Genomic DNA, 56137 nt, shown 5'->3' on the forward strand with positions numbered 1-56137 from the left:
GCAGGCACCTCGGTACATCAGTTGAACCGAGGTGATGCTATCGCAGGCAAGCCAGCTCCCACAAAAGCCAGCTCCCACATTGACCGGGTCTGACCTTGAGAATGTAAAAAGCCCGCCACCGAGTGCTCGGTGGCGGGCTTTTTTATGCGCGTGACGCTTAGATCGCGCCGCGCTGACGCAACAGCTCCAGCACCCGCTTGACGCTGTCCTCCAGCGACAGGGCCTGGGTGTCGATCACAAGATCGGCATTCAACGGCACGTCGTACGGGAAAGACTCGCCCGGGATGTTGTCGCCACCGGCGGCATACAGACCTTGCGGATCACGCTCGGCGCACACCAGCGGCGAGGCCTGCACGTAAACGGTGAGCAGACGGTCGCTGCCGATCAGCGCCTTGGCCTGTTCGCGGCCTTCGGCATCCGGCGCCACAAACGCGGCCAGGGTCAGCAGGCCCGCTTCGTTGAACTGACGCGCCACATGGGCGGCACGACGCCAGTTCTCGGTACGCCCGGCACGGTCCTGCGGCAAGCCCTTGTTCAGGTCGTGACGCAGGTTCTGGCCATCCAGTACGAACACCGCACGCCCCATGTCGAACAGCTTGCGCTCGACGGCATACGCCAGGGTGCTCTTGCCTGCACCCGACAGGCCGCTGAACAGCACGGTGGCCGGTTGTTGGCCGAAGCGCAAAGCACGCTCCTCGGTGGCTACATGGGCCAATTTGCCGTGCTGCGCCGCGCCGCCGTGACTGACCGGCGGGGCAATGATCATGCCCGCCGCCACGGTACCGTTGGTCAAACGGTCGATAACGATGAACGCGCCGGTGGTGCGGTTGCTCTCGTAACCGTCTAAAGCGATGGCCGCATCGAGACTGACCTTCACCCGGCCGATCTCGTTGAGTTGCAGGGCGCTCGCCGGGCCTTGCTCCAGCGTGTTCACGTCAACGCGGTGCACGATGCTGGTAATGGAGCCCGGCACGTAGCTGGTGGCGCGCTTGATGTCGTATTTCTTGCCCGGCAGCATCGGCTCTTCGGCCATCCACACCAGCATGGCGTCGAAGCCATCGGTCACTTGCGGCACGTTGTCGGCATGCACCAACAGATCACCGCGGGAGATGTCGATCTCGTCTTCCATGGTCAGGGTCACGGCCTGGCCGGGACCGGCGTGCTCCAGCTCACCCTCGAAGGTGACGATGGATTTGACGCGGCTGCTCTTGCCCGACGGCAACACCACCACTTCATCGCCCTTGTGCACCACACCACTGGCCAAGGTACCGGCGAAACCCCGGAAGTTCAGGTTCGGACGGTTGACGTATTGCACCGGAAAGCGCAGGTCGGCGTAATTTCGGTCGTTGGCGATCTCGACAGTCTCGAGGATCTCCATCAGCGACTGCCCGGTGTACCAAGGCGAACGCTCGCTCTTGTTCACCACGTTGTCGCCCTTGAGCGCCGACATCGGCACAAAGGCCAGGGTGCTCGGCTTGAAAGCGATACCGTCGGCGAATTTCAGGTAATCGGCTTTGATCGACTCGAATACGCTCTGGTCGAAGCCATTGATGTCCATCTTGTTGACGGCCACCACGATGTGCTTGATACCCAGCAGCGAAGCGATATAGCTATGGCGACGGGTCTGGGTCTGCACGCCGTAGCGGGCGTCGATCAGGATGATCGCCAGGTCACAGGTGGACGCACCGGTGGCCATGTTGCGGGTGTACTGCTCATGGCCGGGGGTGTCGGCGATGATGAATTTGCGTTTGGCGGTGGAGAAGTAGCGGTACGCGACATCGATGGTGATGCCCTGCTCACGCTCGGCCTGCAGGCCGTCGACCAGCAACGCCAGGTCGATGTCGTCACCGGTGGTGCCGACTTTCTTCGAATCGCGGGTGATGGCTTCCAGGTGATCTTCGTAGATCATCTTGGAGTCGTGCAGCAGGCGCCCGATCAGGGTGCTCTTGCCGTCGTCGACGTTGCCGCAGGTCAGGAAGCGCAGCATTTCCTTGCGCTCGTGCTGGCCCAGGTAGGCGAGGATGTCCTCGCTGATCAAATCGGATTGATGCGACATTGGTGACAGCCCCTTAGAAATAACCCTGACGTTTTTTATCTTCCATCGAGCCTGCGCCATCGTGGTCGATGACACGGCCCTGGCGCTCGGAAGTTCGCGTCAGGAGCATTTCCTGAATGATGTCCGTCAGCGTCTCGGCTTCGGACTCCACCGCGCCCGTCAACGGGTAGCAGCCAAGGGTACGGAAACGGACTTTCTTTTTGACGATCCGGGCTTTGTCCTCGTCGGACAAATGCTCGAGGATGCGATCGTCGTCGATCATGATCAACGTGCCGTTCTTCTCGATCACTTCGCGCTCGGCGGCGAAGTACAGAGGCACGATGGGGATGCCTTCCAGGTAGATGTACTGCCAGATGTCCAGCTCGGTCCAGTTGGACAGCGGGAACACGCGGATCGACTCGCCCTTGTTGACGTTGCCGTTGTAGACGTTCCACAGCTCGGGGCGCTGGTTCTTCGGGTCCCAGCGGTGCTTGCTGTCGCGGAACGAGTACACGCGCTCCTTGGCGCGGGATTTCTCTTCATCGCGACGGGCACCGCCGAACGCTGCGTCGAAACCATGCTTGTCCAAGGCCTGCTTGAGGCCTTCGGTCTTCATGATGTCGGTGTGCTTGGCGCTGCCATGGGTGAACGGGTTGATGCCCTGCGCCACGCCGTCCGGGTTGACGTGGGTGATCAGGTCCAGGCCCAGCTCTTCGACCATCTTGTCGCGGAACTTGTACATCTCCTGGAATTTCCAGCGGGTGTCGACGTGCATCACCGGGAACGGCAGCTTGCCCGGAAAAAAGGCCTTGCGCGCCAGGTGCAGCATCACGGCCGAGTCTTTACCGATCGAGTAGAGCATCACCGGGTTGTCGAACTCGGCGGCGACCTCGCGGATGATGTGGATGCTTTCCGCCTCCAGCTGTTTCAGATGCGTCAGTTTGTCGACCATGGCTACTCACGGAAAAACGATCTTATGGACGGCCAACGGGCCGTGTTCGAGCGGGGCATGCTAGCACAGCACCTTCTTCTATTCAGGGAGCCTACTAGATCGAAACGGTATATGAATATGCCCCTCAGTTTGGGCCGAAACGCGGTCAAGGGTGGGAGCTGGCTTGCCTGCTCCCACACAAGCCTGCCACATCGTTGTCCGGCAGCGAGGATCAGATCGGATTCGGGCAATCGATGAACAAATGCTCCAGCGCAAAACGCCGCGCCAGGTAATCGCCCAGTGCCTGTACGCCGTAACGCTCGGTGGCGTGGTGGCCGGCAGCGATGAAGCTGATGTCGTTTTCCCGCGCGCTGTGGAACGTCTGCTCGGAGGCTTCGCCGCTCAGGTACAGGTCGACACCGGCCGCGATCGCCTGGTCGATGTAACCCTGGCCGCCGCCAGTGCACCAACCGACGCGCCGGATCATCTCGCTGCCTTCGATCAACAGCGGCTCACGCCCCATGACTTCTTGCACGCGTCGTGCAAAGTCACGGGGCGACAAGGGCTCGGCGAGGGAGCCGACCAGGCCGACGACTTTGGGGTTGCTCGGGTCCAGCGGGCCCTCGACGGTGATGTCCAGCTGGCGAGCCAGTTGCACGTTGTTGCCGACGTCGGGGTGCAGGTCTAGGGGCAGATGGTAGGCCAGCAGGCTGATATCGTGCTTGAGCAAGGTCTTCAGGCGGCGTTGTTTCATGCCGGTGATGCAGGGGTTCTCACCCTTCCAGAAGTAACCATGGTGCACCAGGATCAGGTCGGCCTGGGCCTCGACGGCGGCGTCGAGCAGCGCCTGGCTGGCGGTCACGCCACTGACGATGCGCGTCACTTGCGGGCGCCCCTCGACTTGCAGGCCGTTGGGGCAGTAGTCGGCGATTTTGGCGCTGGCGAGGTAGCGGTCCGCTTCCTCGACGAGGGTGCTAAGGGGGACAGCCATGAAAGACTCCTAAATATCCCGTTCCGAGGCGCTCGCGGCCTCGTATAATGCGCGACATTATGGGCGCTCTTGCGCCCCCTGCAACCTGTCAGGACTTACTTGATGCTCAAGGCGCTGCGTTTTTTTGGATGGCCATTGTTGGCTGGCGTGCTGATCGCGATGTTGATCATTCAGCGCTTCCCCGAGTTTGTAGGCTTGCCGAGCCTCGATGTGAACCTGCAACAGGCCCCGCAGACCAGCGCGGTGGTGCAGGGCCCGGTGACCTACGCAGACGCCGTCACCATCGCGGCCCCCGCCGTGGTCAACCTGTACACCACCAAGGTGATCAATAAGCCGGCCCACCCGCTGTTCGAAGACCCGCAGTTCCGCCGTTTCTTCGGTGACAATTCACCCAAGCAGCGCCGTATGGAATCCAGCCTCGGCTCGGGCGTGATCATGAGCCCTGAAGGCTACATCCTCACCAACAACCACGTGACCAGCGGCGCCGACCAGATTGTCGTGGCCCTGCGCGACGGCCGCGAAACCCTGGCCCGCGTGGTGGGCAGCGACCCGGAAACCGACTTGGCGGTGCTCAAGATCGACCTCAAAAGCTTGCCGTCGATCACCATTGGCCGATCCGAAGGGCTGCGCGTAGGCGACGTGGCACTGGCCATCGGCAACCCGTTCGGCGTCGGTCAGACAGTCACCATGGGCATCATCAGTGCCACCGGGCGCAACCAGTTGGGCCTGAACAGCTACGAAGACTTCATCCAGACCGACGCAGCGATCAACCCTGGCAACTCCGGCGGGGCGCTGGTGGATGCCAATGGCAACCTGACCGGCATCAATACGGCGATTTTCTCCAAGTCCGGCGGCTCTCAGGGCATCGGCTTTGCGATCCCGGTCAAGCTGGCGACGGAGGTGATGAAGTCGATCATCGAACACGGCCAGGTGATTCGCGGCTGGCTGGGCATCGAAGTACAGCCGTTGACCAAGGAACTGGCCGAGTCGTTTGGCCTGACCGGGCGCCCAGGCATCGTGGTGGCCGGGATCTTCCGTGACGGCCCGGCGCAGAAAGCCGGCCTGCAACTGGGCGACGTTATTCTGAGCATCGACGGCGAGCCGGCGGGTGATGGTCGCCGGTCGATGAACCAGGTGGCGCGGATCAAGCCGACCGACAAGGTGGCGATCCAGGTGATGCGCAACGGCAAGGAGATCAAGCTGCTGGCGGAGGTCGGCCTGCGTCCACCGCCTGCGCCGATCAAAGAAGAACAGTAAAACCTGGCCCAGGTACCCGTTCGCGGGTACCTGTAAGCACATGTTTCAAAACGAATCCATTCTCAATAGGCATGTTATATTGTTTCAATATAGATATTGGAACGCTCTACCATGCCGTCTCGAAGAATTGCCCCACTGGCCGGGTTGGCCCTGGGTTTGTTGCTGGACCCGGCATACGCCGACGACACCGTCGAACTGGACACCATCAGCGTCACCACCGACGCTTACGAATCCGCGACCGGCCCGGTCCAGGGCTATCGCGCCACCCGCTCCGCCAGCGCGACAAAAACCGACACCGCCCTTCGAGACATCCCCCAGTCCATCAGCGTGATTCCCGCCACGGTGCTCAAAGACCTGGGCAGCACGAATGTAGAGCGTGCCCTGGAATTTGCCGGCGGCGTGTCCAAACAGAACAACTTCGGCGGCCTGACCCTCTACGAATACAGCGTGCGCGGCTTCACCACCTCGGAGTTCTACCAGGACGGTTTCAGCGCCAATCGCGGCTATCCCAGCACCCCGAACGCAGCCAATATCGAACGCATCGAAGTGCTCAAGGGCCCCGCCGCCAGTCTCTATGGACGTGGCGATCCCGGCGGCACCGTGAACATCGTCACCAAGAAACCCCAGCCCGACGCCTTCGCCACCCTGCAAACCAGTGCCGGCAGTTGGGACCGCTATCGCACCGCCCTGGATGTGAATACGCCCCTGGATGCCGAAGGCCGCGTGCTGTCGCGGATCAACCTGGCGGTGGAAGACAACCACAGCTTCCGCGATCACGTAGATGCCAAGCGCGTATTCGTCGCGCCGTCCTTCAGCTGGCAACTCGATCCGGACACCAACCTGCTGGTGGAAAGCGAATTCGTGCGCCATCGCTCCACTTTCGACCGCGGCATCGTGGATGCCCCCGGACTCTCACGCTCAACCTTCCTCGGCGAGCCCAACGATGGCGACATCGCCAACCACAACAACCGTCTGCAAGCCACCCTTGAGCACCACCTCAACGACGCCTGGAAACTGCGCCTGGCCAGCCACTACAAACAAGGCAGCCTGTGGGGTGACGCCTCGGAAAACCGCGCACTGAATAGCGACGGTCACACCCTCAGCCGCCGCTACCGCGAGCGCTCCACCGGCTGGCACGACAGCATTACCCAGTTGGAACTGCGCGGCCTGTTCGACATCGGCAGTTGGCAGCACGAACTGCTGATCGGCACCGAATACGAGGACTACCGCAAGAAGGAACGGGTAACAGCCATCGCCGGCAGCCCCTACGCCATCGACATCTACAACCCGGTCTACGGCCAACCCAAACCCAACGGCGCCCGCTCCGGCACCGATTTCTACGAGCAGACCAAAAGCCATGCGCTGAACCTGCAAGACCAGATCGTCTTCACCGACCGCCTGCGCGGCATGCTCGGCGCACGCTTCGAGCACTTCGAGCAAAGCACCGACGACTTCACCCGCAACCACGCCAAGAGCCGACAAACCCACGACGCCCTCACCCAGCGCGTCGGCCTGCTCTACCAGCTCACGCCAGAAGTCGGGGTGTTCGCCAACGCCTCCACTTCGTTCAAGCCCAACAACGGCCTGGACGCCGCCGGCAAATCCTTCAAGCCGGAAGAAGGCACGGGCTTTGAAGTGGGGATCAAGAGCGAGCTGTTCGACGACCGTCTCAGCACCACGCTCGCCGCGTTCCATATCGAAAAGGAAAACGTGCTGACCCTCGATCCCGCCACCAATACCAACCGCGCCATCGGCAAGGCACGCAGCCAAGGCCTGGACCTGCAGTTGACCGGTCAGGTGAGCGATGCGGTGCGGGTGATCGGCGCATTCGCATACATCGACGCCGAAGTCACCAAGGGCGACAAGGCCATCCCCGCCGGCAGCCGGATCCTCGGCGTGGCCAAACGCAGCGCCAGCCTGCTCGGTGTGTACGAGTTCCAGGACGGCGCATTGCGCGGCTCAGACCTGGGCGCTGCGCTGACCTACGTGGGCGATCGCTCCGGTGAAGCCGGCAGCCAATTTGAACTGCCCGCGTATCACACCGTCGACCTGCTCGCCCACTACAAGGCCACCCCGGACATCACCGTGGGCTTGAACCTGAATAATCTGTTCGATGAAAAGTACTACGAGCGCTCCTACAGCAATTACTGGGTCAACCCCGGTGAGCCGCGCAATTTCACCGTCAGCCTGACCCTCAACCTGTAAAAGGACACCCCCCATGCGCACCCTCGCCCCCCTGGCCCTGATCGGCCTGCTGTTCGCCACTCAAGCCTCGGCCCACGGCCTGTGGACCGAACAGCGTCGCGGCAATATCGAAGTGATCTACGGCCACGGTGCCGAAGACAATGCCTTCAAGGCCCGGAAAATCAGCGGCGCCTGGGCGTATGACGTCGGCGGCAAGATGATCCCGGTCACCGTGGAGCGCCTGGCCGACCACGCGCGCCTAAAGCCCCTCAAGTCGCCCGCAGTGCTGGCGGTAGCACTCGACAACGGCATGTGGTCGCAGACTGCGGATAAAAAATGGATCAATCAGGGACGCACCCAGGTGCCGGGAGCGATCGAATCGATACAGACCTTCAAATACAGCCTGGCGATTTATGAGCCGGGGGCCAAACTGCCGGCGTTGAAGCAGATCAAGCTGCTGATCCTGCCGGAAGCCGACCCGCTGACCGTCGGCCCGGGCCAGTCGTTACCGGTACGGGTGCTGCTCAACGGCCAACCGGCCGCCGGCGTCAAGTTGATTGGCGACTACCGCAACGCCCCCAATACCCTGAGCACCGAGACCGACAAGGATGGCCGCGCCCAGGTGGTGGTACGCAATGAAGGGCTGAACGTGATTGCCGCGCAGGTAGAGGTACCGCTCAAGGGCAACGCCGATGTGGCCACCGAGGGGCTGTTCACCTCGCTGACCTTCCTCGGCGAACCCCACCACGAATGACCGAACCCTAACGGTCAGACGGCGCTCGTTCACACAGCGTGTTGAGCGCCGCTGCCCACTGCGGATCATCATTGAGGCACGGCACCAGCACCAACTCCTCACCGCCGGCTTCGCGGAACTGCTCCAGACCCCGATCGCCGATCTCTTCCAGCGTCTCGATGCAATCGGCAACAAACGCCGGGCACATCACCAGCAGCTTTTTCACGCCCTCACGGGCCAAGGCATCCAGACGCGCTTCGGTGTAAGGCTCGATCCACTTGGCCCGGCCCAGCCGCGACTGGAAAGCCACCGACCACTTATCCTCCGGCAACCCCATGCGGGCGGCGAACGCCCGTGCCACGCTGAAGCATTGCCCGCGATAGCAGGTGGCGCGCACTTCGGGCGACGCGTTCGCGCAGCAATCGGTAGCCCCATCGAAGGTATGTCCCGGGTTGAGTTTTTTCAGGTGCCGCTCCGGCAAACCATGGAAGCTGAACAGCAGGTGATCGTAGTTCTGCTGCAAGTGCGGTTTTGCACTGGCTACCAGCGCGTCGAGGTATTCGGGTTGGTCGTAGAAGGGTTGCAGGGTGGCAAATTGCAGGTCGAGTTTATGGTCGCGCACCACGCGCCGCGCCTCTTCCACCACGGTGGTCACGGTGCTGTCGGCAAACTGCGGGTACAGCGGCGCCAGAGTCACTTTGCGGATGCCCTGACCCGCCAGACGGGTCAGCACGCTTTCGATGGACGGTTCGCCGTAGCGCATGGCCAACTCCACGGGACCTTGGCGCCATTGCGCGGTCATCTGCTGTTGCAAGCGGCGACTGAGCACCACCAGCGGCGAGCCCTCATCCCACCAGATCGAGGCGTAGGCGTGCGCCGACTGTTCGGGACGCTTGATCAGGATCAGCGACACCAGCAAGCGCCGCACCGGCCAGGGCAGGTCGATCACATAAGGGTCCATCAGAAACTGATTGAGGTAGCGGCGTACATCAGCCACCGAGGTCGAGGCCGGCGAGCCGAGGTTGATCAGTAACAACGCGTGATCCGTCATGCAACATCCTATCTCTAGAGGCGGCTGGACAAGTCGTCCAAGGCCGCACGCAACTCAGTGAACCGGAACGTGAAACCGGCGGCCAGCAAGCGTTCGGGAACCGCCTTCTGGCCGCCCAGCAGTAACCCGGACAGCTCGCCCAACCCCAGCTTCAACGCAAAGGCCGGCATCGGCATGAACGCCGGGCGGTGCAGCACCTGGCCCAACGTCTTGGCAAACTCGCGATTGCGCACCGGGTGCGGCGCGCAGGCATTATAAGGACCACTGGCATCCGCCTTGTGCAGAAGAAAATCAATCAGGGCGATTTGATCATCGATATGCACCCACGGCATCCACTGCCGACCATTGCCGATAGGCCCGCCCAGCGCCAGCTTGAATGGCAACAACAGCCGCGACAAAAAGCCGCCCTGCGCCGCCAGCACCAGGCCGGTACGCACCAACACCACGCGGATACCCAAGGCTTCGGCGCGTTGGGCGGTCTCTTCCCAGGCAATACAGAGCTGGCTGGGGAAATCGTCCAGCACCGGGCCGCTGGCTTCGGTCAATTCACGCTCGCCGCCATCGCCGTACCAGCCTACCGCCGAACCGGAAATCAGCACGGATGGTTTGTGTTCCAGACTCTCAAGCCACGCCAGCAAGGTTTCGGTCAAACTGATGCGGCTGCTCCAGAGCAGCGCCTTGCGCTTGTGGGTCCAGGGGCGGTCGGCGATGGGCGCACCGGCCAGGTTGACCACCGCATCCACCGGGTCGGTCACTGCATGCAGATGTTCAACACCGGCCACCTGAGCACCGCAGAGACTGGCCACGGTGTGCGGATGGAGGCTCCATACCGTCAGGCGATGGCCCTGGGCGAGCCAGTGTCGGCAGAGTTGGCGGCCGATCAAACCAGTACCGCCGGTCAGCAAAATATGCATGGGACCCTCCTCATGTAACGTTCGCCGCCGATCACTGGTCTATTTTATAAGCAGGGATCATTTTGTTACTCGGGCGTCACGCAGGTTTAAGCCTTGAGCTTTAACCATAGGTCACGCCGTAAGAACAGGTAAGCCAAAACTTATACCAAAAAACAATATTGTACAGCTATTGGTGTCGGCGTAGTCTGTACCCAACGGTAAAACGAGGCCTCCCATGACTGTTCCCATCGCGATCATCGGCACCGGCATCGCCGGTCTCTCCGCCGCCCGAGCGTTACGAGACGCGGGGCACGTCGTACAACTCTTCGATAAAAGCCGCGGCAGCGGTGGTCGCATGTCCAGCAAGCGCAGCGATGCCGGCTCACTGGACATGGGCGCCCAGTACTTCACCGCCCGCGACCGGCGCTTCGTCAACGAAGTGCAACGCTGGCAGAGCAACGGCTGGGCCGAACAGTGGAAGCCCCAGCTGTACAACTTCAAATCCGGCCAACTCACCCCCTCCCCCGATGAACAGGTCCGCTGGGTCGGCACACCCCGCATGAGCGCCATCACCCGCGCGCTGCTCGACGACCTGCCCGTGGCGTTCGGCTGCCGCATCACCGAAGTGTTCCAGGGCAAGCAGCACTGGAACCTGCTCGACGCCGACGGCGGCAGTCACGGTCCGTTCAGCCACGTCATCATTGCGACGCCCGCGCCCCAGGCTACCGCCCTGCTGGCCGCGGCGCCCAAGCTGGCAAGCGCCGCCGCCGGCGTGAAAATGGAACCGACCTGGGCCATCGCCCTGGCCTTCGACAAACCGCTGGATACCCCGATGCAAGGCTGCTTCGTGCAAGACAGTCCCCTTGACTGGCTGGCGCGCAACCGCAGCAAACCCGGGCGCGACACCACCCTCGACACCTGGGTGCTGCACGCCACCAGCGCCTGGAGCAAGGCCCACCTGGACTTGTCGAAAGAAGCCGTGATCGAACACTTGCACGGTGCCTTCGCCGAACTGCTGCACAGCGCCATGCCTGCGCCGTCGTTCAGCCTGGCGCACCGCTGGCTCTACGCACGACCGTCCGCCAGCCATGAGTTCGGCGTGCTGGCCGATGCCGACCTGGGCCTCTACGTGTGTGGCGACTGGTGCCTATCGGGCCGGGTGGAAGGCGCATGGCTCAGCGGCCAGGAGGCTGCACGACGCTTGATCGAACACCTTCAATGAACCGCATCAACCCCGCCAAACTGCTGCTGTCGAAGTGGACAGCGGCACGCCCGCAGCATCGGGAAAAACACTTTCTGGTCACCGAACTGTTTCGCGATGACGAAGGCACCGTGCTGGACATCGAGTTGCAAGCCGTCATGACCCGCCGCGCCGAACGCCTGCCCTGGCAAACCCTGCAGAACGCCGAAGACTGGCGCATCGGCTGGAAATAGGCCGCCGGTAAAAAGTTGTACAAAGAATTTGACTTGTACAGCATCAAACCTATGATGAGATCTAGTTGTACAAGCTTTGAATTTTGTACAGGAATCTTGCAGAGGTTGGCTTATGTTCGGCACCGTCAAACCAAAAATCGCCGTCAGCGCCTGCTTATTGGGCGAGAACGTGCGCTTCAACGGTGGGCATAAACAATCGCTGTTATGCAGCCAGACGCTGGCTGACTATTTTGACTTCGTGCCATTGTGCCCCGAAGTCGCCATCGGCCTGGGCATCCCGCGCGAGCCGATCCGCCTGGTGGGCGACCCTGCACAGCCACAGGCCGTAGGCACCGTGCACCGCGAGTTGAACGTGACCCAGCCACTGGATGACTACGGCCAACAGATGGCCCAGGAACACACCGACCTGTGCGGCTACATCTTTATGCAGAAGTCGCCCTCCTGCGGCCTGGAACGGGTCAAGGTATACCGCGACAACGGCACCCCGGTGGACGGCGGCGGTCGCGGCATCTACGCCCAGGCGTTCTGCGCGCGCCACCCAAACCTGCCGGTGGAAGAAGACGGTCGGTTGCACGACCCGGTATTGCGGGAGAACTTCCTGACCCGTGTTTTCGTGTACGCCAGCTGGCAACAACTGCTGGCGGACGGCCTGAGCCGTCACCGCCTGCTGGCCTTTCATGCGCGCTACAAATACCTGCTGATGGCCCACAGCCCGGCGCATTACAAAAGCCTGGGCCACCGGCTGGGCAGCATGACCCGGGACACCGATCTGGAAACCCTCGCCGCCGGCTACTTCAGCGAGCTGATGAGCGGCCTGAAAAAATGCGCCACCCGAGGCACCCACACCAATGTGCTGCTTCACATCAGCGGCTACCTCAAACAGGCCATCAGCGCCGACGACAAACGGGAAATGCAGACCGTCATCGGCCAATACCGTCACGGCATCGTGCCGCTGGTGGTGCCGCTAACCCTGCTCAAGCACCACTTTCGCCAACACCCGGACCGCTACATCGCACAGCAGGCCTACCTGCAACCGCACCCGGAAAACCTCAGCCTGCGCAATGCGATATAACCCATGAGAAGCATGATCAAACCTGCCCTGCAAGACGAACCCGGCGAAGACATCGCCCAAGCCCTCAAAGAGGGCTGGTTGCCGATTCGCGAAGTGGCGCGTCAAACCGGCGTCAATGCCGTGACCTTGCGCGCCTGGGAACGTCGCTACGGACTGATCGTGCCCCAGCGCACGCCCAAGGGGCACCGGTTGTTCAGTGCCGAGCATGTGCAACGCATCCACAGCATCCTGACCTGGCTCAATCGCGGCGTGCCGGTGAGCCAGGTCAAGGGCCTGATCGACTCCGCCCTGAGCGTTCCCGATGCCGTCGAAAGCGAATGGCATACCTTGCGTCAAAACCTGGTGCAGGCCATCAGCGAACTGACCGAGCGCCGGGTCGACGATGCCTTCAACCAGGCCATGGCGCTCTACCCGCCGCGCACCCTGTGTGAGCAACTGTTACTGCCGTTGCTGGAGGAGCTCGAACAGCGCTGGCAGGGCCAGTTCGGCGCGCAGATGGAGCGGGTGTTTTTCCTGTCCTGGCTGCGCAGCAAATTCGGCGCACGCATCTACCACAACAATCGCCAGTTGCACGGCGCGCCGCTGTTGCTGATCAACCATTCCGACCTGCCACTGGAGCCGCATCTGTGGCTGAGCGCCTGGCTCGTCAGCAGTGCCGATTGCCCGGTGGAGGTTTTCGATTGGCCGCTGCCCGCTGGCGAACTGGCCCTGGCGGTGGAGCGCCTGCAACCGCGCGCGGTGCTGCTGTATTCGAGCAAGGCCATGCACCTGCCGACCTTCACCAAATTGCTGGGCGGCGTCGGCTGCCCGCTGTTGATCGTCGGACCAACGGTATGCATCCATCAGGCCGAGTTGACGGTATTAGCCCGTGACCTCCCGGAATTGTTCATGGCCGAGACCCTGTTGTCGGCCCATCAAACCCTGATCCAGCGTGGGCTTATCTAAATGCATCTGATCTGGCTGCGCACCGACCTGCGCCTTCACGACAACACAGCCCTGACCGCCGCCAGTCAGCGCGGCCCGATGGCGGCTGTGTACTTGATCACGCCCGAACAATGGCTGGCCCACGATGATGCACCGTGCAAAGTCGACTTCTGGCTGCGCAACCTGCAAGCCCTCAGCCAAACGCTGGGCGAGTTGAATATCCCGCTGCTGATCCGCACCGCCGCGACCTGGGACCAGGCACCCGATGTACTGAGCGGGTTGTGCCGCGAACTCTCGGTGGAATCGGTGCACGTCAATGAGGAATACGGCATTCATGAAAGCCGTCGCGACGCGGCGGTGACCCGGGCGCTGGAAGCCCAGGGCGTGAGCTTTCACAGCTACCTGGACCAGCTGTTTTTCCAGCCCGGCAGTGTACTGACCAAAACCGGCTCCTACTTCCAGGTGTTCAGCCAGTTCCGCAAGGTGTGCTACACGCGATTGCACAGCAGCTTGCCGCGTCTGGTGACCGCGCCCAAAGCCCAGGCGAGACTCAACCTGAAAAGCGACCCGGTCCCGCAAACCGTCGATGGCTTCGCCCCGCCCAGCGAGGCACTGCGCGCGCTCTGGCCTGCCGGTGAAGAAGAAGCCCGTCGGCGCCTCGACGCTTTCGCCGACCAGCAGATCAGCTACTACAAGGACGAACGGGACTTCCCCGCCAAGCCCGGCACCAGCCAGCTGTCGGCCTACCTTGCCGCAGGCGTGGTGTCGCCACGCCAATGCCTGCACGCCGCATTGCAAACCAACCAGGGCGAATTCGAAAGCGGCGACCTGGGCGCCGTCACCTGGATCAATGAGCTGTTGTGGCGCGAATTCTACAAACACATTCTGGTGGGCTACCCACGGGTGTCCCGCCACCGCGCGTTTCGCCCCGAGACCGAAGCCGTGGCCTGGCGCAACGCGCCCAAGGACCTGGCCGCCTGGCAGGAAGCGCGCACCGGCCTGCCGATCATCGATGCGGCCATGCGCCAACTGCTGGAGACCGGCTGGATGCACAACCGCCTGCGCATGGTGGTGGCAATGTTCCTGACCAAGAACCTGCTGATCGACTGGCGCGAAGGCGAGCGCTTCTTCATGCGCCACCTGATCGATGGCGATCTGGCGGCCAACAACGGTGGCTGGCAATGGAGTTCGTCCACCGGCACCGACTCGGCGCCGTACTTCCGTATTTTCAGCCCCTTGAGCCAATCGGAAAAATTCGACAGCGAAGGCGTGTTCATCAAGCACTGGCTGCCGGAACTGGCCGCGCTGAACAAGAAGGAAGTGCACAACCCCGAGGCCGTCGGCGGTTTGTTCGGCGTGGCGGATTACCCGCGCGCCATCGTCGATCTGAAAAAATCCCGCGAGCGCGCCCTGGCCGCGTTCCGCAGCCTGCCATCGCGCCAAGCCATCGGAGCCGAGCATGAGTGAGTCCACCACGCCTCGTCGTTACTGGCTGACCGGCGCCAGCAGCGGCATCGGCGCCGCACTGGCTATCGAACTGCTCGAGAGCGGCGCCCATGTCGCGGTCAGCTCGCGCACCAAGGCGCCGCTGGAAACCCTGGCGAAACATTACCCGGGACGAGTGCTGGTCGTGGCGGGCGACCTGACCGACAGCCAGACCGTGCGCGAAATCGGCGAACACATCGCCAGCGCCTGGGGCGCACTGGACACCGTGATCCTCAACGCAGGCACCTGTGAATACGTAGACGCGCGCCAGTTCGACTCGTCGATCATCGAGCATGTGGTGCGCACCAACCTGCTGGCCAGCAGTTACTGCATCGAAGCCGCACTGCCGCTGCTGCGCGCCGGGCACACGCCCCATCTGGTCGGTCTCGCCAGCGCGGTGACCTATCTGCCGATGCCCCGGGCCGAGGCCTATGGCGCGTCCAAAGCCGGTTTGCGTTACCTGTTCGAGTCCCTGCGCATCAGCCTGTCGCCGGAAAACATCGATGTCACGGTGATCAGCCCGGGCTTCGTCGACACCCCGCTGACCCAACGCAATGACTTCCCGATGCCCCTGAGCTGGCCTGCCGACAAGGCCGCGCGGCATATCTTTGCCCAGTTGCAAAAACGCCCGTTGGAAATTGCCTTCCCCGCGCTGTTCATCGCCGCGCTGTGGCCGCTGTCGAAACTGCCGAACCGCGCGCAGTTGATCATCGGCAAACGCATGCTGCGCAGCTCGCCACCGAAGAAGGACACGCCGTGAAGATCGCCATCATCGGCAGTGGCATCTCCGGCTTGACCAGCGCCTACCTGCTCAGCCGCCGTCACGACATCACCCTGTTCGAAGCGGGCGAGCGCATCGGCGGGCATACCCATACGGTCAACGTCACTGTCGAGGGCAAAAACCATGCGGTGGACACCGGCTTCATCGTGTTCAACGACTGGACCTATCCGCACTTCATGCGCCTGCTGGAGCAGATCGGCGTACGTTTCAAACCCACCGAGATGAGCTTTTCGGTGTGCGACGAAAACACCGGCTTCGAATACAACGGCAATAACCTCAACAGCCTGTTCGCACAACGACGCAACCTGCTGTCGCCGGGTTTCTGGGGCATGTTGCGCGACATCCTGCGGTTCAACCGCGAGGCTCCCCTGGACCTGGAGCAACAGCGCATCGACGCCGACATGACCTTGGGCAACTACCTTGAGGCAAAGGGCTACGGCCCGCGATTCACCCTGCATTACATCATGCCGATGGGTGCGGCGATCTGGTCGATGTCCTTGGTGGACATGCTGAAGTTTCCGCTGCAGTTCTTTGTGCGGTTCTTCAAGAACCACGGCTTGCTCTCAGTGAACAATCGGCCGCAGTGGTGCGTGATCGAGGGCGGCTCCAGCCAGTACATCGAGCCTCTGACCCGCGGTTTTCACAAACAGATACGCTTGAATTGCCCCGTGCATCTGGTCGATCGCGATGCACAGGGCGTACTTGTCCACAGCGCTGCCGGAACCGAAGCCTTCGACAAGGTCATCTTCGCCTGCCACAGCGACCAGGCCCTGGCGCTGCTCGCCGACCCCAGCCAGGCCGAACAGGACATTCTCGGCGCCCTGCCCTACGCCGACAACGACGTGGTGCTGCACACCGATACGCGCCTGTTGCCCGCACGCAAACTGGCCTGGGCCAGCTGGAATTATCGCCTGAACAGCCATACGCAAAGTCGCGCGGCGGTGACGTATGACATGAACATTCTGCAAGGCATCCACAGCGCCACGACCTTTTGCGTCAGCCTCAACCAGACGCCCCTGATCGACCCGCAGAAAATCCTCTCCCGGCATACCTATGCCCATCCGCAATACAGCCTCGCGGCGGTGGCCGCCCAACAGCGCTGGGAAGAGTTGTTCGGCACACGCCATACCTTTTATTGCGGCGCCTACTGGGCCAACGGTTTTCACGAAGACGGCGTCACCAGCGCGTTGCGCGTGGCTGAAGCCTTTGGAGAGCACTTGTGAACAGTGCCCTGTACAGCGGCTGGATCGCCCATCGCCGGTTTGCGCCCAAGGCCCATGCCTTTCGCTACCGCATCGGCCTGCTGTACCTGGATTTGAGCGAAGAACACGAAGTGCTCGGGCTTTCGCCCCTGGCCGGGCGCAGCTGGCTGGCCCCCTTCGGTTTTCGTCAGCAGGATTACCTGCGTGAATGGACGCGCAGCGGCATGAGCTTGATTGATGCCGTGCGCCAGGAAGTCGGCAAGGCACTGGGGCATACGCCCCGGGGCGTAATCTGCCTACTGACCCAGGCCCGCAGTTGGGGCCTGGCTTTTAACCCTGTGAGTTTCTTCTACTGCTTCGAGGCCGACGGACGATTGGCCGCGATCCTGTGTGAAGTGACAAACACCCCATGGCGCGAGCGCTACCACTACGTGTTGCCGGCCATGGCCCTCGACTTGGGTGAGCATCAGCATTTTGCCGTGGCCAAGGCGTTTCATGTGTCACCGTTTTTGCCCCGCGACCTGGAATACCGTATGAGTTTCAGCGCGCCCGCCGCCCGGCTGGGCGTGCACATGGCCGACTGGCAAGGCACGCAAAAAGTCTTCGACGCCACCCTCAGTCTGCAAAAGGAAGCGCTGAACCGCGCCAGCCTGCATCGCTATCTCTGGCGCTTTCCGTGGATGACCGCCAAGACCGGTCTTGCGATCTACTGGCAGGCCCTGCGCCTGTTGCTCAAACGCACACCGATTTTTTCCCATCAGGCCGCCGATGGCGCCTCTCGTACCGCTGTCGGGTCTTCCAAGGATCGCCGCCATGAAATCCCCTAGCTTATCGGTCAAGCCCCATCGCCTGAACGTCAACGGCATGACCTGCGCCCTGCTGCGCAAGGCGGTGCTGCGCCAGCTCGGCCAACTGCGTCACGGCCAACTGGTGCTGATCGAGGAGGGCGAGCGTCAAGTGTTCGGCGCCCGGGAATCCAGCCTGCTGGGCGAGATCCAGGTTCTTGACCCGGCGGTGTGGGGCCTGGTCGCGGCCAACGGTTCCATCGGTGCGGGCGAGGCGTTCATCCACGGTTACTGGAGCAGCCCGGACCTGACGGCGGTGGTGCGCGTGATGGTCAGCAACCTGGAAGTGCTCGACGCGATGGAAAGTGGCCTGGCTCGGCTGGCACGCCCGTTCACCCAGGCGCTGCATTGGCTCAACCGCAACACGCGCAAGGGCTCGCAGAAAAACATCGCGGCCCATTACGACCTGGGCAATGAGCTGTTCGAAGCGTTTCTGGACCCGACCATGATGTATTCGGCGGCGCAGTTCCTGTCGCCCGATGACAGCCTGGAACAGGCACAACTGAACAAGCTGGAGCGCATCTGCCAGAAGCTGTCGCTCAAACCCACCGACCACTTGCTGGAGATCGGCACCGGCTGGGGCAGCATGGCATTGTATGCAGCGCAGCATTACGGGTGCGCGGTCACCACCACGACCCTGTCCAAAGAACAGTTCGCCTACACCAAAAAACGCGTCGAAACCTTGGGCTTGCAGGCACAGGTAACGGTACTGTTGCAGGACTACCGCGACCTGACCGGCCAGTACGACAAGCTGGTGTCCATCGAGATGGTCGAGGCGGTCGGCCATCGTTTCCTGCCGACCTACTTCAAACAGTGCGCGCACCTGCTCAAGCGCGACGGCCTGATGCTGCTGCAAGCCATCACCATTCGCGAACAACGTTTCGAGCAGGCCAGGCGCAGCGTCGACTTCATCCAGCGTTATATTTTCCCCGGCGGCGCCCTGCCCTGTGTGCAGAACATCTTGCAGATCGTCAGCCGCGACACCGACATGAACCTGCTGCACATGGAGGATTTCGGCCTGCACTACGCCCGCACGCTGCGCCTGTGGCACGAGAACTTTCGCCGCGCCCACGTTCGCTTGGGGGAGTTGGGCTACGACGAGTATTTCCTGCGGCTGTGGGAGTTTTACCTGTGCTACTGCGAAGGCGGCTTCATGGAGCGCACTATCGGCACCGCGCAATTGCTGCTGGCCAAGCCCTCGGCGATCAACCCGCCACTGCTCGGGCGCTTCGATGCCTGACCGGCAGCGCAGCCCAAGCGACCAGCGGCGCTGCTTTAACTTGCAGCTTGCGTCCTAAAGCTGGAAGCTGCGCGCCATGCTCAAGATCCCCCACACCCAGATCGCCGAACCCGCCGTCACCTGCTCGACATGCGCGGCCTGCTGCTGTCAGCTGGAAGTCATGTTGATCACCGACACCGGCGTGCCGCAGCGCTATATCGATACCGACGATTGGGGCGGCGAAGTGATGCTGCGTCTGGATGATGGTTGGTGCGCGGCCCTGGACCGGGACACCATGAGGTGCACGATCTACGAGCGGCGACCGCTGATTTGCAGGGAATTCGAAATGGGCGCGCCGGAATGCCTGGAGGAACGCCAGGGCATTGCAACGGCGTATCGCTGATCGCGAGCGACTGTCTTGGCAGACTCTCTGCTCGCCATGCCGCCGTCTTCGCAGGCAAGCCAGCTCCCACATTGGAGCTACAGGGTTGGCCAGAAAGCGCTCGCCACAATGGCCCTGCTGGCAGAACTCTCCCTGACACCGCCCCCCTGTGGGAGCTGGCTTGCCTGCGATAGCCTCACCTCGGCCTCGCCAGTTCAAGCCGGCTCCTGCAGGGATTGGCGTATTTACAGCGGCAAGGTGTAGTGCAGCGAGTAGCTCTCTACCCCATCGTTGTTGCTGCTGATGCCCGCGTTGGAATAGTGCGTGGCGCGAATGCCCACTTCATGCCCGCCGGCAAAGCGCAGGCCGAAACCCAGGCGGTCTTCGAACTGGAAAGCCTGGCCGATGTTGTTGTCTTCGACCCGCGTGCGCGAGAACACTGCCACACCGATCCCCGCCTCGATGTAGGGTTTGACCGATTGCCCGGCGAACTCATACACAAACACCGGCGAGAACGACAGGCTGCTGACGCTGGCGCGCTTGTCACCGTCCCAATAGGTGTAGGCGCCGCTCCAGTAGCCGGTCAAACGACCCGTATCGCTTTGCCACCAGCTTTTATCCCAGTCCGATGTCAGCCCCAGCCGATAAGTCATGGTCGAATCACTGGTACTCCCCACCCCCAACTCCAGGCCGGCGGCCTGCGCCGAAACCGAGTGTCCCACTACTACGGCCGCAATCGCGGCCAAACAGAACAAGCGCTTCATAAGAAACAATCCTTTGAGAACGACGTTTTATGGTTTTGTGCTGACTATCTCGCTATAGAAGCTGGCGTGCAGACAGAAGTTCCAGCTTACAACCCCGGTATTTCACGAATTTTTCACGCTCGAAAGCTTCGCACAACGCCGGGATATTTCCATAGAGTCGGCAGGATATTTCTTAGATGATCCGCATCACCGCTGGTCCAGAACTGTGCAGATCCGGAGGGGCCGCTGGCCAGCAGGTCACGCTCGCCCAGCAGGCGCTTGAGCTGACGGGCCACCGCCGCGCCGGTGTCGATCAGGATGATGTTGGGGGGCAGCATTTGCGCCAGCAGTGGCTTTAGGAAAGGGTAGTGGGTGCAGCCGAGGATGATGGTGTCGCAGCCGGCGCCAAGCAGCGGCTCGATATAGCCCTGCAACAGCTGACGCAGGGCGGGGCTGTTCAGATCGCCAGTTTCAATCAGTTCCACCAGGCCCGGGCAGGGCTGGGTGACGACCTTCACGTCGGTGGCAAAGCGGTCGAGCAGCGCAGCGAACTTGGCGCTTTGCAAGGTGCCGGTGGTGGCCAACACGCCGACCACACCACTGCGAGTCGCCGCGGCTGCGGGTTTGACCGCAGGCTCCATGCCCACCAAGGGCCAATCAGGATAATCCTGACGCAGGTCGGCGACGGCAGCGACCGTCGCCGTGTTGCAGGCGATCACGAACGCCTTGGCGCCCTGCCCACGGAAAAACTCGGCGACCCGTCGCGAGCGTTCGAGAATGAACGCCGGGGTTTTCTCTCCATAGGGGATGTGCCCGCAATCGGCCACGTACAGCAATGATTCATGGGGCAGCAATTGCTGGATTTCATCCAGCACCGACAAGCCACCGATGCCGGAATCGAACACACCGATGGGCGCGTCCTTAAGCATGTTGGCTCCCGCAGACACTGCAAGCCGGGTCACGCTTGACGCGCAACTCGCGAAAGCGCGTGTTCAGCGCATCGATCAACAGCAGGCGGCCCACCAGCGGCTCGCCAAAACCGGCCAGCAACTTCAGGGCCTCCAGGGCTTGCAGGCTGCCGACCACGCCCACCAACGGGCCGACCACACCGGCTTCGCTGCAAGTCAGTTCGGTGTCGCTGCCGTGCCCGTATAAACAGTGGTAGCACGGGCTCTCGGCACGACGCGGGTCGAACACCGACAACTGCCCTTCCAGGCGAATCGCCGCGCCGCTGACCAACGGCTTGCCGGCGGCAACGCACGCAGCGTTGACGGCTTCGCGGGTGGAGAAGTTGTCGCTGCAATCAAGCACCACGTCCACCGCCGCCACGGCTGCCGCGAGGGAATCGGCATCCAGGGCGCGGCGATGGGCAACCAGGCTGATCTCGGGGTTGATGGCGCCGAGTCGACGCAGGGCCGAGTCGACCTTGGTCTGCCCGACGCTGTCGGTGTCATGGATGATCTGGCGTTGCAGGTTGGTCAGGTCGACGGTGTCAAAGTCCGCCAGGTGCAACTCGCCCACACCGGCAGCGGCCAGGTACAACGCCACCGGCGCGCCCAGGCCACCCAGGCCGATGATCAGCGCTCGAGCGTTTTTGAGGCGCAATTGGCCGTCGATGTCGACATGCTGCAACAGAATCTGCCGGCTATAGCGCAACAGCTCCTGATCGGTCAGCACGGGTGGCGTCCCAAGGTGATGCGTTCGTGACCGCCGAGGTCTATACGGCTGTGGACCTCTTCAAAACCCCGGCTCAGCATCAGGTCCCGTACTGCCGGGGCCTGGTCGTAACCGTGTTCCAGCAACAGCCAGCCGCCCGCCGCCAGGTGGGCCGGGGCCTGCTGGACGATCAGGCGCAGGTCGTCCAGCCCATCGTGGCCGGCTACCAGCGCACTGGCCGGTTCGAAACGCACATCGCCCGCCACCAGGTGCGGGTCGTTGTCGGCAATGTAAGGCGGGTTGCTGATGATCAGGTCGTAGACGCGGCCTTGCAGAGCGCTGAACCAGTGGCTGTTCAGCACCGTCGCATTATTGAGGTGCAAGCGCTGGCGGTTGCGTTCGGCCAGGGCCACGGCGTCCAGAACACGGTCGACCGCCGTCACCTGCCAGGCCGGACGCTCGCTGGCCAGGGCCAGGGCAATCGCACCACTGCCGGTGCCCAGGTCGAGCACCCGGGTGGGCGTGGCCGGCAACAACTCCAGCGCGGCTTCCACCAGCAGTTCGGTGTCCGGACGCGGGATCAGGGTGTGCGGTGCGACCTCCAGGTCCAGTTTCCAGAAGCCCTGCTGGCCGAGAATATAAGCCACGGGCTCGCCGCCACGGCGGCGTTGCAGGTAGTCGGCAAAGGTCAAGGCGTGCTCGGTGCTGACGATTTTTTCCGGCCAGGTGTGCAGATAGCTGCGTGACTTGCCCAGGGCGGCGGCCAGCAACAACTCCGCATCCAGACGCGCAGTGGGCGAGTCGGGCAGGTCGGCGGCGCGCAGCAGGCTGGCGATGATGGTCATTTATTCACCTGTTTATTCACCGATCGCTGCCAGTTGGTCAGCCTGGTATTCGGCGAGTAACGGCTCGATCACCGCCTCGACGCCACCGGCAAGAATCTCGTCCAGGGAATAAAGGGTGAGGTTGACCCGATGATCGGTGACCCGCCCCTGAGCATAGTTATAGGTGCGAATGCGCTCGGAGCGATCGCCCGAGCCCACCAGCAATTTACGCTCGCTGGCAATCGCATTGGCGGCGGCGCTGGTCTGCTGGTCGTTGAGCTTGGCCGACAGCCAGGACATGGCCCGGGCCCGGTTCTTGTGCTGGGAGCGCTCTTCCTGGCACTCCACCACGATGCCCGATGGCAAGTGGGTGATGCGGATCGCGGAGTCGGTCTTGTTGACGTGCTGACCACCGGCACCCGACGAGCGGTAGGTATCGATGCGCAGGTCCGCCGGGTTGATTTCGATGGCTTCCTGTTCGTCCGGCTCGGGCAATACCGCCACGGTGCAGGCGGAAGTATGGATACGGCCCTGGGATTCCGTCGCCGGCACCCGTTGCACGCGGTGCGCGCCGGACTCGAACTTGAGCTTGCCGTACACGTTGTCGCCTTCCACCCGGGCGATGACTTCTTTAAAGCCGCCGTGTTCGCCCTCGCTTTCGGACAGGATCTCCACCCGCCAGCCACGACGCTCGGCATAACGCGAGTACATGCGGAACAGGTCGCCGGAGAAAATCGCCGCTTCATCGCCGCCGGTACCGGCGCGAATTTCGAGGAACACGTTGCGCCCGTCGTTGGGGTCCTTGGGCAGCAGCATGCGTTGCAGGTCGCCTTCGAGCCCGGCGAGTTTTTCCTTGGCTTCGCGGGCCTCTTCCACGGCCATTTCCCGCATGTCAGGGTCGCTGTCCTTGAGCAACGCCTGGGCCCCCTCAAGATCCGCCTGCACTTTCAGCAGGTTTTTATACGCGGCCACGACAGGCTCAACTTCGGCGTATTCCTTGGAGTAGGCGCGGAACTTGGTCTGATCGGAGATGACCTCGCCATCGCCGAGCAAGGCGGTCAGTTCTTCGAAACGGTCCTGGAGCACGTCCAGTTTATTGAGCAGTGACGCTTTCATTGCGGTTTTTTATCCGAAGAGCTGTCTGACGCGCCCTCACCGAGGGCAAAGAGTTCCTGGGCCATGGCCAGCGCATCGAGGCGGCCTTCGGCGGTAAGCTTTTTCAACTGCACGCTGGGCGCGTGGAGCAATTTGTTGGTCAGGCCACGGGCCAATTGCATCAGCACCTCCTCGGCACTGCTGCCATTGGCGAGCAGGCGCTGGGCCTTGAGCAGTTCTTCGTCGCGCAGGCGTTCACCTTGCTGACGGTAGGCCTTGAGCACGTCGACCGCGGCCAGTTCACGCAGGCGCACCATGAAGTCTTCGGCGCCGGTGCTGACCATTTCCTCGGCGGCCTGGGCAGCGCCCTGACGGCTCTTGAGGTTTTCGGCGACCACCTCGTGCAAATCATCGACGCTGTAGAGATAAACGTCGTCCAACTCGCCGACTTCTGGCTCGATATCCCGGGGAACGGCGATATCCACCATGAAAATCGGCTTGTGCTTGCGCAGCTTCAAGGCGCTTTCCACCGCGCCCTTGCCCAGGATCGGCAACTGGCTGGCGGTGGAGCTGATCACGATATCGCTGCGCACCAGTTCAGCCGGGATGTCGGCCAGCAACACCGCATGGGCACCGAACTCTTCGGCAAGGATGCTTGCGCGCTCCAGCGTGCGGTTGGCCACCACGATACGCTTCACGCCCAGGTCGTGCAGGTGACGGGCGACCAGGGTGATGGTCTCACCGGCGCCGATCAGCAGGGCCTGGCTGCGCTGCAAGTCGCTGAAAATCTGTTTGGCCAGGCTGACGGCGGCAAAGGCCACCGACACCGGGTTCTCGCCGATGGCCGTGTCGGTGCGCACCTGCTTGGCCGAATTGAACGTGGCCTGGAACAGGCGCCCCAACAGCGGGCCGACGGTGCCGGCCTCGCGGGCCACGGCGTAGGCGGACTTCATCTGGCCGAGGATCTGCGGCTCACCCAGCACCAGCGAATCCAGCCCGGCCGCCACACGCATCATGTGACGAACTGCCGCATCCTCTTCGTGCACATAAGCGCTCGCGCGCAGGTCATCGAGGCTCAAATGGTGATAATCGGCCAGCCAGCGCAGCACCACATCCGCCGAAAGATGCTCCTGCTCTATATAGAGTTCACTGCGATTGCAGGTCGAAAGGATCGCGGCTTCGCGGCTGTCGGTCAGCCGGCAGAGCTGCTGCAAGGCCTCAACCAACTGCTCTGGCGTGAACGCCACGCGCTCGCGCACGTCTACGGAGGCAGTCTTGTGGTTAATACCGAGTGCGAGAAAGGCCATTCAATATCGCTGATGATGTCGGGAAGCCGACAATTGTCCTACTTCGAAAGATCCAGAACAACCACCGTTGTCTATTGTCCTAATGCCTTGTGCCTATAAAGGCATCCATTGAGACTCGGTTATGTTTGGCCGAAGGCTTGTGTCATGATGATCCGACCGCAGGTTAGTCGTCCTCTTCCCTTATGAATAGATCTTCCGCGTTGCTCCTTGCTTTTGTCTTCCTCAGCGGCTGCCAGGCCTTGGCCCCCGTGTCGCCGGACGGTACCCCGCCGGTCGAGGACAGCACTCCCGCCCCTGAAAAGCCCAAGGTTTATTCATCGTTCAGTGAAGAAACGGTGTACAGCCTGCTGACCGCGGAACTGGCCGGCCAGCGCAATCGCTTCGACATTGCGCTGGATAACTACGTGACGCAGGCCATCAACACTCAGGATCCGGGTATTTCCGAGCGTGCATTTCGCATCGCCGAGTACCTGGGTGCCGACCAGGCCGCGCTGGACACATCGCTGATCTGGGCCAAAAACGCCCCGGACGACCTCGAAGCGCAGCGCGCGGCAGCCGTTCAACTGGCGCGGGCCGGGCGGTATGACGACTCCATGGTCTATATGGAGAAAGTCCTGCAGGGCAAGGGCGACACGCATTTCGACTTCCTCGCGCTGTCGGCAGCCGACACCGACCAGGACACGCGCAATGGCCTGATGAAGAGTTTCGACCGCCTGCTGCAAAAACACCCCAGGAACAGCCAGCTGATTTTCGGCAAGGCCTTGTTGCTGCAACAGGATGACGAAGCCGAAGCCGCCTTGAAGCTATTGGAGCAGAACCCGCCGGAAGAGGGTGAGATCGCACCGATCCTGCTGCGCGCGCGCCTGCTGCAAAACCTCAACCGTGGCAAGGAAGCGATTCCGCTGCTGGAAAAAAGCATCAAGAAGTACCCGGACGACAAGCGCCTGCGCCTGACCTACGCGCGCATGCTGGTGGAGCAGGACCGCATGGAGGACGCCAAAGTGCAGTTCGCCAACCTGGTCCAGCAATACCCGGACGACGACGAACTGCGCTATTCCCTGGCACTGGTCTGCCTGGAAGCCAAGGCCTGGGACGAGGCCAAGGGCTACCTGGAAGACTTGATCGCCCGGGAAAGCCATGTGGATTCGGCGCACTTGAACCTTGGCCGCATCGCCGAGGAGCGCAACGACCCGCAAGCCGCTCTGCTGGAATACGCACAAGTCGGCCCTGGCAATGACTACCTGCCGGCCCAATTGCGCCAGGCTGACATCCTGATGAGCAACGGTCGCACCGACGAGGCGGAAAAACGCCTGGCCGCGGCGCGTGATGCCGAACCGGACTACGCGATCCAGCTGTACTTGATCCAGGCCGAAACCCTGTCGGCCAACAATCAGGGCGAACGCGCCTGGAAACTGCTGCAACAGGCGTTGCTGCAATTCCCCGATGATTTGAACCTGCTGTACACCCGCGCGATGCAGGCGGAAAAACGTAATGACCTGGCGCAGATGGAAAAGGATCTGCGCCTGATCATCAAGCGCGACCCGGACAACGCGATGGCCCTCAACGCCCTGGGCTACACCCTGTCCGATCGCACCACGCGCTACGCCGAAGCCAAGGTACTGATCGAGCAAGCCCACAAGCTCAACCCGGAAGACCCGGCCGTGCTCGACAGCCTGGGCTGGGTGAATTACCGCCTGGGCAACCTGGACGAGGCCGAACGCCTGCTGCGCCAGGCACTGGAACGCTTTCCCGACCAGGAAGTCGCTGCTCACCTGGGAGAAGTACTGTGGGCCAATGGCAAACAACGGGAAGCACGACAAATCTGGGAAAAATTCCTCAAGGAACAACCCGAAAGCCCTATCCTGCGCAGCACCATCAAGCGCCTGACCGGATCCGAGACCCTCTAAGCTTATGTTCTTGCGCCACGTTGTAGTGTTCAGTCTCATCGCCCTGCTCGCCGGTTGCGCGGGCATCGGCAGTCGTGAAGCCGTCGAGGGCCAGGGCAACCCGGCGCAATGGCAGCAGCACAAGGACCAGCTCGCCAGCATCGACGGCTGGCAGATCGAAGGCAAAGTCGGCGTGCGCGCCCCGAAAGACTCGGGCAGCGGCACCCTGTTCTGGCTGCAACGCCAGGATTACTACGATATTCGCCTGTCCGGCCCGTTGGGGCGTGGCGCGGCTCGCCTGACCGGCCGGCCGGGGCAAGTGAGCCTCGAGGTGGCCAACCAGGGCCGCTACGAAGCGACCTCACCCGAAGCACTGCTGGAAGAGCAGATCGGCTGGAAACTGCCGGTATCGCACCTGGTCTGGTGGGTGCGCGGCCTGCCCGCGCCCGACAGCAAAAGCCGCCTGAGCCTCAATGGCGACAGCCGCCTGGCTACGCTGGAGCAGGACGGTTGGCAGGTCGAGTACTCGAGCTACGTCCAACAGAACGGTTACTGGTTGCCGGAACGCATCAAGCTGCATGGCACCGACCTTGACGTCACGCTGGTGATCAAGGACTGGCAACCGCGCAAGCTGGGGCAATAACGTGAGCGCACAGACCCTGACCCTGCCCTCCCCGGCCAAACTCAATCTGATGCTGCACATTCTCGGGCGCCGTGAAGACGGCTACCACGAATTGCAGACGCTGTTTCAGTTCCTCGACTACGGCGACGAGCTGACCTTCGCCCTGCGCGACGATGGCGTGATCCGGTTGCACACCGAATTCGACGGCGTACCCCACGACAGCAACCTGATCGTGCGGGCCGCGAAAAAACTTCAGGAACAATCCGGCTGCACACTGGGCATCGACATCCGGATCGACAAGATCCTGCCCATGGGCGGCGGTATAGGGGGCGGCAGTTCGAATGCCGCGACCACATTGCTGGGTTTGAATCACCTGTGGCAACTGGGCTGGGACGAAGATCGCCTCGCCGCACTGGGCCTGACACTGGGCGCCGACGTCCCGGTTTTCGTGCGGGGCCACGCGGCTTTTGCCGAGGGCGTCGGGGAGAAACTCAGCCCCGAATACCCCGAAGAGCCTTGGTATGTCGTGCTTGTTCCGCAAGTCTCTGTAAGTACAGCAGAAATTTTTTCAGATCCACTGTTGACACGTAACTCGGAGCCCATTAAAGTGCGCCCCGTTCCCAAGGGAAACAGTCGAAATGACTGCTTACCGGTTGTAGCAAGGCGTTATCCAGAGGTACGTAACGCTTTGAATTTGTTAGGTAAATTTACCGAAGCAAAATTAACCGGAACTGGAAGTTGTGTGTTTGGGGGCTTCCCAAGCAAAGCTGAAGCTGATAAAGTCTCGGCCCTTCTTACAGAGACCCTTACAGGGTTTGTAGCAAAGGGAAGCAACGTTTCGATGTTGCATCGCAAGCTGCAAAGTCTGCTCTAAAAGGAACCGAGTACTGGGTACTCGTTGCAACAGATACAGGGGCGTCGCCAAGCGGTAAGGCAGCAGGTTTTGATCCTGCCATGCGTTGGTTCGAATCCAGCCGCCCCTGCCATTTTCCTATACTCATCCAGGTTACCCTCAGCCTCTAGGTACTGCGCGTGTCCAAGATGATGGTCTTTACGGGGAACGCTAACCCCGATCTGGCTCGGCGTGTCGTACGTCAGCTGCATATCCCTCTCGGTGACATTTCTGTCGGTAAATTCTCCGACGGCGAAATTACTGCAGAGATCAATGAAAACGTCCGCGGTAAAGACGTTTTCATTATTCAGCCGACCTGCGCTCCGACCAACGATAACCTGATGGAACTCGTCGTGATGGCTGATGCCTTCCGCCGCTCCTCAGCGACTCGAATCACAGCTGTAATCCCTTACTTTGGTTATGCCCGTCAGGATCGCCGTCCGCGTTCCGCACGTGTGGCTATCAGCGCGAAAGTCGTGGCTGACATGCTGACCGTGGTAGGCATCGACCGTGTTCTCACGGTTGACCTGCACGCCGACCAAATCCAGGGGTTCTTCGATATTCCGGTAGATAACATCTACGGCTCCCCCGTACTGGTGGATGACATCGAAGACCAGCGCTTTGAAAACCTGATGATCGTGTCCCCGGACATTGGTGGCGTCGTGCGTGCACGGGCTGTTGCCAAATCCCTGGGCGTGGATCTCGGGATCATCGACAAACGCCGCGAGAAAGCCAATCACTCTGAAGTGATGCATATCATCGGTGATGTCGAAGGGCGTACCTGTATTCTGGTCGATGACATGGTCGATACCGCCGGCACCCTGTGCCACGCGGCCAAAGCCTTGAAAGAGCACGGTGCTGCAAAAGTCTTCGCCTACTGCACACATCCTGTGCTGTCGGGCCGAGCGATCGAGAACATCGAGAATTCCGTGCTGGACGAACTGGTGGTGACCAACACCATCCCGTTGTCCGCCGCCGCTCAAGCCTGCTCGCGTATCCGTCAACTGGATATCGCGCCGGTGGTTGCCGAAGCGGTTCGCCGCATCAGCAATGAAGAATCGATCAGCGCGATGTTCCGTTAAGGGCCAGCCCTTCGGAACACCTCACTGACGAAAAGCGCCCCGCCCCGACATACCGTTGGGGCGGGGCTTTTTTGCCCATGTCGAGTTTGGCGCTGGTCGCAAACGCCGCTCGATGATGGCTATTTTGGAGAAGTAAAATGACTGATTTTATCCTGAACGCCCAAGCGCGTACTGACCTGGGGAAAGGTGCGAGCCGCCGCCTGCGTCACGCCGCCAATGTTCCTGCTGTTGTTTACGGTGGCGACAAGCCTGCTGAATCCGTAACCATCCTGGCCAAGGAAATCGCCAAACTGTTCGAAAACGAAGCGGCTTTCAGCCACGTTATCGAACTGAACGTCGATGGCAAAAAGCAAAACGTGATCGTTAAAGCCATGCAGCGTCACCCAGCCAAGCAGTTCATCCTGCACGCTGACTTCGTACGCGTTGTTGCTGGCCAGAAACTGACTGCCAAAGTACCGGTTCACTTCATCAACGAAGAAGCTCCGATCAAGAAAGGCGGCGAGATCTCCCACGTTGTGAACGAGATCGAAGTGTCCTGCGAAGCCAAGGACCTGCCTGAGTTCATCGAAGTTGACCTGGGCAACGCTGAAGTCGGCGCCATCATCCACCTGTCGGACCTGAAAGCGCCAAAAGGCGTTGAATTCGTGGCCCTGGCTCACGGTGATGACAAAGCGGTTGCCAACGTACACGCTCCACGCGTTGCTCCAGAAGCTGAAGAAGGCGCTGCAGAGTAATTCACTCTGTAATGCTGGAGCTTGAGGAAACATCGCGGACCGGAACGTAGCGAGAAAGCGGGCGATAACGCGGCGTTTACTCTTGAGTAAATGAAGTTTTTTGTCCACTTTCGCCGCACACCGTTTGCGGCGATGTTATCCACAACTCCAAAGGAAGGGCCCCTGTCGTGACTGCCATCAAACTGATCGTTGGCCTGGGAAATCCAGGCACCGAATACGAACAGACCCGGCATAACGCGGGGGCCCTTTTTGTTGAGCGCATCGCCCACGCCCAAGGCGTCAATCTTGTGGCCGATCGCAAATATTTCGGCCTGACCGGGCGCTTTTCGCACCTGGGTCAGGATGTTCGTCTACTGATTCCCACCACCTACATGAACCGCAGCGGCCAGGCTGTGGCGGCACTTGCAGGTTTCTTCCGGATCAAACCCGAAGAAATCCTGGTGGCCCATGACGAACTGGACCTGCCACCCGGTGTTGCCAAGCTCAAGCTCGGCGGCGGGCATGGCGGGCACAATGGCCTGCGCGACATCATCGCGCAGTTGGGCAATCAGAATAATTTCTACCGCCTGCGGCTCGGCATCGGCCACCCGGGCGTTGCCAGTATGGTTTCAAATTTCGTCCTGGGTCGTGCGCCACGCGCCGAACAGGAAAAACTCGATGCCAGCATCGACTTTGCCCTCGGCGTGCTGCCGGATATCTTCGCCGGTGAATGGAACCGCGCGATGAAAAACCTGCACAGCCAGAAGGCCTGACTCTTACCGAGGGGAAACACCATGGGATTCAATTGCGGCATCGTCGGCCTGCCCAACGTCGGCAAATCCACCCTGTTCAACGCCTTGACCAAGTCCGGTATTGCGGCGGAGAACTTCCCCTTCTGCACCATCGAACCCAACAGCGGCATCGTGCCGATGCCGGATCCGCGCCTGGACGCCTTGGCGGCCATCGTCAATCCAAAACGCATCCTGCCGACCACCATGGAGTTCGTCGACATCGCAGGCCTGGTGGCCGGCGCGTCGAAAGGTGAAGGCCTGGGCAACAAGTTCCTGGCCAACATCCGTGAAACCGATGCCATCGCCCACGTGGTCCGCTGCTTCGAAGACGAGAACGTGATTCACGTCTCCAACAGCGTCGACCCGAAACGCGACATCGAAATCATTGACCTGGAACTGATCTTCGCCGACCTCGACAGCTGCGAAAAACAACTGCAGAAAGTCGCGCGCAACGCCAAGGGCGGTGACAAGGAAGCCGTGGTCCAGAAAGGCCTGCTGGAACAGTTGATCGCACACTTCACCGAAGGCAAACCTGCACGCAGCCTGATGAAGAACATGGGCGCCGACGAGAAAGCCGTGATCAAGGGCTTCCACCTGCTGACCACCAAGCCGGTGATGTACATCGCCAACGTCGCTGAAGATGGCTTCGAAAACAACCCGCTGCTCGACGTGGTCAAGGCCATTGCCGAAGAAGAAGGCGCTCGTGTCGTGCCGGTGTGCAACAAGATCGAAGCGGAAATCGCCGAGCTGGATGACGGTGAAGAAAAGGACATGTTCCTCGAGGCCCTGGGCCTGGAAGAGCCGGGCCTGAACCGCGTGATCCGTGCCGGTTACGAGATGCTCAACCTGCAGACCTACTTCACCGCCGGTGTCGAAGAAGTCCGCGCCTGGACCGTCAAGGTCGGCGCTACCGCGCCGCAGGCTGCCGGCGTGATTCACACCGACTTCGAAAAAGGCTTCATCCGTGCCGAAGTGATCGCGTACAACGACTTCATCCAGTACAAGGGTGAAGCCGGTACCAAGGAAGCCGGTAAATGGCGCCTGGAAGGCAAGGACTACATTGTTAAAGATGGCGACGTGATGCACTTCCGCTTCAACGTGTAACCTTCACGCGCAATCGTTGCGACAAACAAAAAAAGCCGATGCACTGCATCGGCTTTTTTGTGGGCGACTGTCTGATATAAAAACATTAAATAATCAGACCCCACTATCGGATTTTACTGACTGACATCCAATCCATCTTGATAACTTGCCGACAGCGTAACTAAAAAATCAAACACATCGGCATTCTCCTACAACATGCCTCCCCATAAGCGTTCCCATAGCGCATGACAACTTTAATAATTTGCGCTCTACTGACCCCCGCCTTCCTACTGCCCTTTTTAACAGTAACGTTATTTAAATAATGGAGCACTCTGTGATCCCGGCCTGCGCCCACACGGAACATGAAGCGGACATCTCGTTGCTCGAAGGCCCGGAGATTGAACATACCCTTAACAGTACGGCCGCTCTTAACATCGACATTCTGTTATTGGGTGAAACCGGTACAGGCAAGGACACATTGGCACAGCGCGTTCATCGTTTATCCGGACGCCGAGGCAGTTTCATTGCCGTGAACTGCGCCGCCATTCCGGAAAGTCTCGCCGAAAGCCAGTTGTTCGGAGTCAACAGCGGCGCCTTTACCGGAGCAATGCAATCCAGGGCCGGCGTAGTCGAGGCTGCCCACTTGGGCACCCTGTATCTTGACGAAATCGACAGCATGCCCCTCAACCTGCAAGCCAAACTGCTGCGCGTGTTGGAGTCGCGCGGTGTTGAGCGGCTGGGCTCGACACGCTTCATACCGGTAGACATGCGCGTGATTGCGTCCGCCCAGCATTCATTGCTACAGATGGTCGAACACGGCACTTTCCGGCGCGACCTGTATTTTCGCCTGAATGTGGTCAATATCCAGTTGCCGGCCTTGCGTGATCGGCGCGAGCGCATCATTCCGCTGTTCATGGAGATGATTCGCCAGGAAGCCGAACAATTCAAATGCGAGCCCCCCCTCCCTCCTGGCGAGCTGCTGCAACAACTGCTGTGCCACCCGTGGCGCGGGAATGTGCGTGAATTACGCTCAACGGCCAAACGCTTCGTGCTGGGCCTGCCACCGCTCTCAACCTCTGTGAGCGACCAATCGCCTCTTCAGATGAGTCTTAGGACACGCCTGCAACACATTGAAAAAGCCTTGATCGAAGACGCATTGCAACGCCACCACCAGGTAGACGCCGTGGCCGTTGAGCTAGGCCTTGCCAAGCGGACGCTGTACTACCGAATGAAACAACTGGGCATAGCACTGAGCCCTCCCTAGAAATAAACATCAAGAAACATATACATCCAGAAACCCATGGAACGTCTGACTACCGCAGGCCACACATTTAGAGACCGGTTAAAGTTGTAAAATTCTACGAAAGTCTCACTACCAATTTTCCGGCCACAGAACCTTCTTCTAAATAATGACTGGAGTTTTTCCATGATCAACTCGCTCGGCTCGATTTTCCCTAACAACTTGAACTCCCAACTGATGCCACAAAGTGCAGCATCGGATAAATCAGCTATCGGCTCCGGTGCTGCCGATGACATTTTCAATGAGGCCATGGCCAACGCGTTGAAAAACGGCAAATTGGCAAACAAGGCCAAGGATATTAGCGGCATCATTCAAGCCGCTGGTCGCCTTAACTAACAGCGGTTGATTGATCCCCTCTCCGGCCTGCCTGGCCGGGAGGTGATCACTCTAAAAGAGATGCTGCTATCAATCAGTCCGGCTGACACAGCGGTTGAAAACTTCTATGGAGTAGGCATGCCATGCAAATAAAAGATGTTAACGCTGTTGGCCGACACAGCCCCCTCGAATCCGCCTACACCCAACAAGATCACTCGTCGAACAACACCGATGTCAGCTTTTTCAACTCCGTACTCGAAAAACCCAACACCGTCAGCTCATCTTCAGCCAGCGCCGCCAGCTCTGCGATGCTTGTAGACGCCACGAAAGCCCTGAGCGCCTCAAACAATCGCATTTCAAAGGTGCTGAACTCCGCGAGTCGGGGCGTGGATCTGGAAAAGCTGAGGACGTTCCCTCTCGAATTATCCAACAAACAACTGACATCTCAGTTGCTGGTGAAGAGTCTCGCCAAAACGACTCAATGCGTTGAAAAAATAAGCAACCTGCAATAGTGGACATGAAGACTATTTGGCCTGCGTCCCTAATGTTGGTGGTGATACTGACGCTGAGCGGTTGCAGCGATCGAGTCGAACTGCATCGCCAACTCTCCGAGCAAGAGGCCAATGAGGTCATCGCGGAATTGGCCGACAAACATATTCGCGCCCAGAAAGTCCCGGCCAAGGACGGTGTCACAGTAGCGGTGAACGCCAACGATATCGGCCGCGCGGTACGCACGCTGGAGGCCGCCGGGCTACCGAAAATCGCACGAACTACCCTGGGCGACACGTTTCGCAAGGAAGGCGTGATTTCGACGCCGCTGGAAGAACGGGCGCGCTATATCTATGCCTTGTCCCAAGAGCTTGAAGCCACGCTATCCAATATAGACGGGGTCATCGTAGCCCGTGTCCATGTGGTATTGCCGGAGCGCATCGCCCCGGGCGAACCGGTTCAACCCGCCTCCGCTTCCGTATTCATCAAACACGATCCGCGCCTGGACCCCGACAATATCCGCGCACGTGTGCGCCGGATGGTGGCGAGCAGCATACCGGGCATGACCACCGCCGTGGACAACCCGCAAAAACTCACCGTGATTTTTGTACCTGCTACCACTTATCAGGAACAGCAACGTCTGGTGTTTTTCGGCCCATTCCTGGTGCCGGACGAGGACCTGGGTTTCTGGCGCAACAGCGTGTTCATTGGCCTGTTCGGTATGGCAGCCACCCTGGCGACCGCACTGTTCCTGCACAGTCGCCGCAGGCGCTCGATAGCAGACACAGCAGCAGGCCAATCCACCGGGGGGCAACCATGACGCCCAGGCCAGAACTTTCCATGGGTGATCACCTGGCCTGGACACAATGGTGGGCGTTCCCCTGGCAGGATGCACACCCGGACTGGAAGGGGCACAGGTACCCGGCGATTTGCACATTGTTTCAGCGCTGGCGCGCGGCACCCAGCGAGTTGACCGGGATAGAGGCTTGCCTGCCTCCGCCCCCCAACCCCACAGTGCTGCGGCTGGCGCTGGCCCCGCTCGAACAGCTCGACCGAACACTGGCTCTGGTGCACGACACCTTCAACCCGCAGGTACCGACGCCCTTCAGCGAGCGTGATCACCTGTGGTGCCTGCGCCTGTCCAAGGCTCTGCCCTCCGCGATGTTGCCGCCCGGTGCCGATCCTCTGCAACTGCTCCTGCACTGGGTCGAACCGGCGATCTGGCAGCGCCTTCGATTGCGTTTTCCTCGTCAGCGGGTACAGCACATCGAGCATCAAGACCTGCCCCTCGAGCACACCAGCAGTCGCCTGAGCACACTCTGGCAAGCCGTGGTCTGGCGCGTCACCACACAGGACGGCAGCGATGTTGTGTCGACGCACCCTTGAGCTGCCCAAAGGCGCACCACGCCTGCCGCGCAGCCTTATACCTCGAGAGGAGCTGGCCAACTGGGCACAGGCCAACCAGCTCATCGGTCACGCAAGGGGCCAGGCCGACGAGTTGCTCAGACGTGCCGAGCAGCAGTGCAAGACGCTACAGGAGCAAGCCTCGCTGGAGATCTGGCAGCGTGCAGATGCCCAACTCCAACGCTGGGCACACGACCGTCAAGCCATGTGCGACAAGCTCGAACAGTACGCCAGTTCGATCACCCAAAACGCGATTCGTTACCTGCTGGATGAAACAGCAACACCCGCTCGCCTGACGGCCCTGGTGAGGCAACTGCTGGCGAATCAGATCCAGGCGATCAGCGCCACGCTGCTCTGCCACCCGAATGATCTGGAGGAGATAAAACAATGCCTGGTTGATCACCGGACCACCATCTGGAAGCTCCAGGCTGACGAAACGATTCCATCTCAAACACTGGTCTTGAAAACCGACGAGGGCGACTTCCGGATCAGTTGGCATTCGATGCTCGACGCATTTTTCAAGCACGGTAACGAGTTCTGGATCGACACCTGAGCCTCCACCGGCTGACGCCGCTCATCACGTTCAACAACCATCACAGGGGAACAACCATGGACCTTTCAAAGGCACTCTCGCTGCAGGCCCTCAACATCAACAAATCAGTTCAGAAAACCTACAACTCGCAGTTTTCCGACACCACAACGGATGAATGGGACGCTCAGGCCTTCTTCGAACTGACCCAACAAAAAACCGTGACCAGCGCACTGTTCAATGAGATCGGCCGGCTGGAACACCAATCGCTGAAAACCACCCTTGAAAGCTTCCAGTAAGAAGAATGCACAGCTCTTCGTGGTGTTTGATTGACCTCGATACGGTCACATTGTCCGGCCTTATCCGCCCCACCCAGAGCCTCGCCCCCACCTCACCACGTTCACTGTTGTACTAACCAGAGAACCGCCCATGCCTGACAACCACCACAAGCACAACCGCTTGCGTCTTGCTTCGCCCCCAAAAAACCATTGGCGCAATACGCTCCTGCTGTCCTGCCTGTTAGTGCCGGCACATACCGCCTTGGCCGCCGTTCCCTCCGAATGGAAAAACACCGCCTATGCCTATGAGGCCGAACACAAACCCCTGCGCGAAGTGCTCGAAGACTTTGCCCAGACCTTCGGCACACAGTTGCAGGTCGAGGGCCTGCTGGCGGGCAACGTCAATGGCAAGATACGTGCTAACACCCCGCAGTCGATGCTTGACCGCCTCGGTGTCGAGCACCGCTTCCAGTGGTACCTCTACAACAACACGCTCTACATCAGCACCCTTGATCAGCAGGAATCGGCGCGCCTGGAAGTGTCTTCCGAGACCATTGCCGACCTCAAACAGGCCCTCACCGACATCGGCCTGCTGGACAGCCGGTTCGGCTGGGGCGAGTTGCCCGAAGATGGTGTAGTGCTGGTCTCCGGCCCTCGGCGCTATATCGAACAGATCAAGCAATTCAGCAGCCAGCGCCGCTCGCCGGACGAAAAGCAAAGCGTGCTGAGCTACCCGCTGAAGTTCGCCGACGCCATGGACCGTCAGGTGGATTATCGCGGTGAAAAACTCACCATTCCCGGTGTGGCCGGTATTCTGCGAGGCTTGCTGGAACCGCGCACCTCGTCTTCGTTCTCGGGGCTCAGCCAACCGTCGACGTCGACACAACCCGTGCCTCTCACCTCGAACGCGCCCCGGTTGAACAACCCGCTACTGGGCCAGATGCTCGGTGCGAATGGCAATATCGGCCCATTGAATACCGGTACGTTGCCGTCGCCACGGATACCTGCCGGCACCGGTCGAATTCGCGTCGAGGCCGACGCACGCAACAACGCTGTGCTGATCTATGACCTGCCCGAGCGTCACGCCATGTACCGTGAGCTGATCACCCAACTCGACGTCGCACGCAAGCTCGTGGAGATCGATGCGATCATCCTCGACATCGAGCGTACCCAACTGCGCGAATTCGGCGTGAACTGGGGCTTCCAGAACAGCCGCTTCCAGGGCAACGCCAATCTGGCGCCGGGCACCTCGTCACAATTGTCGATCGGTAACCGTGAGCGTTTCTATGCGGACATCCGTGCACTCGAGGCCAAAGGGCTGGCGACCATGGTGTCCAATCCCTCGGTGCTGACCCTGGAAAACCAGCCGGCGGTGATCGACTTCAACCGCACCCAATTCCTGACCCCGGGCCGAGAAAACGCAACGATCCTGCCGGTCACCGTGGGCACCAGCTTCCAGGTCATGCCCCGGGTCATTACCAGCGGCGGCAGCCATCAGATCCACCTGGCGGTGGACATCGAGGACGGCAACTTCGACGAGAGCAACCCAACCCCGGGCAACCTCGATGTGCGTCGTGGCAAGGTCAGTACCCAGGCGGTGATGGCGGAGAAACGCTCGCTGGTGGTCGGTGGTTTCCATGTCACCGAAAGCACCGACAAACAAAACAAAGTGCCGTTGCTGGGGGACATCCCGCTGCTGGGCAAGGCGCTGTTTTCGTCGACCGAACGGCAGAACAATCGTCGCGAGCGTTTGTTCATCCTCACGCCGCGCGTAATTGGCGACCAGTCCGACCCGTCCCGCTATCTGCCGCAGGCTGACCAGGCTGAACTGCAAGCCGCCCTCACCCCATTGGCCAGGCGTACGGCTGCCCACCAACCGGTGATCAATCGCAATGACATCACCCGCACCCTGGCGCTCCTGGTCAGCGGCGAAGTGCCTGCGGCGTTCAAGGCGGCACCGATGCCCGTGGCCCTGAAAACCCTGTGCAACACCCGCGATCTGCTGGCACTGAACACCGGCCGCAGCCAGTGGTATGCCGGCCCCGAGTACAACGTGGCGGTGGTGGTGCTGCGCAATCAGTTCAACCGCAATGTGCGCGTCGACGAAAAGGAATGCAGCAGCTCCCAGACCCTGGCGGTCACCGTCTGGCCCCGCGCCTGGCTCAAGCCGGGTGAAGAAGCCGAGGTGTTCATCGCCATGCGCCCGGTGGTGAAGGACGAGCACATCGGTGTGTCCCGGCCTTCGCTGATCGCACCTGCCCGGAGGGCCCAGCCATGAAGCAAGCATTGTTGTATACGACTCTGATCAGCGCAGCGCTGCTCGTTGGCGGCTGCACCCCCACCTGCAAGGGCGATTCCTGCTCACGCCCACAATCGAGTCCCGATGCGATGGTGATCTGGTGGCCGACGCAGATGCGTGTGGAGCCCGGGCCGGCTGGCGAACGCGCGGATTATCAAACGGTATCGCTGGAGCGATAAATTCCCTCGGGCTGGCCGAGCATGGAGCCCGTCGCCAGCCCGTCAGTCAGCGCCGCTCGAGCTCCGGCAGCTCCAGGGTTTCGCGCTTGGCCTCGTCATCGAGTTCGCGCAGGGTGCGGTAAATCAGCGCCACAGCCTGCAGGGTTTCTCGCGGGATACTGGCCCCCAGCTTTTGTGTATGGATCGTGCGAGCCAGCCACACACACTGGATCACCGGCACATTGGCGGCCTTCGCCCGATCGATCAACTGGCGCGCATCGGCGTCCGTGCCCTTGCTCACCAACAACGGCAACGGCGTTTTGCCCGGGCGATAATACAAGGCGACCGCAAAGTGGGTCGGGTTGACCACCAGCATGTCGGACTCTTCCAGCTTGGGCAACTTGACCCTGGGTTCTTCCTGGGCCAGTTGCTGCGCCAACGCGCGTCGCTGCCCCTTCACATGGGGGTCGCCTTCCATGTCCTTGTACTCCTTGACCACCTCGACCTGAGTCATGCGCATGCGCTTGGCAAAGAAATGCTTGGCCAGTGCCAGATCGATCAACGCCAGCACCAGCAGCATGCCGAGACACACATGCAGCAAGTAACGGAACAGGGCGATCAGCGCCAGCAGGTAACTTTGCAGATCGCTGTTGGCCAGATTGATCAAGGTGCCCACAGACGGCCAGATCACCGCATACAGGATCATTCCGATAAAACAGGCTTTGGCCACACTCATCAGCAGGTTCATCAACTGCTGGGCAGAAAAAAACTGCTTGAGCTGGCTGATCGGGTTGATACGGTTGAAATCCAGCTTCAACGCGTCCGGCGCGAACAGCAGCCCGAACTGCATCCAGCTACTGATCAACTTGGTGAGAATCGCCACGCCCGCCATCAACAGCGCGAATGAAAAAAACACTAACAGCCCATCAAACAACACCTCCTCCAATGCTCGCCCAAACGGTTGGCCCAAGCGTGAAATCGGTAACAGCATCAGTTGCTGGAAGCGCAGCAAACTGGTTTCGGCGGTGAACAAAGCGATCTCGCTAATGGCCGTCAACACCAGCAACTTGGCGATGTCCTGGCTCTGGGCCACCTGGCCTTTCTTGCGCTGGTCGCGCAGTTTCTTGGCAGACGCCGGGTGTTTTTTCTCGCCTGAATCACTCATGAGAACGGTGCCCTCACCAGTTCCCCAAGCGAATGCCTGAGGTCGCCCAAGCCACTCATGCGCCCGACGATCAGGTCCTGCAGCAGCGCGAAATACAGCAGTAGAATCCCGATCCCGGCCAGGCACTTGACCGGCGGCGCCAGTGTGCTGACCTGCAATTGCTGGCTGTAAACGCTCAACAGGGCAATGCCGAACTCCAGCAACAACAGCACCGCAATAAAGGGCGCGGCATAGAGCATCATGTGGGTGAAGGTGTCACCGAGCAGGCCGATGAATACGCTGAATCCATTGGCTGCCGGCAAGGGAAACCACACCGTGGGCGGCCAGACCAGGTAACTGTCCCAGATCACCTGGGTGAGTGCGCCCAACCCCAGGCTGACCATCAACAGAAAAATCGCCAGTTGCTTGAACAAGTGCCCGATGGGCGTTGCATCCGGCCCCAGCGAAGGGTTGAGCTGCCCGCCCGCCAACGCACCGCGCTGGTTATCCAGCAACGCGCCCACCGCCTCGAACATCCAGAACGGCATCGACAACAACACGCCCAGCAAAAAGCCCAGTGCCAACTCCTTGAGCAGCAACGCCGCCAACAGGAGCGCGGAGTAATCGTGACCGGCCAACAACGCGTGAATCCCCGGCGCGGGGATCAGCGCCATGACCATCACGATGGTGTGCCGCAGCAAGCCACGGATATGTTGAAAACAGAATGCCGCCACCAGGAACGCACAGGGGTAGATGCGGGCCATGGCAATCAGCAGGCTGGGCAGATAATCCAGGTAAGGCAGCATGGTCAGGGTCTCAGTTCAGCCCTGAGCGGCCGATCATCTCGAACGTCAGGTTGATCAACTGGATCAATTCCACGCCGATCCAGCGTCCCGTCAGAATCAGCGTGACGCCCACCGCCACCAGCTTGATGCCAAATGGCAGGGTCTGGTCCTGCACCTGCATCAGCGCCTGCACCAGGGACGTCAGCACCCCCACGACCACGGCCACGATCAGCGGCGGCGCCGACAGTACCACCACCAGCAACATGCCCTGCTTGAACAGCACGATCGGTTCCATAGGCCACTCAGAGATAGGAAAGGAACAAGCTGTCGAGCAACCGCGACCACCCGGAAACCAGCACGAACAACAACAGTTTGAGCGGCAGCGAAATGGTCATCGGCGAAACCATCTGCATGCCCAGCGCCAGCAGCAGGTTGGACACGATCAGGTCGATCACGATAAAGGGGATGTAGATCAGAAAGCCGATCTCGAATCCTGCCTGCAATTGCGACAGCACGAACGCCGGCACCAGCAGGATCAGGTCTTCACGCTGCACCTCCTGCGCCATCGGCGCAGGCCACAGGCGCGCGGTGTTTTCCAGCAAGTGCGTGAGCACATCCGGGTCGACATTGCGCAGCATGAACGCGCGCAACGGTTTGATTGCCTCGTTGCCGGTGTGCAGCAGCGTTTGCACGTTACTCAGGTCCAGCGGTGACACCTTCACGCTCTCGGCGATCTCGTAACCCACCGGCGCCATGATGAACAGCGTTGCAGCCAGGGCGATGCCGTTGATGGCCATGCTCGGCGGCACCTGCTGCACGCCGATGGCGTTGCGGGTGATCATCAGCACAATCACGATCTTCAGAAACGCGGTGCACACCACCAGCAGCATGGGCATCAGCGACAGCGCGCCGAGGAACACCGCCAGTACCAGGGGATCAACCCCCTGAAGCGTCATCGCTCGAACATCACACGGGAGACCTGCAACCCCAGGCGCCCGTCGACTTCGACCAACTGCCCCTGCCCCACAAGGCGCTCGCCGTAATACAGGCCGGCCATGCCGGGTGCGTAACCGCTGATACCCAGCACCGCACCGGGGGCCAGGCTGTGCAATTCGCCCAGGGTCAGGTTCAACACCCCGCAACGGACTGTCAGCGCCATACTCAACTCATCGAACGGCTCCTGGCTGAAAGCGTCCGCAACAGGCCCCTCCTCCTCGTGCACAGAGAAGTCCGGTATTGAAAAATCCTCGTCCACAGCGGTCTCCTCGATCGCAATAAGGGTCAGGCACAACCGCCCGGTTTCATCGTCGATGCAGCCGCGCAAACGACGCCTGCCGACCTGTACATGGCCGGTGCCCTGTGCATTGAAAAATGCCTGTTCAAGCATCAGCACGTCGCCACGTCGCAGGCCCTGCACGTGTGTAATCGGCAACCGTACGCAGCCAAGGGGCACCGCAACACTCAATGGAAATTGCGCCGGCATCGGCGCCACGGTGGCGCGCCAGGGGCCGGCATCGCACAGCCTCAGAAAGCTCTGCGGTGTCAGCCACACATGCCCCAGCACCCGGGACGCACCGAGGGTGACGCTGATCCGGCAGTCAAAGCCCACGGGGCACGCGACCTCCAGCAATCGGACGGAGCCCAGCAACGCCTGTACCTGGGGGCTCAGGTAGTGGTGAAATACGCTCCAGACCCAGGAGTCCGAATCGTTGCCGACCTCAGCCAATGTCACCGGGCATTCGCCCAGCAGGCTGAGCAAGGGACCCGCCTCGGCCAACGCCAGCACTCCGCAAGCGGTTTCGAAGCACAGTATTTTGGCCATTGCCGGCGCACGCCCGGGCTCCAGCCACACGTCACCGCGCCGTCCCGCCACCTCGAACGGCAGGCACAACCCGCGTCCCAGTCGCTGACGCGCGGCAACCGTGTCACCGCTTACTGAAGGTAATCTCACGGTTGGCAGCATCATGCCGAACCGGCGCTGGGCAGCAGCAGATTGACCGGCGCATCCAAGACCCTCGCCAACCGGCCTTCGCATTGCTGCCGCACGCCACTGAGCCAACGGGCGGTCGCTTCTTCCTGAGCATCCAGCTCGATATTCCAGGCACTTTGTTCACGGCGCACACTGGCATTGATTCGCCCCAGGTGGGGCAAGTGCAACACGACCTGGAGCGGCCACTGCGCACAGGCCGTGATGCGCGGGGCCAGCTGTTCGGTGAGGGCTTCGGCCCCGGAAACAGCAGACACAACCCTGGCGCTCGCCAAGGAGGCTGCAGAACCGCCGGCATGATCGTCGCGGGCGAACAACTGGGCAAACAATCGCATGGGTTCCAGGAGCGCCACACCGCTGCGCGGTTCCCGCTCATCTCGCAGTTCTCGCACACGTGGACATTCCGTAGCCTTGCCTGAAACCTGGGTCATACGGGCTCCTGAGCCAGCAAAAGGGATAACTCCTGAAGCTTTTCAACTTGACGCAGACACTCGGTGACTTTTCTCTGGGCCGCGTTCACGTGCATGTCCTTTGTCTCTCGCTGACGCTGCAACCCTTGTAGCTGGCCTTCCTCGCGCTGGGTGTTGGCAGACAGGGAGCGCTCCTCGCTGCCCCAGGTCTTAAGCGCCTTGAGGTCCAGCACCTGGCCCTGATGCCGCCCCAGCAACTGCGCGCTTTGGAGAGCCTCTTCTTCGCGAGTCTGTGCGAGTGCTGCCTCGGCTTGGCGGATATTGGCCTGGAGTGTTTGCTGCGCTCGCCTGGCTTCATGCAACGCGCGCTCGGCACGGTCCGCACGATGCCTGCGCAGGCGCCGCAGGGTCTCGACCTCGTGGAGCATTGGGTCAGAAGGGGACATGGGTCGTCAGCTCCTTGAGTTGGTCCAGGGTCACCGTCATCGGTGTCGGCTCGCGCAGGTCCTGACGCAGGAAACCATCGACCGCCTGACGGCTGTCCACCGCCAGGTCCGTCAGGGCATCGCTGCCGGGCTGGTATTCCCCCAACTTGAGCATCAGCTCGATCTGTTGATAGGCCGACAGCAATCGCCGCAATGCAGTGCCGGCCCGGATGTCTTCGGGTTCGGCGACATTGCTCAGGATCCGGGACAGGCTGGCCAGCACATCCACGGCCGGATAGTGCCCACGCTCGGCCAGTTTGCGAGACAGCACGATGTGACCGTCGAGCAGCGAACGCACCTCGTCGGCGACCGGGTCGCTCATGGAGTCCTGTTCGATCAGCACGGTGTAGATCGCCGTGATGACCCCTTCGCGGGTCAACCCTGCACGCTCCACCAGACGCGGCAGCAGGCTGTATACCGACGGCGGCAGGCCGCCACGCCCCAGCGGTTCGCCGGCAGCCAGGCCGATCTCGCGCTGGGCCCTGGCAAAACGCGTCAGGGAGTCGATCAGCAGCAGCACCCGTTTGCCCTTGCGACGGAAGCCCTCGGCCAACGCGGTGGCCGTGAAGGCCGCACGGGCACGTTCCATGCTGGAACGGTCAGACGTAGCACAGACCAATACCGCCTTCGCGCGCAGTTGCTCATCCAACTCGTGGTCAAGAAACTCACGCAGCTCACGACCCCGTTCACCGATCAGGCCGAACACAATCACATCGCACTCGACGTTACGGGCGATCTCGGCCAGCAGGGTGGTCTTGCCGCAACCAGCGCCCGCGAACAGCCCCACGCGCTGGCCTTCACCCAACGTCAGCAGGCCATCAATGGAACGCACGCCGGTCGCCAGCGCGCGATGAATCCTCGGGCGATCCGTCGGCAGCGGCGCCTCACACAACACGGCGCTCGCATCCGGCATGTCGGCCTCGACAAACGCACTGGGCCCCTCACCGGTAATCGAGCGCCCGAAACCGTCCAGCACCTGGCCCAGCAGTTGATCACTGACCTGCACCTGATGCGACACGCCCAGGCGCTCCACGCCAGCGCCCACCCGAATACCTTCCAGGTTGCCCAGCGCACTGAGTACGGCGTCCTGCTGATCGAACCCGATGATCTCGGCAAGCATGCAGTCGCCGGGCCGTTTCTCCACCTGGCACAGGTCGCCGATACGCGCCTGGGGCAACCGGCATTGCAACAACATGCCGTTGACGCGCTGGATACGCCCGCGCATGGTCACCGGTGCAAAGCTGACCAGGGCCTGGGACTGGCGCTGCTGCCAGGCCTCGAGGCGCGCCTCGAAATCCACACTCACCAGCGCACCTCATAGCGCTGCGCGCCTTCGAAAACCACTTTGCTGTTGTCGATCAGCACCAGGCGCAAGCCTTCCACTTCGTCACCGACGAACAAGCGGTTGCCCCCGTCCAGGACGACATGCCCCGTGGGGCCGCCCACAATCTGCGTGATCCGGAACGGCAGCGCGTTGTCACGTACGCGCACGCGGCTGATCACCGGCACGGCGCTGTCATACTGTTCGCCAAAGCGGTTGAGCATGCGCGTGACCAGTTCCATGTCGTCGGTCGAGACATCACCACCCAGCGTGATCTGGCCATTGACCACTTGCAGGCTGACCCGCGCGCCCAGCTCGCGTTCGTTGAGCATTTTCAGCAGCTGCTGACGCACCTCGAATGGCGACGCCAGTTCCTGTTTCGGTACCACGGGCGGCATCAGGGAAGCCTGGGCTTCCTTGTCGCCCATGGAAACCATGCCCACCACCATGATGATGACCGCGCCCACCAGTACCAGGCTGAGCAAGCGCTTCTGCTGGGCCGGGGGAATGGCTGACAACGTGAGCCCACGCGGCGGCCCAGCAGCCGGTAATGCGGGTGCAGGCGCCGGCGCTTGTGGCCACGGCTGATCCGTCAAGGTCACGCACAAGCGAATGGCCCCCACCGAAAAGGTGGCGCTCAAGGCCAGGCTGGCGATCTGAGCCTGCATCTGCCCGTTGGCATCGAGCAACAGCCCGGCCTCGGCCTGCACCGACCAGTTCGAATCCTTGAGGCACAGCAGCGCATGGTGTTCGGCGACGCCTGCGTCGCTCAACACCAGGTCGGCATCCGCATGCGCGCCAATGCTCCACTGCTCGCCAAACAACGGCAGCGCCGCGCCCTGATGCCGACCATCGAGCACCCGCAATTCGAACATCATCGAGCCTCCCGCAACGTGGAGCCGGACCGAACGCTCATGCCACCGCCCCGCGCATCAGCTCGCCCTGGCCCAGGTCGAAACGCCCCAGCACCTTCACCTTCGATGTACTTCCCAACTCGGCAAAGGACAGCACCGGTACATGGTTGAACTCTTCCAGCAGCAAGGTACGCAGCGGGCTGCGCAGGTCTTGCGCCACCAACATCACGCTTTTGCTCTTGGCACGCAGGGTAAAGGCCTGGTTGAGCAGGTTGACGAGCGCTGCACTGTTCTCGTCGTCGAGGGCGAAGAACACGCCGGTCTGGGTCTGACGCAAGGCCTCGCGCAGGATGTTCTCGGTGCGCGGCGACAGCAACCAGGCGTGCAGGCCATCGGCTTCGCTGTACTGGTGATAGATCTGCGACTTGAGGGCGATACGTGCATAGTCGGCCAGCGCATCCGGCTCGCGTTCATGCTGGCCGTACTCGATCAACGACTCCACGATCAGGCGCACCGCACGCAACGGAACCCCTTCGCCGGCCAGGCGCTGCAACACGGCGGAGAACCGCGAGAGCGGCATGATGCGTTGCAGTTCCTGAACCAGCTCAGGCTGGTTGTGCTCCAGCCAACTGAGGATCGATTTGCTCTCCTGGATCCCCAGGAACTGCGGCCCGCTGAGCATCATCGCCTGCTTCATGCGATCGAGTATCAGCTGGGTGGCACTGAAGCGCTCCAACGCCGGGTCATCGAGCAACGGATCATCCGGTGCCAGCCAGAGCCAATCCTGCTCATCACGCTCCGCGAGCCCTGGCACAGCGTGTTCAGGCTCGACGGTGAACGCCTTGCGCTCCACGGCTACCTGTGAAACGACCGAGGCTTTCACCATCGGCACTTCGTGAACGCAAAAGCGCATTTCATCGTCAGCCAGCGTGGCATCGAGCTCCACTTCGAAAGGGGGCAGCGTCAGGCCGATGTTGGCCACCAGCGCATTGCGGGACTGGCGAATGCCGTGAATCAGGTCGGTCACCTCAGGAGTGCCGCGCAACACCGGCGAAAACTGCAACAGATAAGGCCGCGACGGGTCGAACCCGCGCAGGTCTTCGGCGCCGTTTTCTTCCGGGCGAACCGCTTCGGTGGCTTCGTTTGCCGGACGTTCCTGACGTTGACGCTGGCGCACCAGGTAATAACCCAGCGTTCCGGTAATCAGCGAAATCAGGATGAACACCCCGGTCGGCATGCCCGGCACGGCGGCAAACGCGAGCATGCCCACCGAGGCGATCACCCAACTCTTGGGCTCGCTGGTCATTTGGCGGGCGATTTCAGCGCCCATGTTGCTGATGCCCTTGCGCCCATCCGGTGCCACACGGGTGATGATCATGCCCGCCGTCAGGGAAATCAGCAGCGCCGGAATCTGGGCGATCAAGCCGTCGCCGATGGTCAGCACGGAGTACAGGGCCATTGACTCGCCAGCGCTCAGACCATGCTGGAACATGCCGGTGGAAAAGCCACCCAGCAGGTTGACCACGACAATGATCAAACCCGCGATGGCATCGCCCTTGACGAACTTCATGGCACCGTCCATGGCGCCGAACAACTGACTTTCCCTGGACAGCTGCTCGCGCTTGTCCCGTGCCTGGATGCCGTCGATCAAACCTGCGCGCAAGTCGCTGTCGATGGACATTTGCTTGCCGGGCATCGCATCGAGACTGAAGCGTGCCGCCACTTCCGCGACCCGCTCCGAGCCTTTGGTGATCACCAGAAAGTTGACCAGGGTCAGGATCAGGAAGATCACCAGCCCCACCGCCAGATTGCCACCCACCACGAAGTTGCCGAACGCTTCGACGATGTCGCCGGCGTCCTGTTCCAGCAGGATCAGACGCGTGGTTGCAATCGACAGCGCCAGCCGAAACATGGTGGTCAGCAACAGAATCGACGGAAACGACGAGAACGCCAGGGGCCCCGGCAGGTACAGGGCCAGCACGATCAACAGACAGGAAATGCAGATGTTGAGCGCGATCAGGATATCCACCAACCAAGTGGGTAGCGGAACGATAAAAATGAAAACAATGGCCATGACCACCACGGCGCCGAGTACTTCGGCGCGCTGTGCCACTTTGAGCAGCACCGCATTGATGGTCGACAGCACGGTCACGCCAGCGCCCCTATGCCGAAACGCTGGTTCTGCAAGCGCTCGTTCTGGGTCAGTTGGTCCATGACCATCAGCAGGAGTTTCACGCTGTCCTTACGCACGCCCTCATCTGGCCACACGGCCAGTGGCAGCTGTCGGAAAGCCGGGTAAAGGCCGTTGAGCGCCGTCAGTTTGTGCGAGGGCTGCTCGCTTCGAAGGTCGTTGAGCAAGTCCGGGATTTCGTTTCCACCAAGGCCGGTGCTGGTGCAGGTCAACAAGCGCTTGAGCAGAGTGACGGGGTCAAACTGGACATTCAAACGCTGGATCAAGTCTTGGCAACTGGAGAGTACGCCGCCCAATTGACTGCAACTGCCCAGCCCCTTCAACAGCGAGCGCAGCGCCGCCGGGGAAATAGACGACGCGCGGGCGGCCATGTCGTCGGCCAACGCTCCGCGCATCACATTCAAGCCGTTCAGGAATTGCTCGCCACCATAGGCGTCCAGCAGCGCATGCAACATAACGGTCAAGGATTGGCGATTGACCACACTGTTGTAATACAGCTCGCGCATCGCCTGACGTTCCTTCGGGTCATCGGTGGCGGCCTGCAACGCCACAGCAATGTTGAGGCCCGCCTGGATTTCGCCTTTGAAGCCTTTTTCCAGATCGGCAAGGGTCGTCCGCGCCATTTTGGCCTCGGCCGGCAGCACCTGCGCATCCGTCTGATCGACCACATGCTTGAGCACCACGAATGCACGCGCCGGGTCCCCATCGGTGAGGGTGATCAATTTGGCGACACTCAATTGCTGCTTCTGCAATTCCGTCCAGATGCGCCGGGAAACGGAGGCCAGTGACGCCTTGGCCGGATGACCCAACTGGTCATACAGCTGGGCAATGTGCCGGACAGGCGGGATCTGCACCCCGCTCGATCGCTTGCTCAACTCGCGCGCGGTATCCATGACTTCCTGGCCAAAGAACGGAGCCAGCTCATCGGCCCCCTTGGGCGCCGACGTCGCAGAAGCATCTCGAAGACTTGGTTGATCCAGGCGCTGGATCGTTTGCACATCACTGGAAGATTCGATTTTCATCGGCAGACCCGAACAGGAAGAGTGTGTCCCTGTGTGGCAAGCCACTGTGACCTGGTTCCATCGAAACTTGATGGCTCACTACCGTTGAAAAAACTTGCACGAGCCGTACGTACCGTTTGCAAAATCTTGCACAAATGCACGGCAATTCAAGATATATACCTATATAAATCAATAGCTTATTTATGAATTCTGCTTGGCACAGCCAGTGCTAAAGGGGTTCCTGACGAAACCATTTCGTCAGCGTTCACCCAGAGGAATACATCGTGAATATCCCTATTGAAGCTTTAGCCCACCTTGTTGGCAGCTCGCCTCAATTCATGCTCCACCTGACGGATGACCAGCAAAAAAAACTTCGACGTTTCATTCACAAGCGCGTGCTCAACCCGGAGGACGCAGACGACCTCCTGCAGTTGACGTATCTGGAGGCCTGGCGCAACCGCGAGCGATTCTGCGGCAACGCGACGCTCAGCACCTGGATGTGTGGCATTGCGCAGAACCTGATCCGCAATCACTTTCGCCGCCTGTACGCCAAGCCCATGCATTGCGAGTTCGACGAATCGCTGTGGCACGGCCTCGAAGAAAGCGACCGGGACCTGGATTGGGAATTCGAGATCAACCGGCGGCTTGAGAAAACCCTGAGCGCCATCGACCACCTGCCGGCGGAAATGCGCAAAACGCTGTACGCCTCCCTGGAGACCGACGGCAGCTATCAGGACACCGCCGATGCGCTGGACATTCCCATCGGCACCGTTCGCTCACGCCTGTCGCGCGCGCGTGAACAACTCAAGCGTGCCACCCACACCTCCTTGCGCCCCTAAGCCCGGCCCTTGAGGCGTCGTTGGGCGGCAGGGATATCTGCCCAACACGATCAGGCCCGCCGAGTGTGCCGCAAGAACATCACCCGCCAGCCGAATAGCCGCCGCTCGTCGCCGCAATCGACGATTCCGGTTAAACGGTTGAAAGCGTAGGTAAAAATTCAAAATAAACGCTTGACGCATCGGCGTTCTGCGCGAATAATGCGCGCCACTTGGCTACATAGCTCAGTTGGTTAGAGCATAGCATTCATAATGCTGGGGTCCGGGGTTCAAGTCCCTGTGTAGCCACCAAGTACTAAAAACGGCTTACCGAAAGGTAAGCCGTTTTTTTATGCCTAGGGAAAAGCACTCAGGCATACTCGCTGCCGTTCGCCTACCCCCGACAGGAACCCCTTCATGAGCTTTGACGTGTTCGCGATCATCATGCTGGGTGCTGCGCTCCACGCGACCTGGAACGCGGTGGTCAAAGGCGGGGGCGACAAGTTGCTGACCACGTGCATGATCACGGCCATTGCCTCGCTGATGGCGCTGCTCGTCATTCCGTTCCTCGACGTGCCGGCCCGCGAGAGCTGGCCGTTCATCGGCGCGTCGGTGGTGTTTCAGGTGGTGTATTTCGTGCTGGTGGCAGCGACCTACCGCATTGCCGACATGAGCCAGACGTATCCGATCATGCGCGGCACCGCGCCGCTGCTGGTGGCGGCGGCGAGCGTGTCATTGCTGTCGGAGCCGCTATCGGCGTTCGCCTGGTGTGGGATTGCGGTGATTTGCGTCGGCATTCTGAGCATGGCAGCAGCACCGTCGGCCGGGCAGCGCAAAGGCCTGATCCTGGCGTTGGTCAATGCCGGTGTCATTGCGGGCTACACCTTGATCGATGGCGTGGGGGTGCGCAAATCCGCTGCACCAGCCGCCTACACGCTGTGGATATTTCTGCTGACCGGCATTCCGCTGGCTGCCTGGGCACTGGCTGCCCGTCGCGCGCAGTTCACCGCGTACGTGGCACGTCACTGGCGCCTTGGCGTCGTGGGTGGTTTAGGTACGATTGCCTCCTACGGCCTGGCGCTATGGGCCATGACCGCTGCGCCGATTGCCACGGTTTCAGCCCTGCGGGAAACCTCGATCCTGTTTGGCGTACTGATTTCGGCGCTGGTACTCAAAGAGCACCTGACCCGCACCCGAATCATTGCGGCCTGCATCATTGCCGCCGGCGCGATGGTGCTGCGACTGGGCTGACCCCTGGCAATGAAGCGATGCGCCGGCCTTCATCGATTCGCAGGGCAAGATCCGGTAGACATGCAATTGCGCCGCGAAAAACACCCCAACTGTATTTTGACCCTCCCCTGCCCCGCTGTTAGTGTCCAGGCTCCCTCACGCACGGAGTGCCCACGGTGAAACTGGACATTTACCAAGTCGACGCTTTCAGCGCCCAACCCTTCGGCGGCAACCCCGCCGCGGTCTGCCCGCTCGAACAGTGGCTGCCAGACGAACAACTGCAGGCCATCGCCGCCGAAAACAACCTCTCCGAAACCGCGTATTTCGTGCCCCGTGGCGACGTTTACGAACTGCGCTGGTTCACCCCGGAAGTCGAGGTGGACCTGTGCGGCCATGCCACATTGGCCGCCGCCTGGGTGCTGATTCACCAGTTGCCGGACGCGCCCGAAGTACTGCGTTTTGCCACCCGTAGCGGTGAGCTGCGCGTGACACGTCAGGGCGATGAACTGGCGATGGACTTCCCCGCCAAGGCCCCCCAGGCCTGCGAAGCGCCCGCCGGGATGCTCAGTGCGCTGGGCGTCGAACAGGCCGACGTGTTCAGCACCGACGACTACATCGTGTTGCTTGACGACGAAGCCCAGGTCGCTGCCCTGACACCGGATTTCGCACGCCTCAAAGGCCTGCCCAAACGCGGGATCGCCGTCACGGCCAAGAGCACGCGGTTCGACTTCATCTCCCGCTGGTTCGGGCCGAATGTGGGAGTCAATGAGGACCCGGTCACCGGTTCCGCCCACACGTCGCTCGCGCCGTTCTGGGCCGAGCGCCTGGGCAAGCGACAGTTGAGCGCCGAACAGGGCGGCAAGCGGCGCGGTCAATTGCGCTGCGAACTCAAGGGCGACCGGGTGATCATTTCCGGCAAGGCCGTGCTGTACCTGCAAGGCACGATTTACCTGTAAGAGCCGCACCTCAAGGACAACAGATCATTCTCACAATGAACGGAGTTCAGCGCGTGTTTTCGATTTCCCGCCGTCAACTGTCGGTACTCGCCATCGCCCTCAGCCTGGTGGCCTGCCACACCCCGGTCAACGAACCACCACCGGCACCGGAGCTGGGTTCCGGCTATCGCACGGACCTTGCCACCCGCCATGCCGAACGCCATATGGCGGCGGCCGCCAACCCGTTGGCCGCCGAAGCCGGTCGCGAAATGTTGCGCAGGGGCGGCTCGGCAATCGATGCGGCCATCGCCATGCAGGCGGTGTTGACGCTGGTGGAGCCGCAGTCATCGGGCATCGGCGGCGGCGCCTTTATCATGCTCTGGGACGGAAAGCAGGTGCACGCCTATGACGGTCGCGAAACCGCGCCAGCCGGGGCGACCGAAGGAATATTCCTGAAAGCGAACGGCAAGCCGATGGCCTTTTCCGAGGCGCAGATTGGCGGGCGTTCGGTGGCGACACCGGGCGTGTTGCGCGCGCTGCAAATGGCCCACAAAAAAACCGGACACCTGCAATGGGCCCAACTGTTCGAACCGGCTATTCGCCTGGCCGAACAGGGGTTCGCGATTTCCCCGCGCTTGCACAGTTTGATCGCCGCCGACCGGTTTATCCCGCAATCACCGGAGATGGCCGCGTACTTTCTGAATGCCGACGGTACGCCCAAGGCCACCGGCACACGGCTGAAGAACCCGGCATTGGCCGCGGTGTTCAAACGTATCGCCCAGGAAGGGCCCGACGCGCTCTACCGTGGGCCGATTGCCGAAGAGATCGCGCGCAAGGTCCAGGGCCATCGCAATGCGGGCAGCTTGTCGCCGGCGGACCTGATGAACTACACGGCCAAGGAGCGCACACCGCTGTGCACCGACTACAAGCAATGGAAGGTCTGTGGCATGCCGCCGCCGTCGTCGGGCGGGATTGCCATCGCGCAGATCCTGGGCACGTTGCAGGCGCTGGAAAACCGCGACCCGCGCCTGGCCATCGCGCCGCTGACGCCGCTGAAAAGTACCTCGCCGGCGGGCCTTGAGCCGACGCCCGAAGCCGTGCACCTGTTGGCCGAAGCCGGCCGCCTGGCGTTTGCCGATCGCGCGCTGTATGTGGCCGATGCGGACTTCGTGCCCGTGCCGGTTGCCGGCCTCGTAGCGCCGGACTATCTGGCTCGTCGCGCCGCCTTGATTGGTGAGCGCAGCATGGGCGTGGCCAAACCCGGCGTGCCGGCGGGCCTACGGGTGGCCTATGCGCCGGACCGTTCGCCGCTGCGCATCTCGACCTCGCAAGTCGTCGCGGTGGACGATCAGGGCGGCGCCGTATCGATGACCACCACCGTAGAAGCCGCCTTCGGCTCCCACGTAATGGTTCAGGGCTTCTTGCTGAACAACCAGATGACCGACTTCTCGTTCATTCCCGAGGAGAACGGCCAGCCCGTGGCCAACCGCGTGCAACCCGGCAAGCGTCCGCGCTCGGCCATGGCACCAACGCTGGTGTTCGACCGCCGGAGCGGCGAGCTGCTGGCCACGGTAGGATCGCCGGGCGGCTCGCAAATCATCGAGTACGTGAGCAAGTCACTGGTGGCGATGCTCGACTGGAAACTCGACCCCCAGGCCGCCATCAGCCTGCCCAACTTTGGCAGCCGCAATGGTGCCACCGAGCTGGAAGCCGGCCTGTTCAGCCCCGCGCTGAAGCAGGCACTCAAGGACAAGGGCCACGCCTTGAGCGAGATCGACATGACCAGCGGCATCCAGGCCATCGTTCGCAGCCGCGACGCCCAAGGCAAGGTGACGCTGAGTGGCGGTGCCGACCCTCGGCGCGAGGGCGAAGCGTACGGTGACTGACGCGCGGCTCAGCGGCTGATCTTCAAGCCCTTGCGCTGTGCATGCCGCTCCAGCGCGAGGTCGATCAGCCGACTGACCAGCTCGCTGTAACTCATGCCGGTCGCCTGCCACAACTTGGGGTACATGCTGATACGCGTGAAGCCGGGCAGTGAGTTGATTTCATTCACCAGCACCTCACCGTCTTCGGTGAGAAACACATCGACCCGCGCCAGACCGGCGCAACCCAGCGCCTGGAAGGCATCGATGGCCAAGCGACGAATGCGTTCGCTGGCCTCGGCGCTGATCGCCGCCGGCACCACTACCTGCGCGGCTTGTGCGTCGATGTATTTACTGTCGTAGGAGTAGAAGCCGCTGCTCACCACGATCTCGCCACAACCACTGGCGATGGGATCGTCGTTGCCCAACACGGCGCATTCGATTTCCCGGCCCTGCACGGCGGACTCCACCAGCACTTTTTCATCGAACCCCAGGGCGAGCTCGACCGCCGCATGGTACTCCGTCTCGGTGGCGACTTTGCTCACACCCACCGAGGAGCCCTGGTTGGCAGGTTTGACGAACATCGGCAGGCCGAGCGTGCGCTGCGCCGTCCCGAAAGACGTGCGCGCTGCGTTGGCACGGGTCAGGGTAATGAACGGCGTCACGGCAATACCGGCGTCGCGCAGCAGGCGCTTGCTGATGTCCTTGTCCATGCACACCGCCGAACCCAGCACATCGGAACCGACAAATGGCAGGTCGGCCATACGCAGCAGGCCTTGCAGGCAGCCGTCTTCGCCGAGGGTGCCGTGGACAATCGGGAAGATCACGTCGATATGTTCCAGCATGCCGTTGCTGGCGGTTTCCACCACTTGCCGGCTGGCCTTGCCCGGCACCACCGCCAGCTCACGGTTGGACTGGTTGAGGGCGATCAGCGCCGGGTTTTCCTGGTTGATCAGGTAATTCGAGGTGTCGTTGAGGTGCCAGTGGCCGGCCTTGTCGACACCGATCAGCACGGGTTCGAAGCGTGTACGGTCAAGGGCATCGACGATATTGCGCGCCGATTGCAGCGACACTTCGTGCTCCGCCGAACGGCCACCAAAAATAATACCTACCCGCACCTTGCTCATGACCCGGCCTCACTGTTGAAAGTAAGGCTTCTTACCATGAGCCGTCAGCGATTCGCCACCAGATGTGCGCCGAACAGCAGGTAGCAAGTGCCGGCAAAGCGATCCAGCCATTTGCGCGAACGGCTGTAGAGGCTGGCCATGCGCTCGCTGGAAAACACCAGGGCCACGCTGGAATACCAGCTGAACGACAAGGTGGCCATGGTGATCACCGCCAGGGTCAACAACATCGGTGACGGCGAAGGCGGCATGGTCGACGCGAAAATGGTGGCGACGAACAGCGCGGCCTTGGGGTTGGACAGATTGCCCAGCAACCCCAGGCGCCACGCGGCAAACAACGAACGCTGCGGCTCGTCCGGCAACAGGTTCTGCGCCATGGACGGAGCCGAGCGCTTGAACAGTTTCACGCCCAGGTAAATCAGGTAGCCGCCGCCGATGACCTTGAACGCCAGGTAAAGCATCGGCGCGGCGGTAAACAGCGACTTGATGCCCAGCCCTCCGGCCAGCCCCCAGATGATCGTCCCGGTGGCCACGCCTGCCGAGGCCACCACGCCATGGCGGCGCGAACAGCTGGCGGCCAACTGCGCGGTATTGAAAAAGTTGGGGCCGGGGGTCACCACCGCCACGGTCCAGAGCAGCGCCAGCGACAACAACGGTGCAGCGTAGGGCAGATTGGAAAACAGCATCGAAGGTCCCTCTTGAAACGTTGATCGGCCGTTAGCGTTCGGTTTCGGTTTCGGTTTCGGTTTCGGGCTCAGGCATGTGCACGAGCAAGTCTCCTGGTTGGCACTGCAAGTAGGCGCAGATCGCGTCCAGCGTCCCCAGGCGTATGCCCTTGACCTTGCCTTGTTTGAGCAGTGACAGGTTCTGCTCGGTAATCCCGATGGCGGCGGCCAGTTCCTTGGACTTGACCTTGCGCCGGGCAAGCATGACGTCCAGTTCAATCACTATGGGCATATCGGTCTCAAACAAAGGTGCGGTTTTCGGAATCCACTTCATTGGCCTGGCGCAGGATACGCGCAATCACCGCGATACACGCCGCCAGAAACAAGGCCACGAAGCTGGGCGCCGTGATGCTCAGGGTGATCATGCGCTGACCGGCAGGCTC

59 protein-coding genes and 2 tRNA genes (1 of these 61 cut by a window edge) are annotated in these 56137 nt (G+C 61.3%); 35 read left to right on the top strand and 26 right to left on the bottom strand.

What is annotated here, in order from left to right:
• Positions 1–157: 157 nt before the first annotated feature.
• The 3 genes from cysN to ACW9IB_RS12025 form a co-directional block, all read right to left on the bottom strand.
• Positions 158–2056, bottom strand: a complete 1899-nt coding sequence (cysN, locus tag ACW9IB_RS12015) for a sulfate adenylyltransferase subunit CysN (RefSeq protein WP_457413778.1) — start codon at positions 2054–2056, stop codon at positions 158–160.
• Between the two features lie 13 nt (positions 2057–2069).
• Complete coding sequence (cysD, locus tag ACW9IB_RS12020; protein ID WP_005784641.1) at positions 2070–2987, bottom strand: sulfate adenylyltransferase subunit CysD; 918 nt, start codon at positions 2985–2987, stop codon at positions 2070–2072.
• Between the two features lie 211 nt (positions 2988–3198).
• The gene (locus ACW9IB_RS12025) at positions 3199–3957 is read right to left on the bottom strand and encodes a Nif3-like dinuclear metal center hexameric protein (RefSeq protein WP_457413780.1); all 759 of its coding nucleotides are present in this window, start codon (positions 3955–3957) and stop codon (positions 3199–3201) included.
• 102 nt (positions 3958–4059) lie between these two features.
• Between ACW9IB_RS12025 and algW the strand changes: the two genes are divergently transcribed.
• The 3 genes from algW to ACW9IB_RS12040 all read left to right on the top strand — a co-directional run bounded on the left by algW (position 4060) and on the right by ACW9IB_RS12040 (position 8152).
• Positions 4060–5214: a Do family serine endopeptidase AlgW gene (gene algW / locus ACW9IB_RS12030; RefSeq protein WP_457366678.1), complete on the top strand. Its 1155-nt coding sequence runs from the start codon at positions 4060–4062 to the stop codon at positions 5212–5214.
• Between the two features lie 111 nt (positions 5215–5325).
• The gene (locus ACW9IB_RS12035) at positions 5326–7419 is read left to right on the top strand and encodes a TonB-dependent siderophore receptor (RefSeq protein ID WP_457413781.1); all 2094 of its coding nucleotides are present in this window, start codon (positions 5326–5328) and stop codon (positions 7417–7419) included.
• Positions 7420–7432: 13 nt separating this feature from the next.
• Positions 7433–8152, top strand: coding sequence for a DUF4198 domain-containing protein (locus ACW9IB_RS12040; RefSeq protein ID WP_457413783.1), 720 nt, complete (start codon positions 7433–7435; stop codon positions 8150–8152).
• 7 nt (positions 8153–8159) lie between these two features.
• Here the strand turns inward: ACW9IB_RS12040 and hemH are convergent, their stop codons facing one another.
• Both hemH and ACW9IB_RS12050 read right to left on the bottom strand, forming a co-directional pair.
• Positions 8160–9182: a ferrochelatase gene (gene hemH, locus ACW9IB_RS12045; RefSeq protein WP_457413785.1), complete on the bottom strand. Its 1023-nt coding sequence runs from the start codon at positions 9180–9182 to the stop codon at positions 8160–8162.
• Positions 9183–9196: 14 nt separating this feature from the next.
• The gene (locus ACW9IB_RS12050; RefSeq protein WP_457413786.1) at positions 9197–10096 is read right to left on the bottom strand and encodes a TIGR01777 family oxidoreductase; all 900 of its coding nucleotides are present in this window, start codon (positions 10094–10096) and stop codon (positions 9197–9199) included.
• 214 nt (positions 10097–10310) lie between these two features.
• Here ACW9IB_RS12050 and ACW9IB_RS12055 point away from each other — a divergent pair, with 214 nt between their 5' ends.
• From ACW9IB_RS12055 to ACW9IB_RS12100, 10 genes are all read left to right on the top strand, one after another.
• Positions 10311–11297 (top strand): NAD(P)/FAD-dependent oxidoreductase, encoded by a 987-nt coding sequence (locus ACW9IB_RS12055; protein WP_457366673.1) that lies wholly within the window; start codon positions 10311–10313, stop codon positions 11295–11297.
• Complete coding sequence (locus ACW9IB_RS12060) at positions 11294–11509, top strand: TIGR02450 family Trp-rich protein (RefSeq protein ID WP_457366672.1); 216 nt, start codon at positions 11294–11296, stop codon at positions 11507–11509. Before ACW9IB_RS12055 ends, ACW9IB_RS12060 begins: the two co-directional genes overlap by 4 nt.
• 112 nt (positions 11510–11621) lie before the next feature.
• On the top strand, positions 11622–12581 hold the full coding sequence (locus ACW9IB_RS12065) for a YbgA family protein (RefSeq protein WP_457413787.1): 960 nt from the start codon (positions 11622–11624) through the stop codon (positions 12579–12581).
• Positions 12582–12596: 15 nt separating this feature from the next.
• A complete protein-coding gene (locus ACW9IB_RS12070; RefSeq protein WP_457366687.1) occupies positions 12597–13526 on the top strand; it encodes a MerR family transcriptional regulator in 930 nt (309 codons plus the stop codon).
• Entirely contained in the window at positions 13527–14972 is a 1446-nt protein-coding gene (gene phrB, locus ACW9IB_RS12075) for a deoxyribodipyrimidine photo-lyase (RefSeq protein WP_457413789.1), read from the top strand.
• The gene (locus tag ACW9IB_RS12080) at positions 14965–15750 is read left to right on the top strand and encodes an SDR family NAD(P)-dependent oxidoreductase (RefSeq protein WP_457413790.1); all 786 of its coding nucleotides are present in this window, start codon (positions 14965–14967) and stop codon (positions 15748–15750) included. The genes phrB and ACW9IB_RS12080 overlap by 8 nt, the downstream gene beginning before the upstream one ends.
• Positions 15747–16994 carry an NAD(P)/FAD-dependent oxidoreductase gene (locus ACW9IB_RS12085; protein WP_457413792.1) on the top strand — a complete coding sequence of 416 codons (1248 nt, stop codon included), beginning with the start codon at positions 15747–15749 and terminating at the stop codon, positions 16992–16994. Before ACW9IB_RS12080 ends, ACW9IB_RS12085 begins: the two co-directional genes overlap by 4 nt.
• Positions 16991–17800, top strand: a complete 810-nt coding sequence (locus tag ACW9IB_RS12090; protein ID WP_457413794.1) for a DUF1365 domain-containing protein — start codon at positions 16991–16993, stop codon at positions 17798–17800. Before ACW9IB_RS12085 ends, ACW9IB_RS12090 begins: the two co-directional genes overlap by 4 nt.
• Positions 17787–19058 (top strand): class I SAM-dependent methyltransferase, encoded by a 1272-nt coding sequence (locus tag ACW9IB_RS12095; RefSeq protein ID WP_457413796.1) that lies wholly within the window; start codon positions 17787–17789, stop codon positions 19056–19058. The genes ACW9IB_RS12090 and ACW9IB_RS12095 overlap by 14 nt, the downstream gene beginning before the upstream one ends.
• A gap of 76 nt (positions 19059–19134) precedes the next feature.
• The gene (locus ACW9IB_RS12100) at positions 19135–19440 is read left to right on the top strand and encodes a YkgJ family cysteine cluster protein (protein WP_457413798.1); all 306 of its coding nucleotides are present in this window, start codon (positions 19135–19137) and stop codon (positions 19438–19440) included.
• 224 nt (positions 19441–19664) lie between these two features.
• Here the strand turns inward: ACW9IB_RS12100 and ACW9IB_RS12105 are convergent, their stop codons facing one another.
• The 6 genes from ACW9IB_RS12105 to hemA form a co-directional block, all read right to left on the bottom strand.
• A complete protein-coding gene (locus tag ACW9IB_RS12105) occupies positions 19665–20183 on the bottom strand; it encodes an acyloxyacyl hydrolase (RefSeq protein ID WP_457366664.1) in 519 nt (172 codons plus the stop codon).
• 113 nt (positions 20184–20296) lie between these two features.
• Positions 20297–21091 carry a glutamate racemase gene (gene murI, locus ACW9IB_RS12110; RefSeq protein WP_457366663.1) on the bottom strand — a complete coding sequence of 265 codons (795 nt, stop codon included), beginning with the start codon at positions 21089–21091 and terminating at the stop codon, positions 20297–20299.
• Positions 21084–21839, bottom strand: coding sequence for a molybdopterin-synthase adenylyltransferase MoeB (gene moeB / locus ACW9IB_RS12115; protein WP_457413800.1), 756 nt, complete (start codon positions 21837–21839; stop codon positions 21084–21086). The genes murI and moeB overlap by 8 nt, the downstream gene beginning before the upstream one ends.
• Positions 21833–22663, bottom strand: coding sequence for a peptide chain release factor N(5)-glutamine methyltransferase (prmC, locus tag ACW9IB_RS12120; RefSeq protein ID WP_457413802.1), 831 nt, complete (start codon positions 22661–22663; stop codon positions 21833–21835). Before prmC ends, moeB begins: the two co-directional genes overlap by 7 nt.
• Positions 22664–22675: 12 nt before the next feature.
• Complete coding sequence (gene prfA, locus ACW9IB_RS12125) at positions 22676–23758, bottom strand: peptide chain release factor 1 (protein WP_457413804.1); 1083 nt, start codon at positions 23756–23758, stop codon at positions 22676–22678.
• A complete protein-coding gene (hemA, locus tag ACW9IB_RS12130) occupies positions 23755–25044 on the bottom strand; it encodes a glutamyl-tRNA reductase (RefSeq protein WP_457366659.1) in 1290 nt (429 codons plus the stop codon). The genes prfA and hemA overlap by 4 nt, the downstream gene beginning before the upstream one ends.
• Before the next feature lie 182 nt (positions 25045–25226).
• Here hemA and ACW9IB_RS12135 point away from each other — a divergent pair, with 182 nt between their 5' ends.
• The 17 genes from ACW9IB_RS12135 (at position 25227) to hrpT (ending at position 38906) form a co-directional block, all read left to right on the top strand.
• Positions 25227–26951: a tetratricopeptide repeat protein gene (locus ACW9IB_RS12135; protein ID WP_457413806.1), complete on the top strand. Its 1725-nt coding sequence runs from the start codon at positions 25227–25229 to the stop codon at positions 26949–26951.
• Positions 26952–26955: 4 nt separating this feature from the next.
• Complete coding sequence (lolB, locus tag ACW9IB_RS12140) at positions 26956–27573, top strand: lipoprotein insertase outer membrane protein LolB (RefSeq protein WP_457366657.1); 618 nt, start codon at positions 26956–26958, stop codon at positions 27571–27573.
• 49 nt (positions 27574–27622) lie between these two features.
• Positions 27623–28426 (top strand): 4-(cytidine 5'-diphospho)-2-C-methyl-D-erythritol kinase, encoded by an 804-nt coding sequence (ispE, locus tag ACW9IB_RS12145; protein WP_457366686.1) that lies wholly within the window; start codon positions 27623–27625, stop codon positions 28424–28426.
• Between the two features lie 37 nt (positions 28427–28463).
• Positions 28464–28538: transfer RNA gene (locus tag ACW9IB_RS12150), tRNA-Gln, on the top strand.
• A gap of 46 nt (positions 28539–28584) precedes the next feature.
• Positions 28585–29526 (top strand): ribose-phosphate pyrophosphokinase, encoded by a 942-nt coding sequence (locus tag ACW9IB_RS12155; protein ID WP_016971225.1) that lies wholly within the window; start codon positions 28585–28587, stop codon positions 29524–29526.
• Positions 29527–29663: 137 nt separating this feature from the next.
• Positions 29664–30260: a 50S ribosomal protein L25/general stress protein Ctc gene (locus ACW9IB_RS12160; RefSeq protein WP_457366656.1), complete on the top strand. Its 597-nt coding sequence runs from the start codon at positions 29664–29666 to the stop codon at positions 30258–30260.
• Between the two features lie 167 nt (positions 30261–30427).
• The gene (pth, locus tag ACW9IB_RS12165) at positions 30428–31012 is read left to right on the top strand and encodes an aminoacyl-tRNA hydrolase (protein ID WP_457413808.1); all 585 of its coding nucleotides are present in this window, start codon (positions 30428–30430) and stop codon (positions 31010–31012) included.
• A 21-nt stretch (positions 31013–31033) separates the two neighbouring features.
• Positions 31034–32134, top strand: a complete 1101-nt coding sequence (ychF, locus tag ACW9IB_RS12170) for a redox-regulated ATPase YchF (protein WP_457366654.1) — start codon at positions 31034–31036, stop codon at positions 32132–32134.
• Between the two features lie 316 nt (positions 32135–32450).
• On the top strand, positions 32451–33377 hold the full coding sequence (locus ACW9IB_RS12175; RefSeq protein WP_457413866.1) for a sigma 54-interacting transcriptional regulator: 927 nt from the start codon (positions 32451–32453) through the stop codon (positions 33375–33377).
• Between the two features lie 162 nt (positions 33378–33539).
• Positions 33540–33749, top strand: a complete 210-nt coding sequence (locus ACW9IB_RS12180; protein ID WP_457413810.1) for a hypothetical protein — start codon at positions 33540–33542, stop codon at positions 33747–33749.
• 122 nt (positions 33750–33871) lie between these two features.
• Entirely contained in the window at positions 33872–34240 is a 369-nt protein-coding gene (locus tag ACW9IB_RS12185) for an EscI/YscI/HrpB family type III secretion system inner rod protein (RefSeq protein WP_457366651.1), read from the top strand.
• Positions 34241–34272: 32 nt separating this feature from the next.
• On the top strand, positions 34273–35037 hold the full coding sequence (sctJ, locus tag ACW9IB_RS12190) for a type III secretion system inner membrane ring lipoprotein SctJ (RefSeq protein WP_457413812.1): 765 nt from the start codon (positions 34273–34275) through the stop codon (positions 35035–35037).
• A gap of 20 nt (positions 35038–35057) precedes the next feature.
• The gene (locus tag ACW9IB_RS12195) at positions 35058–35603 is read left to right on the top strand and encodes a type III secretion protein (RefSeq protein WP_457413814.1); all 546 of its coding nucleotides are present in this window, start codon (positions 35058–35060) and stop codon (positions 35601–35603) included.
• A complete protein-coding gene (gene sctL, locus ACW9IB_RS12200; protein WP_457413816.1) occupies positions 35581–36174 on the top strand; it encodes a type III secretion system stator protein SctL in 594 nt (197 codons plus the stop codon). Before ACW9IB_RS12195 ends, sctL begins: the two co-directional genes overlap by 23 nt.
• Before the next feature lie 56 nt (positions 36175–36230).
• Positions 36231–36449: a hypothetical protein gene (locus ACW9IB_RS12205; protein WP_457413818.1), complete on the top strand. Its 219-nt coding sequence runs from the start codon at positions 36231–36233 to the stop codon at positions 36447–36449.
• A 130-nt stretch (positions 36450–36579) separates the two neighbouring features.
• A complete protein-coding gene (gene sctC / locus ACW9IB_RS12210; RefSeq protein WP_457413820.1) occupies positions 36580–38706 on the top strand; it encodes a type III secretion system outer membrane ring subunit SctC in 2127 nt (708 codons plus the stop codon).
• Entirely contained in the window at positions 38703–38906 is a 204-nt protein-coding gene (gene hrpT / locus ACW9IB_RS12215) for an HrpT family type III secretion system protein (protein WP_457413822.1), read from the top strand. The genes sctC and hrpT overlap by 4 nt, the downstream gene beginning before the upstream one ends.
• A 46-nt stretch (positions 38907–38952) precedes the next feature.
• Here the strand turns inward: hrpT and sctU are convergent, their stop codons facing one another.
• The 11 genes from sctU to sctW are packed head-to-tail and all read right to left on the bottom strand — an operon-like array spanning position 38953 to position 49084.
• A complete protein-coding gene (sctU, locus tag ACW9IB_RS12220; protein ID WP_457413824.1) occupies positions 38953–40050 on the bottom strand; it encodes a type III secretion system export apparatus subunit SctU in 1098 nt (365 codons plus the stop codon).
• Entirely contained in the window at positions 40047–40835 is a 789-nt protein-coding gene (gene sctT, locus ACW9IB_RS12225; protein WP_457413826.1) for a type III secretion system export apparatus subunit SctT, read from the bottom strand. Before sctT ends, sctU begins: the two co-directional genes overlap by 4 nt.
• Before the next feature lie 10 nt (positions 40836–40845).
• Complete coding sequence (gene sctS, locus ACW9IB_RS12230; protein ID WP_457366642.1) at positions 40846–41109, bottom strand: type III secretion system export apparatus subunit SctS; 264 nt, start codon at positions 41107–41109, stop codon at positions 40846–40848.
• A 7-nt stretch (positions 41110–41116) separates the two neighbouring features.
• Positions 41117–41770, bottom strand: coding sequence for a type III secretion system export apparatus subunit SctR (gene sctR, locus ACW9IB_RS12235; protein ID WP_457413828.1), 654 nt, complete (start codon positions 41768–41770; stop codon positions 41117–41119).
• Positions 41767–42780, bottom strand: coding sequence for a FliM/FliN family flagellar motor switch protein (locus ACW9IB_RS12240; RefSeq protein ID WP_457413830.1), 1014 nt, complete (start codon positions 42778–42780; stop codon positions 41767–41769). The genes sctR and ACW9IB_RS12240 overlap by 4 nt, the downstream gene beginning before the upstream one ends.
• Positions 42777–43232 (bottom strand): type III secretion system HrpP C-terminal domain-containing protein, encoded by a 456-nt coding sequence (locus ACW9IB_RS12245; RefSeq protein ID WP_457413832.1) that lies wholly within the window; start codon positions 43230–43232, stop codon positions 42777–42779. Before ACW9IB_RS12245 ends, ACW9IB_RS12240 begins: the two co-directional genes overlap by 4 nt.
• Complete coding sequence (gene sctO, locus ACW9IB_RS12250) at positions 43229–43657, bottom strand: type III secretion system stalk subunit SctO (protein WP_457413833.1); 429 nt, start codon at positions 43655–43657, stop codon at positions 43229–43231. The genes ACW9IB_RS12245 and sctO overlap by 4 nt, the downstream gene beginning before the upstream one ends.
• The gene (locus tag ACW9IB_RS12255; protein ID WP_457413834.1) at positions 43644–45002 is read right to left on the bottom strand and encodes a FliI/YscN family ATPase; all 1359 of its coding nucleotides are present in this window, start codon (positions 45000–45002) and stop codon (positions 43644–43646) included. Before ACW9IB_RS12255 ends, sctO begins: the two co-directional genes overlap by 14 nt.
• Complete coding sequence (locus ACW9IB_RS12260; protein WP_457413867.1) at positions 44999–45892, bottom strand: FHA domain-containing protein; 894 nt, start codon at positions 45890–45892, stop codon at positions 44999–45001. The genes ACW9IB_RS12255 and ACW9IB_RS12260 overlap by 4 nt, the downstream gene beginning before the upstream one ends.
• Positions 45893–45929: 37 nt before the next feature.
• Complete coding sequence (sctV, locus tag ACW9IB_RS12265; protein ID WP_457413835.1) at positions 45930–48023, bottom strand: type III secretion system export apparatus subunit SctV; 2094 nt, start codon at positions 48021–48023, stop codon at positions 45930–45932.
• Positions 48020–49084, bottom strand: coding sequence for a type III secretion system gatekeeper subunit SctW (gene sctW / locus ACW9IB_RS12270; RefSeq protein WP_457413836.1), 1065 nt, complete (start codon positions 49082–49084; stop codon positions 48020–48022). Before sctW ends, sctV begins: the two co-directional genes overlap by 4 nt.
• Before the next feature lie 263 nt (positions 49085–49347).
• On the opposite strand from sctW, the gene ACW9IB_RS12275 reads away from it, so the two are divergent.
• The 5 genes from ACW9IB_RS12275 (at position 49348) to ggt (ending at position 53929) form a co-directional block, all read left to right on the top strand.
• Positions 49348–49902: an RNA polymerase sigma factor gene (locus ACW9IB_RS12275; RefSeq protein ID WP_457413838.1), complete on the top strand. Its 555-nt coding sequence runs from the start codon at positions 49348–49350 to the stop codon at positions 49900–49902.
• 211 nt (positions 49903–50113) lie between these two features.
• Positions 50114–50190: transfer RNA gene (locus ACW9IB_RS12280), tRNA-Met, on the top strand.
• Between the two features lie 105 nt (positions 50191–50295).
• Positions 50296–51129 (top strand): EamA family transporter, encoded by an 834-nt coding sequence (locus ACW9IB_RS12285; RefSeq protein ID WP_457413840.1) that lies wholly within the window; start codon positions 50296–50298, stop codon positions 51127–51129.
• 155 nt (positions 51130–51284) lie between these two features.
• Positions 51285–52064 carry a PhzF family phenazine biosynthesis protein gene (locus ACW9IB_RS12290; protein ID WP_457366626.1) on the top strand — a complete coding sequence of 260 codons (780 nt, stop codon included), beginning with the start codon at positions 51285–51287 and terminating at the stop codon, positions 52062–52064.
• Between the two features lie 35 nt (positions 52065–52099).
• Positions 52100–53929, top strand: coding sequence for a gamma-glutamyltransferase (ggt, locus tag ACW9IB_RS12295; protein WP_457413841.1), 1830 nt, complete (start codon positions 52100–52102; stop codon positions 53927–53929).
• An 8-nt stretch (positions 53930–53937) separates the two neighbouring features.
• On the opposite strand, the gene ddlA is transcribed toward ggt, so the two are convergent.
• The 4 genes in view from ddlA to ACW9IB_RS12315 are tightly spaced (at most 44 nt apart) and all read right to left on the bottom strand, a layout consistent with a single transcriptional unit that may run on beyond the window.
• Entirely contained in the window at positions 53938–55032 is a 1095-nt protein-coding gene (gene ddlA / locus ACW9IB_RS12300; protein ID WP_457413842.1) for a D-alanine--D-alanine ligase, read from the bottom strand.
• 44 nt (positions 55033–55076) lie between these two features.
• Positions 55077–55715 carry a LysE family transporter gene (locus ACW9IB_RS12305; RefSeq protein WP_457366623.1) on the bottom strand — a complete coding sequence of 213 codons (639 nt, stop codon included), beginning with the start codon at positions 55713–55715 and terminating at the stop codon, positions 55077–55079.
• 31 nt (positions 55716–55746) lie between these two features.
• Positions 55747–55986, bottom strand: coding sequence for a helix-turn-helix domain-containing protein (locus ACW9IB_RS12310; RefSeq protein ID WP_457413844.1), 240 nt, complete (start codon positions 55984–55986; stop codon positions 55747–55749).
• A gap of 7 nt (positions 55987–55993) precedes the next feature.
• Positions 55994–56137, bottom strand: the 3' portion of a protein-coding gene (locus ACW9IB_RS12315; protein ID WP_457413846.1) for a DUF2975 domain-containing protein. Its footprint extends 411 nt past the window's final position; only the last 144 of its 555 coding nucleotides appear in the window; its start codon lies beyond the right edge, outside the window — the gene reads right to left on this strand; it ends in the stop codon at positions 55994–55996.

This window comes from Pseudomonas sp. SDO524_S393, assembly GCF_054071875.1.

Excerpts from the sequence above, each read along its gene's own strand:
- cysN (WP_457413778.1), bottom strand. The coding sequence starts at position 2,056 with ATGTCGCATCAATCCGATTTGATCAGCGAGGACATCCTCGCCTACCTG.
- cysD (WP_005784641.1), bottom strand. The coding sequence starts at position 2,987 with ATGGTCGACAAACTGACGCATCTGAAACAGCTGGAGGCGGAAAGCATC.
- ACW9IB_RS12025 (WP_457413780.1), bottom strand. The coding sequence starts at position 3,957 with ATGGCTGTCCCCCTTAGCACCCTCGTCGAGGAAGCGGACCGCTACCTC.
- algW (WP_457366678.1), top strand. The coding sequence starts at position 4,060 with ATGCTCAAGGCGCTGCGTTTTTTTGGATGGCCATTGTTGGCTGGCGTG.
- ACW9IB_RS12035 (WP_457413781.1), top strand. The coding sequence starts at position 5,326 with ATGCCGTCTCGAAGAATTGCCCCACTGGCCGGGTTGGCCCTGGGTTTG.
- ACW9IB_RS12040 (WP_457413783.1), top strand. The coding sequence starts at position 7,433 with ATGCGCACCCTCGCCCCCCTGGCCCTGATCGGCCTGCTGTTCGCCACT.
- hemH (WP_457413785.1), bottom strand. The coding sequence starts at position 9,182 with ATGACGGATCACGCGTTGTTACTGATCAACCTCGGCTCGCCGGCCTCG.
- ACW9IB_RS12050 (WP_457413786.1), bottom strand. The coding sequence starts at position 10,096 with ATGCATATTTTGCTGACCGGCGGTACTGGTTTGATCGGCCGCCAACTC.
- ACW9IB_RS12055 (WP_457366673.1), top strand. The coding sequence starts at position 10,311 with ATGACTGTTCCCATCGCGATCATCGGCACCGGCATCGCCGGTCTCTCC.
- ACW9IB_RS12060 (WP_457366672.1), top strand. The coding sequence starts at position 11,294 with ATGAACCGCATCAACCCCGCCAAACTGCTGCTGTCGAAGTGGACAGCG.
- ACW9IB_RS12065 (WP_457413787.1), top strand. The coding sequence starts at position 11,622 with ATGTTCGGCACCGTCAAACCAAAAATCGCCGTCAGCGCCTGCTTATTG.
- phrB (WP_457413789.1), top strand. The coding sequence starts at position 13,527 with ATGCATCTGATCTGGCTGCGCACCGACCTGCGCCTTCACGACAACACA.
- ACW9IB_RS12080 (WP_457413790.1), top strand. The coding sequence starts at position 14,965 with ATGAGTGAGTCCACCACGCCTCGTCGTTACTGGCTGACCGGCGCCAGC.
- ACW9IB_RS12095 (WP_457413796.1), top strand. The coding sequence starts at position 17,787 with ATGAAATCCCCTAGCTTATCGGTCAAGCCCCATCGCCTGAACGTCAAC.
- ACW9IB_RS12100 (WP_457413798.1), top strand. The coding sequence starts at position 19,135 with ATGCTCAAGATCCCCCACACCCAGATCGCCGAACCCGCCGTCACCTGC.
- ACW9IB_RS12105 (WP_457366664.1), bottom strand. The coding sequence starts at position 20,183 with ATGAAGCGCTTGTTCTGTTTGGCCGCGATTGCGGCCGTAGTAGTGGGA.
- murI (WP_457366663.1), bottom strand. The coding sequence starts at position 21,091 with ATGCTTAAGGACGCGCCCATCGGTGTGTTCGATTCCGGCATCGGTGGC.
- prmC (WP_457413802.1), bottom strand. The coding sequence starts at position 22,663 with ATGACCATCATCGCCAGCCTGCTGCGCGCCGCCGACCTGCCCGACTCG.
- prfA (WP_457413804.1), bottom strand. The coding sequence starts at position 23,758 with ATGAAAGCGTCACTGCTCAATAAACTGGACGTGCTCCAGGACCGTTTC.
- hemA (WP_457366659.1), bottom strand. The coding sequence starts at position 25,044 with ATGGCCTTTCTCGCACTCGGTATTAACCACAAGACTGCCTCCGTAGAC.
- ACW9IB_RS12135 (WP_457413806.1), top strand. The coding sequence starts at position 25,227 with ATGAATAGATCTTCCGCGTTGCTCCTTGCTTTTGTCTTCCTCAGCGGC.
- lolB (WP_457366657.1), top strand. The coding sequence starts at position 26,956 with ATGTTCTTGCGCCACGTTGTAGTGTTCAGTCTCATCGCCCTGCTCGCC.
- ispE (WP_457366686.1), top strand. The coding sequence starts at position 27,623 with ATGCTGCACATTCTCGGGCGCCGTGAAGACGGCTACCACGAATTGCAG.
- ACW9IB_RS12160 (WP_457366656.1), top strand. The coding sequence starts at position 29,664 with ATGACTGATTTTATCCTGAACGCCCAAGCGCGTACTGACCTGGGGAAA.
- ychF (WP_457366654.1), top strand. The coding sequence starts at position 31,034 with ATGGGATTCAATTGCGGCATCGTCGGCCTGCCCAACGTCGGCAAATCC.
- ACW9IB_RS12180 (WP_457413810.1), top strand. The coding sequence starts at position 33,540 with ATGATCAACTCGCTCGGCTCGATTTTCCCTAACAACTTGAACTCCCAA.
- ACW9IB_RS12185 (WP_457366651.1), top strand. The coding sequence starts at position 33,872 with ATGCAAATAAAAGATGTTAACGCTGTTGGCCGACACAGCCCCCTCGAA.
- sctJ (WP_457413812.1), top strand. The coding sequence starts at position 34,273 with ATGTTGGTGGTGATACTGACGCTGAGCGGTTGCAGCGATCGAGTCGAA.
- ACW9IB_RS12195 (WP_457413814.1), top strand. The coding sequence starts at position 35,058 with ATGGGTGATCACCTGGCCTGGACACAATGGTGGGCGTTCCCCTGGCAG.
- sctL (WP_457413816.1), top strand. The coding sequence starts at position 35,581 with ATGTTGTGTCGACGCACCCTTGAGCTGCCCAAAGGCGCACCACGCCTG.
- ACW9IB_RS12205 (WP_457413818.1), top strand. The coding sequence starts at position 36,231 with ATGGACCTTTCAAAGGCACTCTCGCTGCAGGCCCTCAACATCAACAAA.
- sctC (WP_457413820.1), top strand. The coding sequence starts at position 36,580 with ATGCCTGACAACCACCACAAGCACAACCGCTTGCGTCTTGCTTCGCCC.
- hrpT (WP_457413822.1), top strand. The coding sequence starts at position 38,703 with ATGAAGCAAGCATTGTTGTATACGACTCTGATCAGCGCAGCGCTGCTC.
- sctU (WP_457413824.1), bottom strand. The coding sequence starts at position 40,050 with ATGAGTGATTCAGGCGAGAAAAAACACCCGGCGTCTGCCAAGAAACTG.
- sctT (WP_457413826.1), bottom strand. The coding sequence starts at position 40,835 with ATGCTGCCTTACCTGGATTATCTGCCCAGCCTGCTGATTGCCATGGCC.
- sctS (WP_457366642.1), bottom strand. The coding sequence starts at position 41,109 with ATGGAACCGATCGTGCTGTTCAAGCAGGGCATGTTGCTGGTGGTGGTA.
- sctR (WP_457413828.1), bottom strand. The coding sequence starts at position 41,770 with ATGACGCTTCAGGGGGTTGATCCCCTGGTACTGGCGGTGTTCCTCGGC.
- ACW9IB_RS12240 (WP_457413830.1), bottom strand. The coding sequence starts at position 42,780 with ATGATGCTGCCAACCGTGAGATTACCTTCAGTAAGCGGTGACACGGTT.
- ACW9IB_RS12245 (WP_457413832.1), bottom strand. The coding sequence starts at position 43,232 with ATGACCCAGGTTTCAGGCAAGGCTACGGAATGTCCACGTGTGCGAGAA.
- sctO (WP_457413833.1), bottom strand. The coding sequence starts at position 43,657 with ATGTCCCCTTCTGACCCAATGCTCCACGAGGTCGAGACCCTGCGGCGC.
- ACW9IB_RS12260 (WP_457413867.1), bottom strand. The coding sequence starts at position 45,892 with ATGTTCGAATTGCGGGTGCTCGATGGTCGGCATCAGGGCGCGGCGCTG.
- sctW (WP_457413836.1), bottom strand. The coding sequence starts at position 49,084 with ATGAAAATCGAATCTTCCAGTGATGTGCAAACGATCCAGCGCCTGGAT.
- ACW9IB_RS12285 (WP_457413840.1), top strand. The coding sequence starts at position 50,296 with ATGAGCTTTGACGTGTTCGCGATCATCATGCTGGGTGCTGCGCTCCAC.
- ggt (WP_457413841.1), top strand. The coding sequence starts at position 52,100 with ATGAACGGAGTTCAGCGCGTGTTTTCGATTTCCCGCCGTCAACTGTCG.
- ddlA (WP_457413842.1), bottom strand. The coding sequence starts at position 55,032 with ATGAGCAAGGTGCGGGTAGGTATTATTTTTGGTGGCCGTTCGGCGGAG.
- ACW9IB_RS12305 (WP_457366623.1), bottom strand. The coding sequence starts at position 55,715 with ATGCTGTTTTCCAATCTGCCCTACGCTGCACCGTTGTTGTCGCTGGCG.
- ACW9IB_RS12310 (WP_457413844.1), bottom strand. The coding sequence starts at position 55,986 with ATGCCCATAGTGATTGAACTGGACGTCATGCTTGCCCGGCGCAAGGTC.